The sequence below is a fragment of the Nitrosovibrio tenuis genome (assembly GCF_900109785.1).
Lineage (GTDB): Bacteria > Pseudomonadota > Gammaproteobacteria > Burkholderiales > Nitrosomonadaceae > Nitrosospira > Nitrosospira tenuis_A.
Window position 1 is genome coordinate 1 of sequence record NZ_FOBH01000018.1, and the last position, 43,232, is coordinate 43,232.

At 53.6% G+C, this 43,232-nt stretch carries 34 protein-coding genes, 1 tRNA gene and 1 pseudogene; 22 read left to right on the forward strand and 14 right to left on the reverse strand.

Annotation, left to right across the window (positions count from 1 at the left end):
• Nucleotides 1-52: 52 nt before the first annotated feature.
• Nucleotides 53-514, reverse strand: coding sequence for a tyrosine-type recombinase/integrase (locus tag BMX00_RS13615; RefSeq protein WP_245728095.1), 462 nt, complete (start codon nucleotides 512-514; stop codon nucleotides 53-55).
• Here BMX00_RS13615 and BMX00_RS14620 point away from each other — a divergent pair.
• A complete protein-coding gene (locus BMX00_RS14620) occupies nucleotides 513-719 on the forward strand; it encodes a hypothetical protein (protein ID WP_177171872.1) in 207 nt (68 codons plus the stop codon). The two genes, BMX00_RS13615 and BMX00_RS14620, sit on opposite strands and share 2 nt — an antisense overlap.
• A gap of 91 nt (nucleotides 720-810) precedes the next feature.
• Here the strand turns inward: BMX00_RS14620 and BMX00_RS13620 are convergent, their stop codons facing one another.
• Entirely contained in the window at nucleotides 811-1,092 is a 282-nt protein-coding gene (locus BMX00_RS13620; protein ID WP_090829569.1) for a DUF768 domain-containing protein, read from the reverse strand.
• Between the two features lie 781 nt (nucleotides 1,093-1,873).
• On the opposite strand from BMX00_RS13620, the gene BMX00_RS13625 reads away from it, so the two are divergent.
• Together BMX00_RS13625 and smbP are read left to right on the forward strand one after the other, a co-directional pair.
• Entirely contained in the window at nucleotides 1,874-2,308 is a 435-nt protein-coding gene (locus BMX00_RS13625) for a GFA family protein (RefSeq protein ID WP_090829570.1), read from the forward strand.
• Between the two features lie 592 nt (nucleotides 2,309-2,900).
• Nucleotides 2,901-3,248, forward strand: coding sequence for a small metal-binding protein SmbP (gene smbP, locus BMX00_RS13630; protein ID WP_090829571.1), 348 nt, complete (start codon nucleotides 2,901-2,903; stop codon nucleotides 3,246-3,248).
• Nucleotides 3,249-3,684: 436 nt separating this feature from the next.
• Here the strand turns inward: smbP and BMX00_RS13635 are convergent, their stop codons facing one another.
• Entirely contained in the window at nucleotides 3,685-4,302 is a 618-nt protein-coding gene (locus tag BMX00_RS13635; RefSeq protein WP_090829572.1) for a GNAT family N-acetyltransferase, read from the reverse strand.
• Nucleotides 4,303-5,183: 881 nt separating this feature from the next.
• Here BMX00_RS13635 and BMX00_RS13640 point away from each other — a divergent pair.
• Nucleotides 5,184-6,956, forward strand: a complete 1,773-nt coding sequence (locus BMX00_RS13640) for a GGDEF domain-containing protein (RefSeq protein WP_090829573.1) — start codon at nucleotides 5,184-5,186, stop codon at nucleotides 6,954-6,956.
• Nucleotides 6,957-7,206: 250 nt separating this feature from the next.
• On the opposite strand, the gene BMX00_RS13645 is transcribed toward BMX00_RS13640, so the two are convergent.
• Both BMX00_RS13645 and BMX00_RS13650 read right to left on the reverse strand, forming a co-directional pair.
• Entirely contained in the window at nucleotides 7,207-8,166 is a 960-nt protein-coding gene (locus BMX00_RS13645) for a bile acid:sodium symporter family protein (protein ID WP_090829574.1), read from the reverse strand.
• Between the two features lie 18 nt (nucleotides 8,167-8,184).
• Nucleotides 8,185-8,901: a class I SAM-dependent methyltransferase gene (locus tag BMX00_RS13650; protein WP_090829575.1), complete on the reverse strand. Its 717-nt coding sequence runs from the start codon at nucleotides 8,899-8,901 to the stop codon at nucleotides 8,185-8,187.
• 316 nt (nucleotides 8,902-9,217) lie between these two features.
• Here BMX00_RS13650 and BMX00_RS13655 point away from each other — a divergent pair, with 316 nt between their 5' ends.
• From BMX00_RS13655 to BMX00_RS13665, 3 genes are all read left to right on the forward strand, one after another.
• Nucleotides 9,218-9,700 (forward strand): VOC family protein, encoded by a 483-nt coding sequence (locus BMX00_RS13655; protein ID WP_090829576.1) that lies wholly within the window; start codon nucleotides 9,218-9,220, stop codon nucleotides 9,698-9,700.
• Nucleotides 9,701-10,189: 489 nt separating this feature from the next.
• On the forward strand, nucleotides 10,190-10,960 hold the full coding sequence (locus BMX00_RS13660; RefSeq protein WP_090829577.1) for a Mut7-C RNAse domain-containing protein: 771 nt from the start codon (nucleotides 10,190-10,192) through the stop codon (nucleotides 10,958-10,960).
• A 251-nt stretch (nucleotides 10,961-11,211) separates the two neighbouring features.
• A tRNA-Lys gene (locus BMX00_RS13665) sits at nucleotides 11,212-11,287 on the forward strand.
• A 111-nt stretch (nucleotides 11,288-11,398) separates the two neighbouring features.
• On the opposite strand, the gene BMX00_RS13670 is transcribed toward BMX00_RS13665, so the two are convergent.
• Both BMX00_RS13670 and BMX00_RS13675 read right to left on the reverse strand, forming a co-directional pair.
• On the reverse strand, nucleotides 11,399-11,680 hold the full coding sequence (locus tag BMX00_RS13670) for a hypothetical protein (protein ID WP_090829578.1): 282 nt from the start codon (nucleotides 11,678-11,680) through the stop codon (nucleotides 11,399-11,401).
• Nucleotides 11,681-12,847: 1,167 nt separating this feature from the next.
• Nucleotides 12,848-13,393, reverse strand: a complete 546-nt coding sequence (locus BMX00_RS13675) for an FxDxF family PEP-CTERM protein (protein WP_090829579.1) — start codon at nucleotides 13,391-13,393, stop codon at nucleotides 12,848-12,850.
• Nucleotides 13,394-14,341: 948 nt separating this feature from the next.
• Here BMX00_RS13675 and BMX00_RS13685 point away from each other — a divergent pair.
• The 6 genes from BMX00_RS13685 to BMX00_RS13715 all read left to right on the forward strand — a co-directional run bounded on the left by BMX00_RS13685 (nucleotide 14,342) and on the right by BMX00_RS13715 (nucleotide 23,838).
• Complete coding sequence (locus tag BMX00_RS13685; RefSeq protein ID WP_090829581.1) at nucleotides 14,342-15,124, forward strand: SDR family oxidoreductase; 783 nt, start codon at nucleotides 14,342-14,344, stop codon at nucleotides 15,122-15,124.
• Nucleotides 15,125-15,230: 106 nt separating this feature from the next.
• Entirely contained in the window at nucleotides 15,231-17,123 is a 1,893-nt protein-coding gene (locus tag BMX00_RS13690; RefSeq protein ID WP_218141560.1) for a putative bifunctional diguanylate cyclase/phosphodiesterase, read from the forward strand.
• A 571-nt stretch (nucleotides 17,124-17,694) separates the two neighbouring features.
• Nucleotides 17,695-18,186, forward strand: a complete 492-nt coding sequence (locus BMX00_RS13695; protein ID WP_143053116.1) for a hypothetical protein — start codon at nucleotides 17,695-17,697, stop codon at nucleotides 18,184-18,186.
• Nucleotides 18,187-18,846: 660 nt separating this feature from the next.
• Entirely contained in the window at nucleotides 18,847-20,142 is a 1,296-nt protein-coding gene (locus tag BMX00_RS13700; RefSeq protein ID WP_090829584.1) for a hypothetical protein, read from the forward strand.
• 781 nt (nucleotides 20,143-20,923) lie between these two features.
• Complete coding sequence (locus BMX00_RS13710; RefSeq protein ID WP_090829586.1) at nucleotides 20,924-22,150, forward strand: family 1 glycosylhydrolase; 1,227 nt, start codon at nucleotides 20,924-20,926, stop codon at nucleotides 22,148-22,150.
• Between the two features lie 203 nt (nucleotides 22,151-22,353).
• Nucleotides 22,354-23,838: an exonuclease domain-containing protein gene (locus tag BMX00_RS13715; protein ID WP_090829587.1), complete on the forward strand. Its 1,485-nt coding sequence runs from the start codon at nucleotides 22,354-22,356 to the stop codon at nucleotides 23,836-23,838.
• 24 nt (nucleotides 23,839-23,862) lie between these two features.
• Here the strand turns inward: BMX00_RS13715 and BMX00_RS13720 are convergent, their stop codons facing one another.
• The 4 genes from BMX00_RS13720 to BMX00_RS13735 all read right to left on the reverse strand — a co-directional run bounded on the left by BMX00_RS13720 (nucleotide 23,863) and on the right by BMX00_RS13735 (nucleotide 28,413).
• A complete protein-coding gene (locus BMX00_RS13720) occupies nucleotides 23,863-26,310 on the reverse strand; it encodes a spermine/spermidine synthase domain-containing protein (RefSeq protein WP_218141561.1) in 2,448 nt (815 codons plus the stop codon).
• Between the two features lie 45 nt (nucleotides 26,311-26,355).
• Nucleotides 26,356-27,066, reverse strand: a complete 711-nt coding sequence (locus tag BMX00_RS13725; RefSeq protein WP_090829588.1) for a protein-L-isoaspartate(D-aspartate) O-methyltransferase — start codon at nucleotides 27,064-27,066, stop codon at nucleotides 26,356-26,358.
• Between the two features lie 300 nt (nucleotides 27,067-27,366).
• A complete protein-coding gene (locus BMX00_RS13730; protein WP_090829589.1) occupies nucleotides 27,367-27,936 on the reverse strand; it encodes a hypothetical protein in 570 nt (189 codons plus the stop codon).
• Nucleotides 27,937-27,948: 12 nt separating this feature from the next.
• On the reverse strand, nucleotides 27,949-28,413 hold the full coding sequence (locus tag BMX00_RS13735) for a hypothetical protein (RefSeq protein ID WP_090829590.1): 465 nt from the start codon (nucleotides 28,411-28,413) through the stop codon (nucleotides 27,949-27,951).
• A 567-nt stretch (nucleotides 28,414-28,980) separates the two neighbouring features.
• Here BMX00_RS13735 and BMX00_RS13740 point away from each other — a divergent pair.
• The 4 genes from BMX00_RS13740 to BMX00_RS13755 all read left to right on the forward strand — a co-directional run bounded on the left by BMX00_RS13740 (nucleotide 28,981) and on the right by BMX00_RS13755 (nucleotide 32,888).
• A complete protein-coding gene (locus tag BMX00_RS13740) occupies nucleotides 28,981-29,487 on the forward strand; it encodes a hypothetical protein (RefSeq protein ID WP_090829591.1) in 507 nt (168 codons plus the stop codon).
• A 236-nt stretch (nucleotides 29,488-29,723) separates the two neighbouring features.
• Complete coding sequence (locus tag BMX00_RS13745) at nucleotides 29,724-30,065, forward strand: hypothetical protein (protein ID WP_143053117.1); 342 nt, start codon at nucleotides 29,724-29,726, stop codon at nucleotides 30,063-30,065.
• Between the two features lie 72 nt (nucleotides 30,066-30,137).
• Nucleotides 30,138-30,743 carry a hypothetical protein gene (locus BMX00_RS14625; RefSeq protein ID WP_090829593.1) on the forward strand — a complete coding sequence of 202 codons (606 nt, stop codon included), beginning with the start codon at nucleotides 30,138-30,140 and terminating at the stop codon, nucleotides 30,741-30,743.
• Nucleotides 30,744-31,214: 471 nt separating this feature from the next.
• On the forward strand, nucleotides 31,215-32,888 hold the full coding sequence (locus tag BMX00_RS13755; protein WP_090829594.1) for an alkaline phosphatase PhoX: 1,674 nt from the start codon (nucleotides 31,215-31,217) through the stop codon (nucleotides 32,886-32,888).
• 86 nt (nucleotides 32,889-32,974) lie between these two features.
• Here the strand turns inward: BMX00_RS13755 and BMX00_RS13760 are convergent, their stop codons facing one another.
• The gene (locus tag BMX00_RS13760) at nucleotides 32,975-34,129 is read right to left on the reverse strand and encodes an NAD(P)/FAD-dependent oxidoreductase (RefSeq protein WP_090829595.1); all 1,155 of its coding nucleotides are present in this window, start codon (nucleotides 34,127-34,129) and stop codon (nucleotides 32,975-32,977) included.
• Between the two features lie 376 nt (nucleotides 34,130-34,505).
• On the opposite strand from BMX00_RS13760, the gene BMX00_RS13765 reads away from it, so the two are divergent.
• The 4 genes from BMX00_RS13765 to glcF are packed head-to-tail and all read left to right on the forward strand — an operon-like array spanning nucleotide 34,506 to nucleotide 39,551.
• A complete protein-coding gene (locus BMX00_RS13765; RefSeq protein WP_090829596.1) occupies nucleotides 34,506-35,429 on the forward strand; it encodes a 2-hydroxy-3-oxopropionate reductase in 924 nt (307 codons plus the stop codon).
• A gap of 4 nt (nucleotides 35,430-35,433) precedes the next feature.
• Nucleotides 35,434-36,888 (forward strand): FAD-linked oxidase C-terminal domain-containing protein, encoded by a 1,455-nt coding sequence (locus BMX00_RS13770; RefSeq protein ID WP_090829597.1) that lies wholly within the window; start codon nucleotides 35,434-35,436, stop codon nucleotides 36,886-36,888.
• Nucleotides 36,889-36,941: 53 nt separating this feature from the next.
• Nucleotides 36,942-38,153 carry a glycolate oxidase subunit GlcE gene (glcE, locus tag BMX00_RS13775; RefSeq protein WP_090829598.1) on the forward strand — a complete coding sequence of 404 codons (1,212 nt, stop codon included), beginning with the start codon at nucleotides 36,942-36,944 and terminating at the stop codon, nucleotides 38,151-38,153.
• 27 nt (nucleotides 38,154-38,180) lie between these two features.
• Nucleotides 38,181-39,551 carry a glycolate oxidase subunit GlcF gene (gene glcF / locus BMX00_RS13780; RefSeq protein ID WP_090829599.1) on the forward strand — a complete coding sequence of 457 codons (1,371 nt, stop codon included), beginning with the start codon at nucleotides 38,181-38,183 and terminating at the stop codon, nucleotides 39,549-39,551.
• A gap of 125 nt (nucleotides 39,552-39,676) precedes the next feature.
• Here glcF and BMX00_RS13785 read toward each other — a convergent pair whose 3' ends face one another.
• Nucleotides 39,677-40,345 carry a thiopurine S-methyltransferase gene (locus BMX00_RS13785; protein ID WP_090829600.1) on the reverse strand — a complete coding sequence of 223 codons (669 nt, stop codon included), beginning with the start codon at nucleotides 40,343-40,345 and terminating at the stop codon, nucleotides 39,677-39,679.
• Between the two features lie 231 nt (nucleotides 40,346-40,576).
• Here BMX00_RS13785 and BMX00_RS13790 point away from each other — a divergent pair, with 231 nt between their 5' ends.
• Entirely contained in the window at nucleotides 40,577-42,886 is a 2,310-nt protein-coding gene (locus BMX00_RS13790; RefSeq protein ID WP_090829601.1) for a DNA translocase FtsK, read from the forward strand.
• A gap of 244 nt (nucleotides 42,887-43,130) precedes the next feature.
• On the opposite strand, the pseudogene BMX00_RS15050 reads toward BMX00_RS13790, so the two are convergent.
• A pseudogene (locus tag BMX00_RS15050) lies at nucleotides 43,131-43,232 on the reverse strand (methane monooxygenase/ammonia monooxygenase subunit C); the annotation flags it as partial.

The following is a 43,232-nucleotide window of genomic DNA, read 5'->3' on the forward strand; positions in this document are numbered from 1 at the left end:
CGGGATCTCTTCATCGCTTCAAACTCCTTCAATAGGGGAGCCAGATGCGACTTTACTCTAATTTAGAATTGCCCAGGTTTTTGGGGATGACGTCAAATTCTTCAAGTCTTGGAGTTATCGGAATGGTTCTGTCAGTGTGGTTTTTCGTATCCTTGAACGTTAGCGTTTTGGCTCTTGGATGAACGTCCTTCCATTTTAAAGAAGCGGCTTCGCTTCGTCTTGCTCCAGTTAGCAACATGAACTCCAGGTAAGCTCCCATTACTTTATTGGGCAGTAGGCGCAATGTTTCAATAAACGGCTTAATCTCATGCATATGCAGATGATTTGTGCGAGGCGCTTCTCTTATCCATGTGCGTTTAGCTGTAAGCGTGGCCACTGGATTAGCTGGCAAAATTTCCGTGCCGTAATGGGCTTGAGCGTAATTTAGTATTGAGCGCAAAAACCGCATAACGGAAGATGCTTGCGATGAACCGCTACTGCTCTCGGCTATTTCCGCATAGCGCTTCGAAATCATGTCAGCAGTAATACGGGTGACAGACGGGGGAGGAGATTTGAAGACGCTCAATAAGGTTCACGCCATGATCGAGCGTCAAGCCCGGCTTATTCAGACCTTTGCCACAAAGCTGAGACTTACTCAGCAATCACGTTATACGGCCGCGGCTGCCGCGGTAGCGAGCAGCAAGGCATCCGGGCCCAGGCCGTGGGATGAACAGAAATGACAAATGACAGCCCTCTTTTGATTATGGATATGTCACGAGCAGCTGACAAGCAACCAACGCGATGCCGCCCTGAAGACCAACCATGCGGGGCTCAGTCGCCATCTTCATTCTCCTGCGCAAGTTGCGACTTGAGATGATAGGCATCGATGTCAAAGTCTCTGCTGTCCGAGACCGCGGCCAGTACCAAGGGCGTAACGCGCTCCCGCTCCTCCTCGGTCTCGAAGTTTGTGAAGTTGGCCGCAGCTGCCTCGGCGAACAGTTTCTCCGACAGCCGCTTTGCCTTTACTTCATAACTCTCTATGTCGGGATTGGCGCCGGGAGAGATGTTTTCCTCGATCCATGTTTTGGCCCACATCCGGAAGCGATTGCTCATGACTGCCCACCCATCTTCTGTGTTGAGTTCGGCGCCGGTCGCCCCTCATGGAAGCATTTTACCAATGAGAAAATAGGTTATCAAGGGTAAAAGCTAGCTGCTCTGTTTTCGGCCATGCCGCACGGGACGGGAGCACAATCTATATCCGACACATCCTGATTTCGAGGGGCGTTATAATGGCCGTTCACGCAGTTGCCGGAGGCCTTATTGGCGTGGCAGTACCTATGCGAATTGCGTACTGGATCGACGAAAGAATAGTCACGGTGGGTCGACCCCGGCTCAACGGTTCGAGCGGGACAAGGGTATTAAGCGGTAGAGGGCGCAGCCGTTCCACCCTTAGTTTTCCTAAATACTATTCAGCTGGGGGTATATCTGGGGGTATATATCAAACTGTGCTTGTTGAAACTCGCTTCTATGTTAGCTTTTGAGCCTTTGTTCGATCCTCCTCGTCCCAAATAATTTGATAAAAAAGGCTTACATAGAGTAAGCCTTTTTTATTTATTCGATATACATGTAACTGTCATATACTGAAAATAGGGATACTATTGAGTGTAGTTTTTTTACAGAATTGCCCAAAGCAGCCGTTCATTATACTGTGGAGGTATGTTCATTTCCCGCCCCGTATGGCTGGTTTGCCAAGTTAGGAGCAGCCGAGCGGTTCGGGATCGCAAAACCGTCTCTCGGTAACAAAATCGGGGGATTAAAGGTCTAGGAATTTTCGCGCTGGCGAATAGTTATGCTCCAGCCTCTTTCGTCGTGCAATTACCATGGAGGGGCATCGATGAACAATGGAAAAGCTTACAAAGGCAGCTGTTTTTGCGGCGCGGTTCAGTTCACGGTCAGCGGTGAGCCACAAGGAATGGGTTATTGCCATTGTGAGTCATGTCGAAGCTGGTCGGCAGGGCCTGTCAACGCCTTCACTTTGTGGAAGCCGGAAGCGGTGCAGATCACGCAGGGAGCAGAAAATATTGGCACGTACAACAAGACGCCGCGCAGTTATCGCAAATGGTGCAAAATATGCGGAGGTCATCTCTTCACCGAGCATCCAGGCATGGGACTCACGGATGTGTATGCGGCAGTCATTCCGGACTTTCCGTACCATGCCGGCGTTCATGTGAACTATCAGGAGACGGTGTTGCCCATCAAGGATGGGTTGCCGAAGATGAAGGATCTCCCGAAGGAAATGGGCGGCTCGGGTGTCAGCATGGCGGAATAACGCGGCAGGCTCTTCAAATTCATCGCCCAACGAGGCGCTCCAGCCGATCAGTCACTCGCTGCGCTCATGACCAGCGTCTGAGCTTTGGCATTAAGAATATAATTTGCGGGAAGACCGGCCGCCCGCTAGTGTCGACACTTATCTCGCCGTGGGCAAACTTCTGACTGTAGCGTGCCTGACCCTGATTCTAGTTTTCCTTGATTCTACTTCCACTGAATTTCCTTTCCTTACGTCTTCAATATAAGTCGTGCCGTTGAAACGGCCCGTCAGCTCGGCTGGTGACATATTTCACCAAACCGCTCCTCCACGATACTCGAGTCGATATAGCGAACGTCGGTAGAGGCCCCAGCATGTTCAGCGTACCGAATTTATCACGTGAAGAGTCAGAAGCCATCGAAGAATCTACCTGTCAAAAGCATGAGTCACCAATAGACCACGTCATTTTTCCTTTTGGTTTTGTGCTATAAAAAATCATCTATCTCTTTTTTAGAAATTAGCCAAGGGAAGTGAAGTTGTTTCTGTGTAAAGACGGGGATGTGTACTGTCCCCATCCTGTTTTAAAAATTGCGTTGTCATAGGGAGGGATTGTGTCATGAGACATATACGGGCAACTTTTGCGACGAGCAGCCTGGCATTTTTTCTGAATGCTCCAGTTATCGCTGGCGAGGATCCCACGGCTTATGCGCTCGAGCATGCTGCAAAGGCGCAGGCACACGGAGACGACGGCCGCACGAAAGAGATGCTTGAGCACGCCGAGGAAAGTCTAAGGCATGCCAGAGCATCCGAAAAGCGGCATGCGGAACAGCGCGAGCACATGGCGGAAGCGGTCAAGCACCTTGAGAAGTCAATTGACCATGGTAAAGCAGGACAGGGCCGCGTCGCCAATAAACATGTCTATGACGCGCTGGTGGAAATCCGCAAGTCCACGTCATCAGATTAGACTGTGCAGTGGAGATAAGGCACGGATTGCTCGTGGCTCTGCCTCAGAGCTTACATTAGCTGAGTACTGAATACTCGGCACTGAGAAAGCTTGCTGACTCGCGCCGGCTAGCTTCTGACCGCTGTCAACTCCTGGAACAGCTTAACCCACAGTGCCATCATGGAAGAATTGCGGTCAGAGCCCTGTTTCCCCCTCCGCATAGCTCGCTTGGCAACATCATACCAGTCGAATTGCGGCCCAACATCAATTTGTAAACCAGGATTCCACCCCTATGTGGCTAATTCTTGAGAGCAGGTCAAAATCAGCCAAATCCACTTTTTTTGATCCGGGTTGAAATAATACTCTCTCCACGAAATTAAGAGCTTCATCCTCACGTATGCGAGCATTACCGATGACTTGAAGCATGAGGTGGGCCGTATCAAGGCTGGTTATGCTTTTAATTGTGTACTACTCCAACCAGTCTGTTGGCGGTGGACGGCACATGGGTACTCCAGTTGGTCTGTTGAAGCCCATAGATACAGACGTCTAAATATTGTCCATCCAAGAAATAGTCATTAGCTTTGGTACCTTCTTTACTGAATCCAAGCTTCTCGAAGAGAGCGATGGCACTATAGTTCGCAGCAAGAACCTCAAGCCCTATTTTCCTTATATCCAATCCTTTGAACGCGTAATCAATGATCAAGGCAGATGATATGAAACCGACGCCGCTGTTTCGTTTCTTGGATTCGGCAATATATATGCCTAACAGCGCCTTTCGCTGATAGTGGTCTATGTTGTTGAGTTGAACAGTTCCGATAAGGCCTTCTTCTTGCCTTATGGCAAAGACAACTCGTGATTTCCCGTTTTTTTCTCGCTGGTGCTTTATCCAATCCTTAACGGTTTCTTTTTGAATGGGAAATCGAAAACCCATGGTCAAATCTCTGAGGTCTGGAGCGTTTTGCCAGATGTAGAGTAGATCAATATCAGACTCTTCTAATGGTGTAAGCTTAATGCTCGTCCAATCAATAGCTTGTTTATACGGTTGGGTAGGGTCAGAGGCAAGATCGGTAGTCATTATTAACTTTAGTACTTGGGTGGATTGAAGGGATTCACATATATAATCTCGATACTTGCGCGAGGTCAAGTATTAAAAATGTCGTCCCTCTTTGGCGCGTTATTTTATCTCTACTCATGCTTAACCTTACCTATCTAAACGGCTCCATGTGCTTACCTTCAAGCTTTATTCCCAACAAGGCGCTTCAGTCGGCCAGCCACTCGCTGCGCTCATGAACCAGCGGCTGAGCTTCGGCGCGAGAATTTGGTTTGGAGGACCGGCCGGGCGCTTAGGTTGACACTTCACTCGCCGCTGGCAATCTTCTGACTGTAACGTGCCGGACCCTGCTTATAGTTTCCCTCGATTCTACTTCCCTGATTCTACTTTCCCTTAGTTCTTCAAAATAAGGCCTGCCGTTGAAACGGCTCGTCAGCTCGGCTGGTGAATATATTTCACCCAACAGTTGCCTAGGCGAACGTTGGTGCGACAACACGTTTTTGAAGTGCTTCGCCTTATTACAACCGCAAGAAATATACATGACATGGAACATTCTGCCGGGGATTTGCCGTTAAGTCGGGAATCATCGACAGAGTCGAACTCTTCCCACGTGGAGGGACGTTGTAGGCAGAAAAAACATGGAAATCAGTCGGGCTTGAGCCGGGATGGTATGCATAGGCAGCTCAGCAAATAGCTTGGGGTCAGACCCAATTTCCCGTAAAGCACCGTTGTTATTTCGCTGTAACGCTGCGGTGACAAATAGTTGTTATTTGGCCCTTACATAATTTTGTAACACGCAAACGGTATCGTGGAGCCTAAAAATGCAAAAAGAGCGGGACAGGACAACGAACACAATTAGTTCGATCGCTCAGTATCTTGAATGTAAAGGTTCAGAAGAGCAACGCATGTCGATGGCCCTCAGTAAAATTCTTCAGGAAGAATCGCTGACGCCGCTCTATCAACCGATAGTGAATCTTCAATCAGGAAAATTTGTTGGTTACGAGGGATTGATTCGCGGCCCGTCTAATTCGCCGCTGCATTCCCCCACCGCGCTTTTCCGGTTGGCTAAGACGCACGGTCTTACGATTCAGCTTGAGGGGGCGAGCCGCAAAGTCCTTTTGAAACAGTTCGCCGCGCAGGAACTGAAAGGAAAACTATTCCTTAATGTAAGTCCCGATGTTTTAATGATGTCCCATATCGACGTCACTGCGACATCACAGGCAATTAAAAGTAGCGATGTGGGTCCTGAGAACCTCGTCATCGAATTGACTGAAGCCGACGCTGTTTATGACTATACGCGACTTCGTGATGCCGCAGCAGAGTACCGGGATCTTGGACTGAAACTTGCGATCGATGACTTGGGAGAGGGGTTTTCGAGCCTTCGGCTGTGGTCGGAGTTGCGCCCGGAATACGTAAAGATCGATATGCACTTCATTCAAGGGATCGATCTTGATCCGGTGAAACTGCAATTTGTTCGCTCCGTTCTCGAAATTGCGCTGGAATCCAATTCGATTGTTATTGCTGAGGGCATTGAAACAGAAGCGGAATTGATGACGGTAAGAGACTTGGGAATCCATTATGGCCAAGGCTATTTCCTTGGGCGTCCGATAGCCTCTCCGTTACCAGCACTTCCACCTCAAATTCTTGCCTTGTTTCGAAATGCGCCTAATACACAATATTTACGGGGTAACTGTTGTCAAAAGCAAGCACCGACTGTGCGCAAAATAATGCGCGAGGTAGCCCCTGTGACAAGCGCAACATCGGCAAACGATGTGTATGACTTATTCTTGAGGCAGTCTGATTTACAGGTTATCCCGGTTCTTGAAGGTGGCGCTCCCATTGGGCTTGTCAATCGGTTCAGGATGATTGACCGTTTTGCACGGCTCTATCAAAGAGAATTATATGGAAAAAAGTGTTGCGTACACTTTATCGACTCCCAGCCTTTGATAGTGGACCATCAAACCAGCCTGCAGGATCTGAGACACTTGATTGTGGAATCCGATCCACAGCATTTGTCTAACGGGTTCATCATCACCGATGCGGGTCAGTATGTCGGCATCGGAACAGGTCATGATTTATTCTGCGAACTAACGCAGATGCAAATGCGGGCCGCCCGCTATGCCAATCCGCTGACTCAACTGCCGGGTAACGTCCCCATCAATGAGCATATCGACTTCCTGCTTTCAACCGGAGAAGATTTTGTTATTTGTTACTGCGATCTGGATCACTTCAAGTCATTTAATGACTTGTACGGATATCGCAAAGGAGATGAAATTATCCAGGTAACGGTCGATGTATTGAAAAGCCATACCGACCAGGATATCGACTTTATCGGCCATGTTGGGGGTGATGATTTCATTGTTGTGTTCAAAAGCAGCGACTGGGAAACCCGCTGTCAGCAAATGCTGCGCTCATTTACATCTGCCACCCGGCGTTTTTATAGCGACGAGCATCTGGCGCTGGGCGGGTATATGTCCGAGAATCGACAGGGTTCCCAGTCTTTTACCGAATTGGTCAGTATGTCCTTGGGAGTGGTGCAGATCGATGCCGCGGCCGCTCTTACAAGTCATCAGGTTGCGGAAGCCGCGGCGTGTGCAAAATCGGAAGCAAAAAAAATGCGGGGGAGTTCGCTCTTTATCGAACGCAGGCAATTAATTGCGGATACGGTCGAGGTCTGAACCGCGAAAACGCAATCGACCCGATATATAGACAGTCATACCGTCCGGGCACGTGGCAATCTGCGCACGTGGCGGAAAATCTGAAGAACCAGTCAATTCGGTTACGCCTAATTCCTAGTCTTTACGCTTGCGTGCCAAACCGCGCAGCCCCAGTTCGCAGCATATGGACTGCGGATGGATATAACAGGCGGGCAAGATGCCCAACTTTAGCGGCTGGCCCAGATGCGCATCATGCGCATCACCGTTGTGCTTAATACGATACAGTAGTGTTTGAGTCACCTGCTTTTATCCGTGACGACTTCGATCGCCACAGCACCGCCAGCACGCTCCCCAGCAGGGAGTGCATAACCGCCGAGACTGCGCCCACGATGGGCGCCAGCGGCAGCAATGGAAAGGCCTGCTTGGCCAGCACGATGGCAAGCCCTGAATTCTGCATGCCTACCTCGATGGAGATCGTGCGCGCGCTCTGATATCGATAACCGAAGAGCCAGGCGAAGTAGTAGCCCAGCAGGAAACCGCCCCCGTGCAGCAGCGCAACTGCAAGAATTAATTCCAGACCATGAGTCACAATGGCTTCGGCATGGGCCGCAAACATTACGGCACAGATGAAGCATACCCCGATTACAGACAGCAGCGGCGCCACTGGCATCACACTCATGACCAGCCGTGGCGCCCAGCGGTTGAGCAGTACCCCTAGAGCGACCGGAAGGATGACGACTTGCAGGGTTTGCGTGAACAGCATCCACGTATCCACTGGAACCATGGCCCCGGCATAGAGCTGAATCAGCAACGGGGTTAAAATTACAGCCGCCAGTGTGGAGCAGACCGTCATCACCACCGAAAGCGCCACATCCGCACCCGCGATATAGGTCACCAGGTTGGAAGCCGTGCCACCGGGGCAGCAACCAACCAGGATTAGGCCCACGGCAAAGTGCGGCGGCAGATCCAGCGCCTGCGCCACTCCCCAGCCCAGCAGCGGCATGATCGAATACTGGGCGACAAAGCCAATCGTTACCGCTCTGGGCATGCGAGCGATCCTGCGAAAATCCTCAAGCGTCAGCGTCAATCCCATGCACAGCATGATGAAGGCCAACAACAGCACCACCAGTGATCCCTGATTCATGGGCATCAGCCATTCTGGCCAGCTTAAGGCGATGGCGCCGGAGAGAATCATCCAGAGTGGAAACAGAAGGGATAATCTATGAAGCATCGGGTGAGCAGATCGATATCAGCCTTCTGCCAAAGCAGAACGCGAGAACAGAAGCGTATGATGCTGTGCCTGTCGGCTGATCATGTGGGCGGAGCGCAGGCCCGCCTCTTCCGCCATTTTCCGCAGGGTGGAGAAGCATTCGGGATAGTCATAGTCCCGGACATGCGCGCAGGCTTGCTCCAACTGATCCCGCGGCACCTGCGTCCATTTCTCGCGCATGCATTTCAGATAGTCGTTCAGAAAACTTTCCCGATCCTGGTTTTCCTCCCGCACCACATCAACCATGATCAGCCAGCCTTTTTCAGAAAGGCACCGCCCTGCCGCCCGAAAAAAACGCGCCTTTTCATCGGTCGCCAGGTGATGAATTGCAAATCCCGAAAAGAGAACATCCCAAGTCTTATCGGTCGACTCGACAGCCTTCAGAAGATCCCCATGGGTCAGAATGACCTGGCAGGGTAATTCAACCAGATACCCACGCGCTTCTGCCAGCGCCACTTCGGATAAATCCACGCCTTCATATGCTTCAGGAGGCCGCCGCTTCAAGCAGGGCGCCAGGTAGCGGGCATTGCCGCAGCCCAGATCGAGCAGGCGGTAATTTTCGTGATGACCGCGTCGCTTCAGGAGGTCCTCAACACCGCTATAGATTTCCCGATGAAACATATAGTTGTGTTCGGTAATCAGGTCGTAGAGCGACCACGAGCGGGTGAAGATCGCGGTAGGTTCTGCGTGAGTCATGACGAAAGCCCGGCAATATCATTGTCGCTTCAAAACATATGGGGCGCAAAGATATCCTCTTTACGATCCAATGGCAAAGAGAAAGAGCGCAACGTGCAAAATTTAGATGCGGGAAGCGGTTAGCTTGGCAATCAGCACCGCATATTTATATTAATCCTTTAAACATGCCGCTACGATCAGGAAGCCATGCTTGACGCTCGGACCAGAATGGCCTACAAATCTATCGTATGAAACGAAAGGCAAATTCGTTGGATTCCAGCCGTCACGACGCTGATTCAGAAAGAACAATAATTATTTTCATAAAAATGAGGAAAGCATGCTGGATCACATCTATTATCACATCGGAATAGTTGTCTCAAATTACGACGAAGCCGTTGAGCATTACTCCAACTTGCTAGACATAAAGTTTACCGAACCTGCCGAAGCCATCGTGTGCTTCGAGAACCCTGAAACGCAACAGACCGAGACTACCAGGCTTATCGCCGTATATTCAAGAACCAGGGCGCCCTACGTGGAGTTGCTTCAGGCCACCGGCAATGGGATATTTTCCGAGAAAAATACTGGGCAGATTCTCTATTTTGGCATTTGGGAACCCGATATCGAAGGCAGGATCAGCAAGTTAAAGAAGCAAGGGATTGGGATCGATGCTTTGTTGCGCTCGGCATGCGACAAGCCAGCTTACGCCATTATCACCGCGCCTGACAAAATGGGTGTTCGCATCGAATACGTAAGTGAGCTATTGCGGCCTGTTACCGAGGCATGGGTCCTCACCGGCAAGTATCCGCTTCGGTCGCGTTGAACTGAAGCAAGGAATACGCTGGTAAATGCAGTCAGGACTAGCGCACCGTTCTCACCGGGCATAATAAATTACCAGTGGACAGGATCTTTCCTTGCCTGGTGAACTGCGAGGGAAGATAAGGGCGAGGCGTGCATGAGTTGGAGTTGCCGCTTTCCCCTGGGCTATTGATGAGTGTGAATCGCACAACTTACGCTCGAAGCCGGTTTCATGGATCTTTGCTTCGCGTGGGATGTCCGCTTCTGGCGCGCTTGCGATTCCCGAGCCATCTATAATAATCTTAGGTATCGCCGCATTCATTGCTTCCTTCCAGACCAGAGCTATCTGACACTACATGGACTTTTACAGCTGGATTGCTTCCGAAAACTCACATGGGAGCTATAACCATAAATCAGCTATATCAAACCCGTTCTTCTTGTTGCGTTCAGAATTATGGCTGCTTTATCGGTAGTTTCTGCTACGTACTTTTGCCCCGAAAGATGGTAGTGCTTCATGGTCACCGCAACGTTTCGCTTCTACGAAGAACTGAACGATTTTCTTGCACCTGAGCGTCGTAAGCGCGAATTTGCGAGCACCTGCGCGCGCGCGGCGACAACCAAGCATATGATCGAGGCTCTGGGTGTGCCTCATACCGAGGTCGAATTGATTCTGGTCAATGGGGAATCGGTAGGGTTTGACCGGCTGTTGCAAGGGGGCGACCGCGTGGCCGTCTTTCCAAAATTCGAGATGCTCGACGTCACGCCTGTGCTGCGTGTGCGCGAGCATCCTTTGCGCTTAATTCGCTTTGTTGCGGATGCCCACATGGGCGGTTTGGCGCACTTGCTGCGTATGGCTGGCTTCGACACGCTTTACGATAATAACTTTCATGACAAGGAAATCGAGGCTATCGTTGTGCGTGACGGGCGCATCGTGCTCACCCGCGACCGCGAACTACTCAAGCGCCGCGCCATCACACATGGCTGCTACGTGCATGCCTTGAAGCCGCCACAACAATTTTGTGAAATATTCGAGCGACTCGACCTGGGGCGTGGTGCGCACCCGTTCACGTTGTGCCTGGAGTGCAATGTGCCGTTACATCCCATCGGCAAGGCAGAAGTGCTGACGCGCCTCCCACCCTCGGTGCGTGAACGTTTTGAAACATTCAGCACGTGCGATAACTGCCACCGCGTATTCTGGGAGGGCTCGCACTGGCGGCGCATGCGCGATTTGCTGAATGAGTGCATGGGGATCGAACCCATCCCTAAAATAGCCAGCGGTATCTGATCGGCTAGCTTTTTGGGCAAAGCAATATAGTCGAACCTTTTACTTCGATATTGCCGTACCGATTTTGAGCATGGGTATCGGCATAGCGGTTCCTGCGTTTAATCGTTCCGTTCGAATTTTTACCTGGATATGGTAGGATATGACTTGGGACTTGGAGCTTGGCCTCTCGCAGTGAGATAACATTGCCGTATTCACTTGGCGCCAGGTGGCCATCTCCTTGCTTCAATCAGTTACTCCGGTTTATTCAAATCGGGTCGTTAGCTCAGTTGGTAGAGCAGCGGACTCTTAATCCGTAGGTCGAGCGTTCGAGCCGCTCACGACCCACCAATCAATCAAGGACTTAGAGCCATTTGACCAAATGGCCTCTGTTCTGTGGGACATAGGTGGGACAGTTCATCTCAACTGTCTGCTTCGTTATCTTCAAAGCGGCCACACACTTCAGTGAGCAGACCTCTTGTCCAGTCCTTGCAAGAGATGTACTAAAATTCCCCTCAGAATTTCCATCCCGTTGATCACGACCATTTGTTGCTGATCATTAAGCGTATCTGTGCCGGTCATGGCCAACCGGTCCGCAAGCCGCATCTCTCCGTATAGAAGTTCATAATGAGCAATGTTTAAAGCGAGTAACCTGGCGCAGTCCGCCAATTCATTCTTATCGGCAAGTTCGACAAGCCGATCAACGAGAGCGATATACTCCTCGAGTTTTGACAGGTCGGCCATAGCGCATCAACCGCGCAGAATGACGTCTTGTTTTTTGCCTGTCCGCGGGCGGGTAAGGGGAGCGATAGCATATTTCATGGCTGATCTCCTTTTTGTTATTTCGTTGCCTATTTGACCGTATTTCATGTGAACTGTTCAGTTCAAAAGCTCCGGTCCGGGCATGAGGTTGGTCGAGGCGTGTATTTACCCTGCATTAACTAAGGCGTATTGATGCCTCACCCAGGGACGCACAGCCCGACAATGCCTCTTTCTCGCCGCATTTTTATCGACCCAAATGTGCCAAGAACAGACTCTCAGGCGCAAAAAGGGAAAAACCACGAAGGGACGATGACCCTAAAGGAAGTGTTGTCCCTACAGCAAGTCTTTTTTAGTTTGAGCGTTCGACCGCTCATGACGCGCCAATAAAACCAGTACTTGCAAAAGGCGAGTCGTGGTCGTTTAGATTTAGTAGCCGTATAGTAGGAATTTTTGAGCCTTACTTAACCACTCCCCTTTCATGTTATCAATTCCAACTTACTGGAATCCAATTTATATTCAGGAGGTTCCGAGTTCGACTCTTCGTGCCGACATTTCTGGGAAAGATATTTGATTTTTGAATAATTGCAAGCGGCCAAGCACACCACTAGATCTTGGAAGAGCCTTTCTGAAAGCATCTGGTGGTCAATGTACCAATCCGGTTTCAAAGTATTGATGATACTTTTGATGACATCAAGAAGGCTAGATGTACAGGTTGGCCCATCAAGGTCGCTGATTATCAAAGATAAAAAGTTGTTTTGGTATTCCGAGAACGAATCTAGGTCTGTCATTTTATTTAACTTAGGTTTGAGTTAAGGACAACACTTAGTAGTCTTGCTTCTAACAATGATTGACTCTGTATTACAGACGGCCAGGCTCATCTTGTTGCTTCCTTAAACGTCAAAGACGACCACCTCGCATCCATATTACTGAGTTACGATATGTAGTAACCATAGCTGACCTGCTCCCAAGATTTAGCCTCATCAACCCGGTAATTGCAAAACGTTGCAGTTCAGATGTGATGACAGACAGTATCCGACGAATTCTGGTCTAACATCTCCTTGGAGATTCAAATGTGCCAGGAAGAGACCGTCAGGCGATAAAAACGGAAGGACCACCAAAGGACATCCTCCCTCTGTGGCTTATCAGGTTCTATGCCCAAGCGGCATTCTTGCAACGACGCCATATGGTGCCGATCAGGCATAAGCCAGCCAGCACCATGGTATGGGTTTCAGGTTCGGGTACCGGCAAAGCCTGCAGAACACCCCCGTAGCTACCACCAAGATTACCCGTTACATCGCCTGCCACAACAAATTTGTAACCCAAAGCGGCGGGCAGTGTGGCGGAGACGGCGAGCGTGTAATCCGCAGCGTTACTCTGATTATCAGTATCATAAATCGTAGCACCCGTTGCGTCGGTAAATTTAATTGACATATTTAACAGTTCAAACTGGGGTCTGGGAAAGAACGGCATATCGAGATTGATGGTGACAGTCGTACCGACCGTAACAGATTGAGGTGCTATATCGAAAATGTAAGTGTCAACAAATGGCGAGTCGTGGGCTAATGCTGAGAAAGTATGACCGATGCTGTAAGTATTGCCGCTCAAATTACCCAAGTAACCCGGTCCCACCGCAGATGCAGAGCTCATATACCCGACCAGCATAGGTACCAGAAGTAATAATTTCGTACGGTGCATTTTATTCTCCAAAATAACGTAAACGAATTTTTCTATGTGGTTGTAAATGACGTCCCGGGATTACGGCTATCTGCACGCAGGCAGGCTCTTCTTCTCGTAGGCTTGCAGTTCAGGATTTTCCAGTCCCGGTTCAAGGTTTGACTTTAACGAAAAAATATGACAGCGAATATCTTGCGAGGAGCTATATACATGAGCCCTTAAGCTCATCCGTACGCCGCATGCTCCAACAAGGCGCTTAGCCGATCAGCCACATACTGCACCACAACCAGCGGCTGAGCTTAGGCGTTGTGCATCTGCTTTGAGGAAGATCGGCCGTCCGGTCAGTACCGGTTGCGACTTTCGCTACGACCGGCAGAAATATGTCGCTTGCAACTTTCGTCACAGGCAGAAGCCTGCCAAAATCGAACCACCAAATGCGCAGCCTTTCCCTCTCTACAACTTCGTGGGCTTTCCACAATGATGTCCTTTGCCGCCAGTTGCCGGCGACAGCCTGATTGCCTTAGGAAAATCAGGCATACAATCCTTTCCATAACAGATAGTCGGTCCCGCTTGAAATATGCGGCTAATTCATCGCCGGACTATAGGTCAATCTCAAGTGGACTAGCTGCGTCCAGCTTATGGCAATACGTTCCCAAACTCTAACAAGTATTTCTTCATAAAGCGTGTTCATAGTGCGGAGAGCCAATGATCCACGTGCCCCTGAAGAATGTTTTGCCGATAATGCAGTTGTAAAGGATGAAGGCAAGATATTAAAAGTCGTGCCGCCATTCTGTGGTGAGCAGCCAAGAACAAGTACCAGCACACGACTGAGCCGCTGGGCATCTCACAACGGGACGGAAAGACCGAGTGATTGCTCCAGTCTCCGGCAGTTTTTTTACCAGCCCCTACTACACTTAAATATGCGTTCAGACTCGCGAGCAACAAAATCATATCTCTTGAGATTCACTGATGACATTTAACCTGGAACTCCAAGGGCGCCGTGCGCTGATTACCGGGGGAACGAAAGGCATCGGCGAAGCAGTCGTCGCACGGCTGAGGGAGGAAGGAGCCGAGATACTCACTACGGCGCGCTCGCGCCCCGGCAACCTTGCGCCGGATGTGCTGTTCGTTGCTGCGGACATCACTACGGCGGAAGGCTGCGCTACAGTCGTCGAGGCAGTGCGTGATCAGTTGGGCGGAGTGGACATCATTGTCCATGTCGTTGGCGGCTCCTCCGCGCCTGCCGGGGGTTTCGCTGTGCTGGATGACAATGAATGGCAGCGTGCGCTCGATCTGAACCTTTTTCCCGCTGTCCGACTCGACCGGGCCCTGGTGCCTGGAATGCTTGCGCAGGGAACGGGCGTGATCGTCCATATCACTTCAATACAACGTCAATTGCCGCTTCCTGAGGCAACGATGGCTTATGCCGCGGCAAAAGCGGCGCTGAGCAATTACAGCAAGGGCCTGTCCAAGGAAATCAGTCCCAAAGGAGTGCGCGTGGTTCGGGTTTCCCCTGGTTGGGTTGAGACGGAAGCGGCCGCAGGACTGGTCAACGAGATAGCAGTCAAAACAGGCACGGACTATGAAGGCGCCCGCAAGACATTGATGAAGTCGCTTGGCGGCATCCCGCTGGGGCGCCCGGCAAAGCCGGTGGAAGTCGCAGATCTGGTTGCTTTCCTGGTGTCGCCGCGCGCTGCTTCCATCACTGGAACGGAATACGTTATTGATGGCGGAACGGTACCTACCATATGAGTAATTCTTCGGCGAGCGACCGCATCTGCGATGTAGCCTCCGCAAGCGGGGAGATTTAACTTTTAGCGTTGGAGCCCGGCGGGGAAATAATTGGGAGTTTATGCCAGTGGACAAAAAGCCAGACAACTTGGAGCGTATCAGCTGCGCATTGCGAACCTTGAGCGCCGGCAATCGTACCTTGCTGCGGGCCTCGGACGAGCAGGAGCTTTTGCGCGAGATGTGCCGCGTAATCGTTGAGCAGGGCGGCTACCCCGTCGCGTGTGTCGGGTACACCCGAAATGATGAAAACAAGGATATCCAGTGGAGGGAGTGCGTTGGGATGGACAAAGAACATCTCCAGACGCTTTATCCCTCCTGGGGTGGTACAGATATTGCCAGGAAGCCGTTCGCTGCCGCCGTTAGCACGGGCAAACGCAGCGTGGCGAAGCACATCTTGACTGACCCCGCCTATGCTACCCCCGCTGACGCCAAGTTAATGGAATTTGCAACAGCCAGAGGCTATGCCTCGGCTGCGGCATTTCCACTTCAGGTTGAGGGAGAAATACTGGGGGCGCTCTTAATGGCAGCGGCCGACCCCGAGGGATTCGACGACGAAGAACTCGCGCTGCTTAACGAGCTGGCGGATGATCTTGCCTTTGGGATTACAAACTTGCGGATGCGAATCGAACACCACAAAGCTCAAGATGCGATTGCTCACCTCGCTTACCATGACCGTCTGACCGATCTGCCGAACCGAGTCCACTTGCATGAGCGCCTGGAAGAAGCGATAGAGCTTGCGAAGCGCCGACATCAACCCTTGGCATTGCTCTACCTTGAGGTCGGACAATTCCATGAAATCAACGAAATCCTCGGCCACCGCGCGGGAGACCAATTGGTGCAAGAACTGGCGCGACGTCTTGCGGGAGCTGCGAAGCCCGACGCCCTTTTGGCACATATAGGCGAAGCAGCATTTGCTCTGCTAGTCCAGAATGCCGGAGCCGATGATGCAGCGGAGGAAGCCCAGCGGCTTATAGACGTTGTGAATGATCCGGTGGAGATATCGGAGCTGACAATAGACCCGCCGATATCCGCTGGAATTGCGCTGTTTCCGGGGCACGGTATCGAGGCTGAAACCCTGCTGAGGAGGGCGAACGCGGCGGTGCGCAAGGCGAAGCCCACAAGAAGCGGCTATGCCTTCAGCGGCTATGCCTTCTACAGCGGGCAGGAACAGGAAAACACGCGACGGCTTAGCCTGATGGGTGAGTTGCGGCGAGCAATCGAAAGGAACGAATTGCGCCTCTATTGCCAGCCTAAGGCAACCATCCCCTCGCGCCAACCGTGCGGCGCGGAGGCGCTGGTGCGCTGGGAGCACCCTACGCACGGCTCGATCGACACCGGCGAATTCATCAAGCTCGCGGAACAAGCCGCGCTCATCAGCCCGCTTACAAACTGGATGTTGAAAGCCGCATTCAGCCAGGTCTATGCCTGGCATGAAGCCGGGCTGGCAAGGCCGTTATCAGTAAACCTGTCGATGCACGATCTGCGTGATCCAACGCTGATCGAACGTATCCGAGGCCTATTTTCTACCTGGGGCCTTCCGCCAGAGCTCGTTCAGTTTGAAATTACCGAGAGCGCATTGATGGAGGACCCGATACGTGCACTCGATACACTGGCTCGCCTTAAGGGACTTGGTGTCGAGCTCTACATTGACGACTTCGGCACAGGGTATTCCAGCCTCAGCTACTTGCAAAAACTGCCGGTCGACTGGATCAAGATCGACCAATCTTTCGTAATGCCGATGGTGGCGAGCAGCGATTCTGCACTGATTGTGCGATCAACTATCGAGCTGGGTCATAATCTCGGTCTGCGAGTGGTCGCGGAAGGTGTAGAGAGCCAGGCACTTTGGGATCAGCTTGGTACCTGGGGATGCGATGTAGCACAAGGCTTTTTTGTCGGCATGCCGATGCCCACGGACAGATTTAATGATTGGGAAACCCATTGGTCCCGGGTTCCGACCTAAGCTCGTTGGATTTCCATCTTCTCTTCGCGCTATCGAAGAAGAAGCGAAGCGCTACATTATGATTTCCCCATCGAAAGAGTTCCCTTTTGAAAGCCGGATTTCTTTGAGCCGTTTTTAATTCCGCTTATGGCCCCCTCTGCCACTGGGAGCACCTTCTTCCTATCCTCCGGGGAGAGGTTCGCGGGTGAGGGTATTTTCTGTCGGTAGGCCTCTTCTATTGCGCTTTTAAGCGCACGCTTTTAACCGTATTTAGACAGTTTGTTTGTGCCACCTTCCCAATGTTTCGTTATTGACCTACTTGGCGTTGCGGCTGTGGACCAGGAATCTCATGGTCATTGCCTTCCTCACACTGTACCTCAGTCCAATGGGTGAGCGGCGCTATAACTCGTAACATACGCCTTGGTGTTTGGAGAGTGATGAGCGCATGTTTGCGGTCGCCTCGCTGTGTGTTTAATGCAGCGACGACTTACCTGCCCAGACCAAAACCATTCAGTTTACCTATGGGCACGCACGATCAGGCGGGGTCGTGTTAATGCGCCCGATAGTCTTAAATGCTGAGCTAGGGGTTCAAATGACCGAATTAGAAAAGATAGAGTTTAATCGGCGCATCGATATCGCTTACTCAGTAATTGAGGCGGCGGCGCGATGTTTTGGCTTAATGTCTGATTTGGACGAGCGGATCAAGAGTGCGGCAAAAGCAGCAAGCAGTTATTGGTACTGGTTCTTCATTATTGTAGGAATAGTTATGCACTACTCACCGTCGTATGCCGGCTCCGGGCTAAACACCGGAATATGGGTGATTTTTGCAACTCTGGGCGTGTGGTGCGCCAAGCAATTTGAACTTAGGCAACTCAAGACCCAGCGAGACGGATATGAAGAGAGGCTATACGAGCTGGAAATGATTTGGCGTAGTGTGGTCGGGACTGGGGCATTCTTCTGGGACATCGATAAGTTCACTAATGACGGCCTTGACCACGAGGATGACGCATTTTCGGCCTGGTGGGCGGAACAGAGAAGGTGGATTCTTGAACGTGTGTGTGGGTATAAGAATCGGTCCTTTTAAGATGAGCTAGACAAATGCTTGGCAGCGGTCCCTTAATCCGACGATCCCTTAATCTGACCTCAACCAAAGAATGCGCTCTTTGAAGCGGGGTTTTTACTCAATTGCCAGGGCGGCTTGTTGTCTAAATTCTGCCGCTGACGCATTTCGAGCTTTCGGCGTTTTTTAATGTCTCCGCAAGAGCGGTAAAACCCTTCTAAGACTGCACATTGTTATAGCGGATGAGGGATGCAAAGGGTGGGCGCAAACCTCCATCCCGCCTCAAGATGTCTCGCCTATTCCTCGCTTCGAACTACGCACCATCTCCTTCTTGCGGAAGAGACTGAAAAACCGGTTTCTTTTCGCTGCATTGAAATCGCCGCGTTTTGTCTATATTCGGCGCATGCACTTCGGGAAACTCATTCCCAGCCTCTGCAGGTCACCGGCGCAACACGAAGTTGGAAGCCACATTTTTCACCGTCAACGCGTTGCAAGGGCCACAACATCTTCAGCTACGGCGGGCATGAGGTTGACAACCTGCCGGTAACATAGGTTGCACCGTAACTTACTTCCCCAAAAGACGAATAAGCCCAAAAGGAGCGCTCATCGCCTGATCGTGGCGCAGCGACTCTGGTAGGCGCGGATGAATAAAAATTTTGTTTGAGATCAATCAGGAGATAACCAATGAAGAATAAATATATCCCTATCGCCGCGACGGCTTTTCTGCTCTTTAGTCTGAATGGAAATCTCGCCGCACAGACGACCTGTAATGCGCCGCTTGGTTGGTGGGAGTCCAAGAACCTCCAACCGCTTTTTATCAGTCCCACGGGTCCCGAACCGACCACTGACTGTGATTTTCATGTTTGGTCATGGACTGCCTTCGTCCATTGGATGCAGAACGATCGAACTGGACAGCCGCTCTTCCTCAGTCTTCCCACTGTCGACGACCTAAAGTCTGGCAGCGCTTTGCGAGCCAAAGTAGGGCCGCGCCCGTTGGCGCTCAAGCCGCGCGTTCAGAAACCGGCAGAAATGAGTAGCATCGAGCAGGCTGGATCGAACGGCGTGCTCGTCGACCAGAATGGGCGCGCCGTCTATTATTCCACTCATATGGATCCGATCTATTTTGCATTTACGCAGAAATACCATGGGCCGGACAACTATAAAAATGCCGCGCCCGCGCTGCCCTATCCCATCGCTGCCACGGTCTTCAAGGCATCGTGGCGCATCGTACAACCTGGCGAAAATACCAATGACACTTTCACCACCACTGCCACCATCGACCTGCTTGAGAGTGATGGCCACGGCGGAATCAAGCCGAACGGCCAGACCCAGCCCGGCGTCACCGTTGCCCTCGTCGGCGTGCATGTGGTCGGCATAATCAAGGATCAACCTGAGTTTGCCTGGGCCACCTTCGAGCAGATCGGCAACGCCCCTGACCTGCCCCCCGGCATGAAGCCGAATTCATCCAGCCCCATCAACACGCAAAACTATACGTTCTACAAGGGCGGCACGCCGGCCAATGCCTCCAATCAAATGCCGGACAGTCTTGCGATCAACCCGGCCACGCAGGTGATCACCCCGATCACTAATGTCTTCCGTCAATTTGCCTATGGCGGCGCCACCCCCGCTACGCGCGTGGCGGATATCAAGTCCGCCAATCAGAATTTCCAGACGGCAATCAAGGAAAAGACAAGTAATACGGTTAACCCTGTCTTTGCCAATTATCGTCTGGTCGGCACTGTCTGGATACTTGCCAACACGCTCCAGCCCGGTAACGGAAATCTCGAGTCCGAAGCCATCGGCTCTATCAATCTCGCCAACTCCACCATGGAGACCTTCGTGCAGGGTAGCGGCACCAATTGCTTCAGCTGCCACAACACCAGCGGCGGCGCCACCTATCCCGGCAAGGACATCAATCTTAGCCACATCATTCTGGATGCCCTGCCTAAAAAGCCGGCAAGGCTCAAGGCCAACCCCTGACATTCCGATATTACAAAGTCAAATGTTCGGAAGAACTTCGTGCGCGGTAGTTGAGCCGCCTTACCGCAATGGAATGGAGACTTCACCGGGGCGATCGTTGGGAAACGATGCGGTGAGTCTCTTTTTTATACGCGACAAGCTCAACAAGATTTTCGAAACTTGGGTATGGAAGGCGTCGCATCCCTGGAACTGATTTTTTTCGATTAAAGTTGTTGGTTATCGATGCTTACGGATAAGCAGTGTATTAGTCGTCATCGTGATGACGACCGCGATATCTGCGCCAGCCACGATCATCACCATCATGATGCCGGCGATAATGCCGCCCATTATATTGGCCGCCTGGTACTAAATATCCCTGGTATACCGGCAACGGCTGGTAATAAACCCGAGGCGGAGCGTAATACACAGGAGGAGGGGGAGTGTAGTACACAGGAGGTGGAGGGTAGTAGCCTCCGCCACCTAGATTAAAGCTGAAGCTCATCGAATTATGAGCATAAGCGCTAGTTATTCCAGCTGTTACAAGGAACAGCGGGAACAGCGCAAATATTACAAAACGAATTTTTCTCATGGCTAGCACCCTTATCTGCTTGACTACAGTGCAAATAACGCATCAGTTTGCAATTGGTTTACTTTTGTAACGAGCTCTCATCTGGCTGTTCAAGACCTGAAACGGGTTAAAATCATCAGTAATCCGCTGCCGCAGCAGAGAATCGAAGCAAAGGCTAAACTTGGATCATGAGACAACGTTGTCCAGAGTCTTGCCATTTGCAATACCCATCACATGAATCGCTTCCTGTTCAGTACAGGTATCGAAAATAGTTACCCCACAATTCGTCTTTCTGACGGCGCGACAGCTCGCGTCGACGAGATGGAAAAGTGCGGTCACTATCAGAGGTGGGGCGAGGACTTTCAACTCGTGCGTGAAATGGGTATCGAGTACTTGCGTTATGGGCCGCCCTACTATCGTACTCACCTTGGACCCGGACGTTATGATTGGTCGTTTTCGGACGAGACCTTCAATGAGTTGCAGAAGCTGAACATCAATCCAATAGTAGACCTCTGCCACTTTGGCGTACCGGACTGGGTCGGTAATTTTCAAAATCCGGAATGGCCTCCGCTTTTTGCCGAGTATGCACGTGCATTTGCGGCCCGTTTCCCATGGGTACGCTTCTACACCCCGGTGAACGAAATCTACGTTTGCGCGATTTTTTCCGCTCAGTGGGGATTGTGGAACGAGCGCCTGTCCTCGGATCGAGCGTTTGTGACCGCGCTGCAGAACCTGTGCAACGCAACCCTGCTAGCAGAAAGAGCCATCTTGCAGGTCCGGCCTGATGCACGTTTCATCCAGAGCGAATCGAGCGAATACTTTCATCCGGAGGACCCCGCAGTCAGGGAAAAGGCTGATCTATTCAACGAAAAAAGGTTTCTTTCGCTCGATCTCTGCTATGGCAAGGATGTGAGTGCCCGGATGTATCAGTATCTGACCGATAACGGCATGTCCCGCGAGGATTATGCCTGGTTTCAGCACGAGGGACGCGCATTAAAACCCCACTGCATCATGGGCAATGACTACTACATCACAAATGAACGGCTTGTCTCTAAGGATGGCCATCTGAGCCGTGCGGGCGAGGTTTTCGGGTTTTATGTCATTGCAAAGCAATATTTTGACCGCTACCATATGCCTGTGATGCACACGGAAACGAACCTCCCGGATTCATTAAAATCACCGGCATGGCTATGGAAAGAGTGGGCTAATATCATCCGGTTGAAACAGGATGGGGTGCCAATCATCGGCTTCACATGGTACAGCCTTACCGATCAGGTAGACTGGGACACCGCCCTTTGCGAAAATAACGGCCATGTGAACGCGCTGGGACTATACGACCTGGACCGTAAAATACGACCCGTTGGGGAGCAGTACCGGCGTCTGATTGCACAGTGGGGAGAAGCTCTGCCAGCCGAGAGCATTTGCCTCCACGCAGACCGTCCCACACCCGATATGTTCTAGCCGGGCAGTGTCCTATCACGGCATTTCAGTTGCAGTCGTTAAAAAAACACTTGTGTCCGTCAGGAACAAGTTGGCGCCGCAGCCCGGCTGGGCTGCAGGATGCAATACTATTCTCGCGAGCGCCCTAAAGATCTTTTCTTCGATCCTTTTTTCGCAGAATTCGACCGGTGGCCGCATCGGATCGTTCTAGCCCGGTAACAGCAATGTTTTCCTGCCTGCACAACTGCGTCATCCTGGATCTCGAGACTACCGGGGGAACTCCCCTGTACGACCGTATCACCGAGATTGCCCTCATCCGTTTCGAGGACGGAATAGAAACCGAGCGCTGGGAAACACTGGTTAACCCGGGCATCAGTATTCCTCCTTTCATTTCACGCTTGACCGGTATCACCAATGACATGGTCAGGGATGCGCCGTTTTTTGAGGACATCGCTGACAAGCTGTACGGCTATATTGAAGGCGCGGTGCTGGCGGCGCATAACGTCCGGTTCGACCATGGTTTCCTCAAGGCTGAATTCAAGCGTTTGGGCGCGGTCCTTCGTCAGAGGGTCATGTGCACGGTCAAGCTGTCCCGCACGCTCTATCCCCAGCACAGGGGGCATGGTCTGGACGCAATCATGCATCGCCACGGACTTATTAGCCGTGCCCGGCATAGGGCAATGGGCGATGTCGAGCTTGTGGTGGCTTATTTTGAGCTGGTCAAACGCGAACTGGGGGAAGATGGGGTTCTGAAAGCGGTTGCTTCATTACTGAAAGGGCCAAGCTTGCCAGCCGGTCTGGATGCCGCTTTTCTGGATGAGATTCCTGACGGCCCCGGGGTATATCTTTTTTATGGCGAGAACGATTTGCCGCTCTATATCGGCAAAAGCATAGCACTACGATCCCGTGTGATGTCGCATTTCAACAGCGATCATGCATCCAGCAAGGATATGCGGATCGGGCAGCAGCTCACTCGCGTCGATTGGATAGAAACCGCCGGAGAACTGGGCGCGCTCCTGCTCGAATCGATGCTGATCAAAGAGCGCCAGCCCATCCATAACCGCCGGCTGCGTTCTTCCAGAGATTTGTTTTCATTGAGCCTTGCAGATGGGCTCAACCAGGTTCCACTGGTCAATATAGTTACCGGGGATTACATTGATCCGGCGCTGTTCGAATATCTGTATGGCCTCTTCCGTTCAAAAAAAGCGGCTACCGAAGCGCTTCGCAGGATGGCTATAGATAACAGGCTGTGCCCCCGCATGATAGGAATCGAAAGTGGGAAGGGCGCATGCTTTGCCCAGCAGCTTAAGCGCTGTGATGGCGTATGTGCGGGCAGGGAATCTCCAGAGCTTCATTATCTGCGCCTCAAGCAGGCACTGGTTCCTTACCTGCTGAAGGGCTGGCCTTATTCCGGCAAGATCGGCATTCGCGAACTCAACGAGGATACCGATCGCAGCGAGCTTCACATTTTCGAAAACTGGTGTCACATCGGAACCGTGGAAGATGAAGCGGAACTCGATGAAATCTTGCGGACCCGCACATTCGACAGATCTTTTAGCTTCGATCTGGATATCTACAATTTGCTGCAAAGAAGCTTGAACAAATACTCAGAAATAATCTCGCTGGAGTCTCATCCTGCGCGCCGCCGGGTTAAATTTTGTGAGCTGCCCGGTCTGGATGAACAGGCCCACCTAAGTGAGTCTTCCTGAGTGAATCCTCCTGAGCGAGTCCTCCTAACCCTGTCCTCTTAAGGCAGCGGCAGCGGCCGTATAGATCAGGACAGCCAGCAGAATCACCGCGGCAAATCCCAGATGAATAGCCAGCAATGTAGCGAGGACCGCGCCTATTACCGACGCGAAACCATTGATGGCCCATGCCCAGGGTATTGCATCATCGGCCGTGCTTGCCAGCCGCGCCATGCCGGTGGGGAAGGGTATCCCCATGCACAAAGCCAACGGCGCGATCAGTGCAATGGAAATCGGTATTTTTGCCGCATCCGGTAAATGGATGAGGAACCGGAACAGGTAGGGCAGAAGCGCCAGATAGAGCAGCGAAAAGGCCGCGATCCCGGCTACCGCAAGGATTAAATACCTGCCAGCGTCCGCATTTCCGTGCCATCGGCCGGCGAGCCGGCTTCCCGCAGCGGCAAACACCAGAAACGCGCACAGCACAACGGCAATGGCATATAAGGGATGCGCCAGAAACAGCACGAATTTCTGAATGAAGGCGATTTCCATGAACATGAAAGCCAAGCCGATGGCAAGAAAATAGAAAGCCATTCTGCCAGGAGGAAGGCTGCGCCGGGCACGCGATACCGCAAGCGGGGCCAGGATCAGAAGAATGCTGGCGATAAACGCCTGCACCAGCGTCGCCGCCAGCAGCGGATAACTCCAATCGAGAAGCGGCATGCCTCCCTGCTTACGCAACGCAAATAATTCCGCGGCCGCGCTCCATTTAAAGAAGCGAAAAAAATAGGGCCGGTTGTCCGTTGCAGGCTCGATATAGAATTTATACCGGTCGATAAAGGACTGGCGCTGGGTGCTGAGCAATGCCGTTGCTCCTTCAAAGAAGTACGGTTTATCCAGCAGGTTGTAATGGTTGGCCTCATCCGCGCGCATGCCTGGATAATATGCCACGTCGAACGAGCGCTCGCGGCTGAACTGCTTGATCGCATCGATTTCCGGCCCCGTGAAGTCGCCATTCTTCACGAGAAGTGTCACGGTCTTCCAGCCCCGTATCATTACCAGCCGCGCAGCCGGATTGGCTATGCCTTCGCGCTCCAAAGCAACCGCTGCGGTAGCGAACAGCTTCAGCGTATCGCGGGGCGGCAGGGAGAGCCAGCGCGTAATGGCCAGCACGCCGCCTGGCGTAAGGCGGCTCAGGTAGGTCTGGAGCGCCTCCACGGTATACAGATAGCTCTCGCTCAGCCCATATAGTCCTGCCGAGGCGATCCCGAACGAATCCAACAGTGCAACCTGAATCAGATCAAAGCGCTTATGAGTTGCATTGACGAAGCCGCGCGCTTCCGCCTCGTGCACATGCACATCCGGCCGAATATAAAGATCGCCGGCAAATTCATGGAAGCGTTTCTTGACCAGATCGATGATGTTGCGGTCAAGCTCTACCGCATCGACCTCTCCCGCCCCCCGATAAAGCGCCTGCAATACATCGCTGCCGGCGCCCGCGCCCAGTACCAGGACGTGCGGCCCCGCATGCCGCCGTACATGCGGCTCTGCGTGCGGCGTTTCCAGCACATGATAAGGCAACGCCGAGGTTAGCTGATCGAGGTAATCCAGCGGCGCAAGCTCTCCATCGAATCGCGTCAGTACCGATGGGCCATCACCGTCGACAAAAATCGCCAACTGGGGTGCTGGTTCGTCGGTGGAATTGAGGCTCATCCCTGGCGCATGGCGAAAGGGAATACGGGTGTTCTCGACGACTGTGATCTGACCCAGCGGGCTGGAACGCTCCGCGACTACGTGCGCCCCGGCAACATGCAGGGTTTGGCTCAGATCCTTGTAGGGAGAGGGCCTTACTTCCAGCCAGTTACCGGATGGCACCACAGCCACGAGCAAAGCCAGGCCGATAAATGCCTTCATCAGCGATCTTTGCTTCATCTGCAGCTCGATTACGGCAATTGCGGCGGCCAGCAAGGCTAATGCCGTCAGCATGATCAGAAACCTCTCGGGCGGAAGGAGAAACAGCACACCGATAACGCCCAGGCTGCCCGCCCCTGCGCCAAGCATGTCATAGGCATAGATGCGGCCCGCTTCGCGGCCGAAGCGCCACCAGACCAGCCCGATGCTCAGCCCGCCGCAAAAGAAAGGCAACATCATCAGCAAATAAATCGCAAGCAATTTGGCTGGCTGGGTTGTGTCCCACAGCAATTCGAGCGGATTGTAGGGAACCTGCTGCGCCAGCAGAAACGCCGCAGGCATCAAAAACGCCATCGCTGCGGCAGCAGTGAGGTACACTGCGCCAAAATGCGGAGCGATTTTTTCTTTCAGCAATGCAAGCGCCGTGCCGCTTGCTCCATATCCGAGCATTGCGGCGCTGATAATCATGTAAGCAAAGTGATGCCACAGCACCATGCTGAACAGGCGCGTCAGCACCACCTCATACGCCAGCATGCAGGCGGACAGCAAGGAGATCGCGATAAGCGGCGGGCGCGACATCGGCATCTTTGAATTCATCCTTGGGGCGCGGGCCGCACCTGTTGAGATTCGTTAATGCCCACCCGTAAGCGGAACGAAGGCGACCGGTACGATCTGTCGAGTCGTCACCGATCCGTCCGCCCGTTTCTCCACCAGCATCAAATACTGTGTCACGAATTGCATACCCAGCGGGATCACCATGCGTCCGCCCGGTTTTAGCTGTTTGAGCAGAGGGGGTGGTATTTGGCTTGCCGCAGCGGTAACGACAATGGCGTCGAACGGAGCTGCTTCCGGCCAGCCATAATAACCATCGCCCATTTTCACGGTGACGTTGCCATAGCCAAGGGACTTTAATCGCTCGGCAGCCTGTTTTTCCAGGGGCTCGATGACTTCGATGCTGTAGACCGATTTGGCTATTTCCGCCAGGACGGCCGCTTGATAACCTGAACCTGTGCCGATCTCAAGCACCTTGTCACCATTCTTGACGTTCAGCAATTCGGTCATCACTGCGACGACCACAGGCTGCGAAATGGTTTGCCCGTGGCCAATGGGGAGGGGGTGGTTGAGATAGGCAAAGGGAACCAGCCAGGCGGGCACAAAGCGATGGCGCTCGACCTTTTCCATCGCGGCAATAACGCGGGGACTCAGGGGGAAGCCGTCGTCGCGTGCCGAGGCGGCAACCTCCTCCACCAATTTGTGGCGCAATTCACCGAACTCCGCGCCTTGTGATGAAACGGCGGAGCAGAAATAGATCAGCACACCTAAAGCGGAAGGGCATTTCATAACCTCATTAAAGCAAATCCCCGGCAGGTTGCTGGCCTGGATACTGCTTGCCCTTCCGTTTACTGCCCGTTCGCCTGGTGTCCGTGCGTGCGCTTATGCTTTGTTTACCGCTTCACGTATCAGGTGGGCTTGGGCCTATAAGCAACCTCGTACTACCGTGGCGAGACCAACGCGGCCCGGTTACGGCATTAGAGCCGCGGGGCCGTCAACACAAGCACAGCCCCATCAATACGTGGCCATCGCCCAGTCGTGGACATACCTGTTACGGCCGGCGCACAAAACCCGAGCTGACCAGGAGTCTTAACGGGGCGGGGGTGGCGGTGGAGTCCCTGGAGGAGGTGGTGGCGGAGCCCCCGGAGGAGGTGGCGGAACGCCTTGAGGCATTGATCTTGAGGGACTTCCCTGCGTAGACGGGTAAGGAGTGGCCGGACTGTACTGGACCTGTCCGGATACCGGCACACGATGACCTTTGGCATACATGCATTGAGTGTAGGCCATGTCATAGCGTTGCTGGCTGATAGATCCTGAGGCTCTGGCGGTATTTGCTCCTGCCAGGCCGCCCGCCAGCATGCCGGTGCCAGCGCCGATCGCGGCGCCGCGTCCGCCTCCTAAAGCCGCGCCTGCCGCTGCCCCAAGCCCGGCACCGACGGCGGCGCTCCCTACTCCACTGGCAATAGAGGCTCGGCGAGGTGTTCCGCCAGCCTGTTCGTAAGCAAACTGCCGACAGACATAATCATCATAACGAAACTCGTCAAAACTTCTGCCATTGCCTGGCAAGGCCATCATACTGGGGCCGGTCGGAATGCTTACACATCCGGCCAGGAAACATACTGCCAATAGCGGAAATAATTTAAGTAGTCTTTCTTGCATAATCTTTTTGGCTTATTGACTTGGCTGGGGCGCGACTTGCAGCCAGCCGCCGGGGCAACTTTTGACGTAAGGATAATATCCCTCAGGCTTACGGCAATAGTGCCAGTAGTTGACTGCTGGAGCCGGGGCTGAGGCCGCTGGCGGGGCCTGCATGACCTGCGGTTGCTGCTGGATGATAACCGGCGCAGAAGGAACTGCCACGACCGGCGGATAAGCGGGCGCGTACCCATATCCGTAAGGCGCATATCCATAGCCATAAGCAGGCGGGCCGTAACCATAGGCAGGCGGATACCCATAGTAGGGAGGGTAGTAGGGGAACCTACCATAATACCCGAGGCCATAACCTCCCAATAATCCCAACCCCAGCCCTAGCGCCAGACCTCCACCATGATGATGACCGCCCCCCGCCCATGCCGAATTCAGGGGAACCGATCCCAGCAGCGTAAGTATGACGCATATCAATCCGGCTTTTCTCATGCCAATCTCCACTTCGCAGTTTTGGGTGATCTGAGGTTGATCTCGATTGCCATTTGAAGTTGATTTCAATTGCCATTTGACATTCGATTATGAAGCACTTATCCAAATCGTCAGAAAATATTTTGCGCCGTATCAATATAACGCGTGACCGACACATCGGTTGTCATTGGCTGAGTGCATTCGCTGAGCGGTTGGCGATAATTTTACGCACGGAATCTGTCAAGCTTAACTGTCACATTTAACTGTCACCGTTTAATTGAGTCTTCGACTTGATCTTGCGCAGCGTATTGGCCGCCGACATGTCTACGCACCCATCCTCGGCATTCGTAAACGGCATTCAAGCGGCACTCACGATTGCAGACCACACGCCTGGCCAAGCAACCGGTTAAGAGAATGTAAAACCGGTAAAGATCAAGCTCAAAAATATTATTGCGTTCGCAGTAACTGTACGACAACCGATTCCGGCGCTGATGCGTTATGTCAGCAAAGGCTGCAATAAAGGATTCCTGGTTTTGATCAGCTCTTCCTGCAACTAAACATTGCCATAACCACGAGTTGGAGATTGAAATGAGAAAAGCAAAATTGATGTGCGTGACGCTTATGCTGCTGGGATCGGTTCCCCTGAATTCTGCATGGGCAAGGGGCGGCCATCATCACCATGGACATCATCACCACGGACATCATCACCATGGAGGAGGTTATGGCGGATATGGACTGGGGTTGGGATTAGGCATGGGATTGCTGGGATATGGCCTGGGCAGTTATTTCGGCGGGAGGACAGCCTACTATGGATACTCATCCGCAGGCTACGCACCCGGCTATGGGTATGGGGTTGGCTACGGGTATGCGCCTGGCTATGGGTATGCGCCTGGCTATGCGCCCGGATATGCGCCTGTGGTGGCGGCCCCCGCTGCGCCGCCTGTGTATATTCAACGGCAAGAGGTCGTGCAAGTCCAGCCTCAGGCCCAGGCGTCGAACTACTGGCACTATTGCCGCAACCCGGAAGGATATTATCCTTACGTCAAAAGTTGCCCCGGCGGCTGGCTGCAAGTAGCGCCCCAGCCCAGCCAGTAGCAATAGGTGATGCGATAATGGAGAGATGCGCAAGCGTAGCGGGGCGGGGAATGTCCCAGCGTTTCAAGCCCAAGTTCCTTGAGCGTGGATGTATGTTGGTCCAATGGTGCTGGACCTCAAAATCTGCAAGATGGTCCGTGCCCAATTGACCCCAGCGATAGAGAAATCTGCAGGCTGGGGTATAGCAACTTAATATGGCAGTTTTTAATAACATAATAATTGGAAAGGAGATGCACATGTATAGGAGGAGCGTTATCATCTTATTGGCAGGCATTGCGTTCGGGTGCTATGGCAGCGTGACCGTGGCGCGCGGGGGCGGCGGACAGCCTGATGGCACGAGTCCCGGCGGGGCGGGTCAGCTAGGAAATCCTAGCGGGATGGTATCCGGGCACATGAGTGAGCAAGGAAGCGATAATACGAATGCCCAGTGGGCTAGCGGCGCAACAAAGGCCCAGAATCGTTCCGATGTCAGGAGTGACCACAACCAGGGACGCCAGGACCAGGGAAAAGATATGGGTCACGGTCATGGTCACGAAAAACATAAGGCCAAAGGCGGATCGAGTGGCGGTTCATACTGACTCGCTCGTTAGTCGTTAATAAATGGGATCGGTTGAAAATAGAGTCATGTTTTAGAAGTAGAGGGAGAGGCAATGTCAAACGAATCGGTTAACTATTGGAAGTTCGCAACAATTGGAATACTGCTGGTCGGAGCGACTGTTGCCGCCACGTTGCTCGTAGTAGGACGGGACTCCAAGATTGGTTCACCAGATGGGCAAACAGCCCAGGTCGGCCAGCAAGCGCCCGCAGCAGAGGAGAAGGGCGCTGCGGCGCCGCCAGCTGAGAAAGCCGCACCGGCTCAATCTCAACGGAATAGCCGCGGAGCCCAGTCTAACAGGAGCACTTCGGGCGCCGTGCCTCCTCCGCCGCCCTATCCGCCGCAAGGCGCACATCCTCCTCACCCAGCGTATCCTCCACAGTCCGTCATGGACGCATGCAACAGATACGCCAATGAGCGAGTAAACAGCAAAACCGAGGAAGTGCTCAAGAATGCCGCGCTGGGCGCCGCTATTGGTGCAGCGGTGGGCGCAGCAGGTGGCGCCATCGCAGGGGGTGGGAGCGGCGCGGGCAAGGGCGCCGCCATAGGTGGCGTGACCGGCGCGGCGGGCGGAAGTCTTTACGGACTTAACGAAACCAAATCGCATGATGCGCAATACCAAGGAGCTTATGCTTCCTGCATGCGCTCGAAGGGCTTCTAGGCTTTATGGGGTTACCAAGCTGCCTATACCTGGCCGATACCTTGCCTATACCTTATCTATATTTATAATTCGAGGGTCTGAGCACGCCCCGCTCCATTTCATAGATGAACACTACCGCCTAGGTTAACACTACCGTTTTCCCGTGAACCTCATAAAACGCTGATGGACTCCCGCCATCAGTGGCCGTCCGGCCGGGTTCACGGCGGCGGTTTCTTCCAAATTACCGAACCTGGGCAAACCGGTTTTTCACTCCCTCCCATTCTGCACAGAATCCGCTATCCTGGAGCCGAAGCTAATTCGGGCTCCGAGAATTGCGAAGATTTTCACGATGTCGCAGAGCGCTCATTCAGGTTTGTAACAAATCAGTCAACAACATGAAATTGTATCGTCACAGGTTGTGCATAAAGTAACTGCGAAAGTAACTGCGCTTTGCTCATATTCAACAATGTTCACAACTGGGGAGATTACTTCATGTCACCTGTCACGGAAAAAATTCTCGCTGCCTCTGCGATTATGTTGGTTTTAGGAGCGACCCATACTCAGGCACAGCCGACGGCTCAACTGACGCATATTGCCGCAGCTAATCCAAAGGTCGCCGGCTTTGTGGCCCCGAATATTCTTTCCAAGGAATTAGAGCAGATCGTTTGGGCGAGCGGTGCGATGAAACTCGAAAATCCGACGGTTCTGATCGGTTTCTACGGCTATAACAACGACGGGCCGCTCGTGCCTGTGCCGGGCGCGGTCCAGGTCCCGGGAAGTATTATAGAAGCCAGCAAGACCGAGCCGGATAAAAATACCTATCTGATTTTACATGGACAAACCGGACCGGACAGCAATTACGATTACGGTTCACATTTCCTGTTTCAAGGGCATGAAGGCGGCAAGCAGGGCTATATCACCCGCATTAACCTGGAAGCGGATGGGGCGCACCGCGTGACACTCATGGCGGATAAAGATATCAACGACAAACCGTTGCCGACTTTTGATGGCTCAACCTGGTACCCTTGGGCACAAATCCTCCTGTTCACCGCCGAAGCGGGTAAAAATGGGGGTGTATGGCAAGCCACTGCGAATTATCCCTCAGTAGTGGAAGATATTTCCGGCATCCTCGGACGCGGAGGTTACGAGGGTATTCAAGCCGATTCGGACGGAAATCTCTGGATCGTCGAAGATGTGGGCGGCAAAGCCGGTACTGTAAATAAAAACGCTAAACAGCCCAACAGTTTTATTTACCGTTTTATCCCCAAGAACAAGCACGACTTGAGAGCGGGCGGTAAACTGCAAGCGCTCCAGGTAGCTTCCAAACGTCATGCCGGCCCCATCGTTTTCAACCCGGCTGATCCGGATGGCGATATTCTCTCGCTGGACGTAAAGGATCTGCATTCCTATGGCGTGACATTCGATACCCGGTGGGTCATTATTCATGACACGGATGTGGATGGCTTCGTTCCTTTTGATGCCAATGCCGCAGCCAAGGTAAAAAAAGCCACGCCGTTCAAGCGTCCCGAGAATGGCGTCTTTCGCCCTGGCACAGCGTTCGGTGAGTTTTACTTCACTGAAACCGGTGACACGAACAAAAATACAGAAGCGGGTGCGGATTTTGGAGGATTTGGCGGTATATTCAAAATTTCTCAGAAGGAGCCATCCGCCGACTCCGGGCGCCTCGCGATTTTCTATAAATCTGATGTTGCGCATACTGGCTTCGACAACATAGCCTTCTGGAGCAAAAACAAACTGGTTGTGGTCGAGGACGCTGGTGACAGCTTGCATACGCAACGAAACGCGTTGGACTCGGGTTATCTTTTTGATATCAACACCGACTATGCGAAACAGGTTAATCAGCCGATTCGCATACTGGCGCAAGGGCGCGATCCCTCGGCCACCATCGACTCACCCTTGACTGACGGTCGTCCCGCCAATGGGTTCCAGAATGATGGGGACAACGAAATCACTGGAGTTCATATCTCCGACGGCGACCCAACGGTTCATGGCATCCTGGGCGCAAAAAATCCACGCCCGTTCCGGGACGGTTGGCGGGTGTTTTATACGCAACAGCATGGCGATAACGTAACGTATGAGATTATCCCGGCCAAGCAGTTGCATGCATCCAATCGCCACGAATGGAACGACCAGGATGCCGACTAAAGAAGGGGATTTGTAACGCTCTCTTGGGGATAACGGTATTGCGTTATCGGCTATGGCGGTGGAAGGAGAGATGGATTCATTCCGTATCACTCCATCACCGCCGGCAACTGCGCCGCAAGCGTGTTTCTTTCTTTGGTCGACGCGCCGAGAAGGGCATAACCCAGCAGTTTGCCGTCCATACTTTTAAACAGGGCCTTGACTCCATTTTCGTCTTCCTCGACCAGCCATTCGCCTTGCGCAGTGGTGTCGGGCGGCGACACGACGGTGGGGCAGGCAGGTGTCTTGACCAGCACAGGCATGGCAGGGTACCTTATCGGGGTTGGAGTCTGGGCCAGCGTGGCCGCCAGGCCGCGCGCAGCATGCATGATAGGCATGACGAATGGCAATACCCTGCCCTCCACCTCAGCGCAATCACCGAGTGCGTAAATGTCGGGATGGTGGGTTTGCAGTGAGCGGTTTACCACTATGCCACGATTTACCGCAATACCGGCTGCCTGCGCCATTGCAGTGCGGGGCCGTAGCCCGACGGCTGAGAGTACGACATCTGTCTGTATAATTTCGCCGTTGGCAAGAGTCAGGCGAACGCTTTCATGAATCCGCTCGACGCGTTGGGTAGCGGCGCCCAGGTGGAAGGTCACGCCGGCCGCTTCCAGTCTGCGCTGCAGAAAGGCGCCGCCGGGCTGGGGCAGAAGCCTCCCAAGAGGCTGCGGGCTGATATCGATGATGCTTACCCGGTAGCCCGCCACAGCGAGATCATTCGCAAATTCGCATCCGATCAGGCCGGCGCCCAGGATGGTAACATGCTTTTTTCCTTCCAACGTGTCACGCAAGCGCTGGTAATCATCGAGATCATTCACTGACAGGATATCTTCCACGTCTTCGCCTTCCAATGGCAGCCGGATCGGGTCGGCACCTATTGCCAGGACGAGCTGGCTGTATGACAGGTTTTCCCCGTTTTCCAACTTCACCGTCTTACTGGACGGGTCTATGGCAGTTACCCGGCTACGAGAGCGGACCACCATCTTGAGCTGCTCGGCCATTTTCTCAGCGCTGGAAGTCACGATGGACGCCGGGGTTTTCCCCGTGGCCAGCGCATTTGACAGCGTGGGCTTGGAATAGAAACCGCCGTGATCCGCGGAGATGATCAGGATGGGTGTCTCGGCATCCAGCTTGCGAAATTCCCGGGCCACGGTATAGCCTGCGAGGCCGCTGCCGATAATGACGATAGGCTGCTGGCTCATGCCCGGGCTCCCGCTATTTCCGATTCGACGTTTGAGCCGCCTATATCCCCTTTGTCCCCGGTGCCTACTCCTTGGGTTTTATCGTAAACAAGTTTATTCACGTGAAATGTTTTCCCATTGAAATCCGATCATTCCGGTTTCCTTCAGATCCAGTCAAGCTGTAAATTATCGCGTGTGAATCAAATACTCCTGAAAGCGGCAGAGCTTGCGAAACCTAGCTGTATTAGTCAGCGCGGCGGCGGCAAAGTTTACAGTAAAGCTTCCATGCATGCGAAAATCAGGAAATCTCGGCGGAAACCGGTGAATCGGTGGCAGCTTCGATTCCCGGAATTGCCAGAAGCTGCGCGACGGCGCGATCCAAATTTATGGGCATACTATGGCGAAAATTGGTTTCATTGGACTGGGCATTATGGGGAACCCAATGGCCGGGCATCTTATCAAAGGCGGGCATACATTATTTCTTTATTCCCGCCGCGGCGTGCCCGATGGATTGCTCAGTCAGGGAGCAACGGCCTGTTCTTCACCCAGCCAGGTGGCCCGCAGCGCGGACCTTATCGTTACCATGCTTCCTGATACCAAGGATGTGGAACAGGTACTGTTCGGGGAGAACGGGGTCGCACAGGGCCTTGAGGACGCGGGCGTGGGAGCCGGTCTGTCGGACCGTAAAATCGTAATGGACATGAGTTCGATTTCGCCCATCGAAACCAGAATGTTTGCCGCCAGAATCGCGCATTTCGGGTGTGACTATGTAGATGCGCCCGTGTCCGGCGGCGATATCGGTGCAAGGAACGCGACCCTTACCATCATGGTGGGCGCATCAGAAACGGTATTTGAGAAAGTAAAGCCTTTTCTCGAACTAATGGGGAAAACCATCACGCTGGTAGGCGCCAATGGCGCTGGACAGATTTGCAAGATCGCCAACCAGATTATCGTCGCGCTGACCATTGAAGCGGTGGGGGAGGGATTGCTGTTCGCATCCAAGGCTGGAGCAGATCCTCTCAAGGTACGCGAAGCCTTGCTGGGCGGTTTCGCTGCCTCGCGCGTGCTGGAGGTTCATGGCGAGCGCATGATCAGGCATGCATTCGAGCCTGGGTTTCGCGTTGAATTGCATCAGAAGGATCTGAACCTTGCTCTTTCCAATGCACGCGCATTGGGCATAAGTTTGCCCACTACCGCAGTGGTTCAGGAATTGTTCAACGCATGTGTCGCCCATGGCGGTGCCAAATCGGATAGTTCGGCAGTGGTACAGGTATTGGAAAAGTTGGCGAACCATCAAATTCAGCATAGCGATCAGGCGTGAGGCCATGAATTCTTTCGAGCTCGCCGCCAGGCTGCGCACTGTCCTGCCATCCAACTCGGTACTTCATGATACCGAGGACTTGAAACCGTATGAGTGCGATGGTTTGTCGGCATACCGACAACTGCCAATGATCGTAGCGCTGCCCCAAACCGAAGAGGAAGTTGTCGAGGTATTGCGGATTTGCCATGCGTCGAAAACCCCGGTGGTTGCGCGCGGCGCGGGCACCGGCCTGTCTGGCGGTGCGCTGCCTCACCCGAAAGGGGTCCTGCTATCGCTCGCCAAGCTGAAACGCATACTGAAAATTGACCCATTCGCACGCACCGCCCAGGTCCAGCCAGGGGTGCGCAATCTGGCCATTAGCGAGGCGGCGGCGCCTTATGGTCTGTATTATGCCCCCGATCCTTCCTCGCAAATTGCCTGTTCCATTGGCGGAAATGTGGCGGAAAATTCCGGGGGCGTGCACTGCCTGAAGTATGGGCTCACCGTGCACAATATCCTCAAGCTGCGCGTCATAACAATAGACGGCGAAATTCTTGAAGTTGGGGGTGAGGGACTGGATGCGCCAGGCTATGACCTGCTCGCACTCATGACGGGTAGCGAAGGCATGCTGGGTGTTGTGACCGAGGTGACTGTAAAGCTCACGCCCAGGCCGGAAAAGGCTCAGGTTGTCATGGCGGCCTTTAACGATATCCGCAAGGCGGGCAACGCGGTGGCGAATGTCATCGCTGCCGGCATCATCCCGGCCGGGATGGAAATGATGGACAAGATCACCACCCAAGCCGTCGAAGAGTACGTTCATGCGGGCTACAACCTTGACGCAGCCGCCATCCTGTTATGTGAGTCCGACGGCACGACGGAAGAAGTGGCGGAAGAGATCGAGCGCATCGGTGCGATCATGAACCGGAGCGGTGCGACCGAGATTAAAGCGTCGCGCGACGAAGCGGAGCGGTTGCGATTCTGGGCAGGGCGCAAGGCGGCATTTCCCGCGGCGGGCCGCGTGTCACCGGATTATTACTGCATGGACGGTACCATCCCCCGCAAGAGGCTTGCGGACGTGTTGTCCGGTATCGAAGCGCTTTCCAGTAAATATGGTCTACGATGCATGAATGTTTTTCATGCCGGTGACGGGAATTTGCACCCCCTGATTCTGTATGATGCCAACCGGCCTGGAGAACTCGCACTGGCCGAGGAATTTGGCGCCCAGATACTACAGATGTGCATAAAGGCCGGAGGCACGATCACCGGCGAGCATGGGGTAGGCATCGAGAAAATCGATCAGATGTGTTCGCAATTCGAAGCGTCAGAACTTGAAATATTTCACGCGATAAAAGCTGCCTTCGACCCCGAAGAATTGCTGAATCCGGGAAAAGCAGTACCCGCGTTGCGCCGTTGCGCCGAGCATGGCGCCATGCATGTGCATCGGGGTGAGGAAAAATTCCCCGAACTGCCGAGATTTTGAAACCCCTTTTTTAGAGCCCGGTAATAATACTATCCTTCCTGGCAACCAAGCTCATGCAATACCTTATTGACCAATTTGCCGACGCGATCCGCATGGCTGCCGGACGTAATGCGGCGTTACACATACGCGGCGGAGGTACTAAGGATTTTTACGGCAATCGCATGATCAAATGTGGCAAACCTGCCAGCGTCACACATGGTAGTCATGATGAATCAGAGGTAAATATTCTCGATGTGGCATCATACGCGGGTGTGGTGGATTACGAGCCGACAGAACTTGTGATCACCGCTTGCAGTGGCACGCGCCTTGCCGATCTTGAAGCCGAGTTGTTCAAGCATGGCCAGATGCTTGCTTTCGAACCGCCGCGCTTCGGTTCGGGCGCTACGCTCGGCGGCTGTATCGCCACGGGTTTATCCGGCCCACGCCGCGCATCGGCCGGTGCTGCGCGGGATTTCGTGCTGGGTGTTCGCATGCTCGATGGGAAGGGGGATGACTTGAGTTTTGGCGGGCAGGTCATGAAAAACGTAGCAGGCTATGATGTATCGCGGCTGATGACCGGTTCAATGGGGACACTCGGCGTATTGCTGGAGGTTTCGCTCAAAGTGCTGCCCACACCGGCGACGGAGCTTACCCTACGCTTCCGAATGCGCGAGGCTGAAGCGATCGAGGCCATGAATAAGTGGGCAGGCAAGCCGCTGCCCATTTCGGCCACCTGCTTCTGCGATGGGGAACTGACCGTAAGGCTGTCCGGTGCACAACCCGCCGTACGTGCGGCTCACGCCAGATTGGGCGGTGACGAAATTACCGGGGGCGGCGCTTTCTGGGAGTCCATACGGGAACAGACACATCTTTTTTTTCAAGGAGAAAAGGGGGGCAGGGAAGACAAGGGACACAACGGGGATAAAGGCGACAAGGGCGACAAGGAGACGAAGGGAAACACGCCGAACAAGGACCTGTGGCGCTTGTCGATAAAATCGACCACCTCTCCGCTGGTATTGCCGGGAAAACAATTGATCGAGTGGGGCGGAGCATTGCGCTGGCTGATAATCGACGCCGCAGATACCGATGCGGAAGCGGTGCGTAGCGCTGTACGTCAGGCGGCGAGCGATGCGGGCGGCCACGCCATGCTATTCAGAAGCGATGGACCGCGCACTGATGTATTTCACCCGCTCGCTCCCGCCATGATGAAAATTAGCCGGCATCTGAAGGAAAAATTCGACCCGAAGGGTATATTCAATCCCGGCCGGATGTATCCGCAAATATAAAAAATGCAAACCAACCTCGCATAAAAAATGCAAACCAACCTCGCCGATTTCATAAAGGACACCCCCGAAGGGCAGGAGGCGGAGGAAATACTCCGCACCTGCGTTCATTGCGGTTTTTGCCTTGCCGCTTGCCCGACCTATCAGTTGCTGGGCGATGAACTGGATAGCCCGCGCGGGCGTATCTACCTCATGAAGCAGGTTATGGAAGGGGCGCCGGTCACGGAAAAGACACAACTGCATCTCGATCGTTGCCTGACTTGCCGTGCCTGTGAGACGGTTTGTCCATCCGGCGTGCGTTATGGGCGGCTGGTGGATATCGGCCGGAGCATCGTCGAAAAGAAGGTCGGACGCAATCTGGGCGCCGGTACCATGCGCTACGCACTCCGCCGGGTCTTGCCCAATTCAGGCATGTTCAGCTCGTTGCTGAAGTTGGGGCAGGCTGTGCGCCCCTTATTGCCGGGTCATCTTCTCGATTCCATACCCCCTGCACAGACTGCGCAATCGGGTGCGTCTTCCTGGCCTGCGGCGCGTCACGCCCGCAAAATGCTGATACTCGAAGGCTGCGTGCAACCGGGTCTGGCGCCCAATATCAATGCCGCCACAGCGCGCGTGCTCGACAGGCTCGGCATTTCCCTCATCAAAGCCGCCAACGCAGGGTGCTGTGGCGCGGTGTCCTATCACCTCAATGCTCAGCAGGAGGGGCTGGATTACATGCGCCGCAACGTCGATGCCTGGTGGCCGTATATCGCCAGCGGGCCAGGCATTCGCGCTGCACGAGGAACGAAAGGTGCGGAAGCAGCAGAAAACTTCGACAGCGCAGAAGCCATTGTCATAACTGCCAGCGGCTGCGGTGTCACTGTGAAAGACTACGGCCATTTATTGAGGCATGATCCGGTCTATGCGGGCAAGGCGGCGCGCGTCTCCGCAATGGCGAAAGACATCAGCGAGATTGTTGATGCTGAAACCCGAACGCTAATGTCGCTTCTCGACAGGGCTCCCGATAATAGTGGCAAGCGTAGCAACAAGCCGAAGCTGGCTTTTCATTCGCCGTGTACCCTGCAGCACGGGATGAATATTCGCGGCGTTGCCGAGAAGATTCTCATAGCGGCTGGATTCGAACTGACCTATGTTCCCGATGCTCATCTTTGCTGCGGATCGGCTGGGACGTACTCCATTCTCCAGCCGGAGCTGTCGCAACGGTTGCTGGTAAATAAAGTCGCTGCGCTGGAATCGGGCGCTCCGGCGCGTATTGCCACCGCCAATATAGGGTGCCTCATGCACGTGCGCGGCGGGACATCGCTCCCCGTCGATCATTGGATCGAAATACTCGATGAAAAAATTCGGCAGGACGATGAGCAGACCCATGCAGAGCCGGTTCCGGCCAAGGCTCCACTATAAAGCGGCGATCTGGCAAAGCCGTGGGGAAAAGCAGCGATTGCATGTGCCGAAGCTTGCATGTGGGGTGGGCAATTCGCAGACAGGAAAGCTGTCCTTTGTTACGGCCTCGATTGCTAGCTGTGCGGTTAGCGGGAAGATAGCAGAAAGATGCTTTCATGGAGACGGCTCAGGCCGCGTTCCCTGAAGCGCGGGTTTTGCTCCAGCACGTCCAGTTGCGCCAGCAGCCGTATCTCGGCACGTCCACGGTAGAGTGCCTCCACCTCTTCTGTAGAAACCGCAAACGGCGGCCCCGGCATTTCCCGCTGCGGATAGTCGAACGTGATGAGCAGGATTTGCGTGCCCGGCGGCAGGATGCTCAACAGGTGAAATGTATATAGTGCCCGTATGTCCGGGGGAAGCGCGACCAGGGATGCTCGGTCATACACTGCACTCGTTTTTGCCAGGTCATCTTTGCTCAAGTCAAAAAAATCGCCACAAAGGATGCGGATGCCGTCAGCTTTCCAGCGATTGAATGGGTCGAGCTGATCGGATTTTTCGCGTATAAGACGTCGGGTGTAACCGTTTTCCTCAAAAAAAGCACATACCGCGATAGGGCTCAGCTCCACGCCCAGCACGGAATACCCCTGGTTGCGAAGCCATAGCATGTCACGGCTTTTGCCGCACAGGGGAACGAACACTTCGCTGCCGCGAGCGAGATGCAGTTCTTGCCAATATCGGCGCAGATAGGGGTTAATTTCGTTCTGATGAAAACCGATATCCTCCCGCTTCCATCGCTCATTCCAGTAATCTTTCATTTATAATCAATCAGCATTATTCACAAATTCAGGTTAATCGATAACGAATCGATTATATTGGGCTCCTATCAAAGCGGAATCGGCTATCCTGCTTCGATCCCATGATGACGTTAACTTTGATGGATAACATACACGAGCCGAAGCGCGCGCCGACTTAAGGAATAGTTTAAGGTCGTCCTGGTCTATAATCTGCCTTGTTCCCTTTTCATTTATAGTTGCCCACATATATCCATGAGCTTTGCCAGCAAGCCAATGGCGAAGAAGTCGAGTTCCAGCCCTTTGCCGCCCAGGCTCGTCAGATTGCTGCGTGAATCTGCCGGGCTTGCGTTGCTGGGCGTGGTGCTTTATCTGGCGCTGATATTATATGGCTATGACCGCCTTGACCCCGGATGGTCGCATAGCGGGGACGGGCCATTGCAAAACCCCGGCGGAGTCGCGGGCGCCTGGCTGGCGGACCTGCTGCTGTATTTATTCGGCATTTCCGCGTGGTGGTGGGTCCTGCTTTTTCTCTATGTAATGTTCGGGACGTTCCGTCGTATGGAATCCACAGGCGTATTCGATCGCCGGCCACTGTTCGTTTCGGCCGTTGGCTTCCTGTCCTTGCTAATGGCCAGCAGCGGCCTTGAAGCACTGCGGTTTTACACGCTCAAGATGGTATTGCCGCAGGCGCCGGGCGGAGTGCTGGGCCTGGTCATCAGCAAGAATCTATCTGAAGCGCTGGGATTTACCGGCGCAACCCTGGCGCTGTTGATTCTGGCTGCGATCGGTTTCAGCTTATTTACCGGCCTGTCATGGCTGCGCTTTGTCGAAAAACTGGGAGCCATGATCGAAGCGGCGTGCTTATTGATCAGGCGGCGCTGGGAGAATTGGCAGGACCGGCGCGCGGGCGCGATCTCTGCAGTCAGACGCGATGCGTTGGTCGAGGTGGAAAAAAAACGTTTGCACGAGCACCCGCCGTTGCATATCGAACAACCGGCCGCCACTATTCCGAAGTCACCGCGGGTAATCAAGGAGAAACAGGCTCCGCTCTTCATCGATCTTCCCGATTCGCCCCTGCCCCCCCTGCATTTGCTGGATGAACCGGCAAAAAAGGATGTAGAGATCCTATCACCTGACACCCTGGAATTCACCTCCCGGTTGATCGAACGGAAACTGATCGATTTTGGTGTCGAGGTTAAAGTAGTGGCGGCGTACCCCGGCCCGGTCATTACCCGGTATGAGATCGAGCCCGCGGTAGGCGTGAAGGGCAACCAGATTCTCAATCTGGTAAAAGATCTGGCGAGATCGCTATCGGTGGTGAGTATACGCGTGGTCGAAACCATTCCCGGGAAGACCAGTATGGGCCTGGAAATTCCCAATCCCAAGCGGCAGGTGGTGCGGTTGTCGGAAATTCTCAGTTCGCAGGCTTATGCCGATATGGCATCGCCTCTGACGATCGCGCTGGGCAAGGATATCGGCGGCCACCCGGTGGTCGCGGACCTTGCCCGAATGCCTCATGTACTGGTAGCGGGTACCACGGGATCGGGCAAATCGGTCGCAATCAACGCGATGATCCTGAGCCTCATATACAAAGCGACGCCTGAGCAGGTGAGGCTGATTCTGGTGGACCCGAAAATGCTCGAGTTGTCGGTGTACGAGGGCATTCCGCATCTGCTGGCGCCCGTGGTGACCGACATGCGCCAGGCGGCGAGCGCGCTGCGCTGGGGCGTCGCGGAAATGGAACGGCGCTACAAATTGATGTCGGCTTTAGGCGTGCGCAATCTCGGCGGGTACAACCAGAAAATTCGCGAGGCGATCAAAAGTGAAGAGCCGCTCACCAACCCATTCAGCCTGACCCCGGATACACCGGAGCCGCTGGAAGAAATGCCGCTGATCGTGGTAGTCATAGACGAACTGGCGGATTTAATGATGGTGGTAGGCAAGAAAGTTGAAGAATTGATCGCTCGGCTTGCGCAGAAAGCCCGTGCCGCCGGTGTTCACCTGCTGCTGGCGACCCAACGGCCGTCTGTGGATGTGATTACCGGCCTCATCAAGGCGAACATACCCACCCGGGTCGCGTTTCAGGTATCCAGCAAAGTGGACTCGCGCACCATTCTCGATCAGATGGGCGCCGAGGCATTGCTGGGGCAGGGAGACATGCTTTATTTGCCGCCCGGCACGGGTTTCCCGCTGCGTGTGCACGGCGCCTTCGTTGCCGATCAGGAGGTCCATCGCGTGGTCGAGTACCTCAAGGAGCACGGCGAACCGCGTTACGTGGACGGTGTCCTGAATGTCCTGGAAGACGAAAACGGTGCGGGTGAAAACGGCAGCATTCCCGGTATTGCAATGCAGGAAGGCGGGGAAGCCGATCCGCTTTACGACGAAGCAGTCGCCATGGTGCTCAAATCCCGCCGTGCTTCCATCTCACTGGTACAGCGCCATTTGCGTATTGGTTATAACCGCGCTGCACGCCTGATCGAAGAAATGGAACGTGCAGGTCTTGTTTCGGCGATGCAAACGAATGGCAACCGGGAGGTCCTGGTTCCTGCGCGGAACGAATAATCGAGAATACTTCCTGGAAATTGCAGGCGAACTGCCCGTTAATCAATTGCCGGTTTATCTTGTGAGCTGAGAATTCGACTATGAGCGGAAACGATGCGTGGGAACAGGTGGGGATGATGATCGGGCACACGCCATAATCTGGTGCGTCCGGGGACTGAACAACAAACCGCCCGCTTCCCCCAGGGAGCGGGCGGTCGGGGTTTGATGCAGAATTGCCGAAAGCCGCCTCAGCCGCTTAATTCAATCAGGGCACGATGCGGTTGTTGAGGATGACTTTGCTCTGTCCGTTCCAGACTACGTCCGTGAGGTTGGAGTAGCGGGTGATGATCTGGGCAGCAATGCCGCC

Coding starts and splice junctions, on each gene's coding strand:
- BMX00_RS13720 (WP_218141561.1), bottom strand. CDS start 26,310: ATGCCGATGTCGCGCCCGCCGCTTATCGCGATCTCCTTGCTGTCCGCC.
- BMX00_RS13675 (WP_090829579.1), bottom strand. CDS start 13,393: ATGCACCGTACGAAATTATTACTTCTGGTACCTATGCTGGTCGGGTAT.
- BMX00_RS14625 (WP_090829593.1), top strand. CDS start 30,138: ATGTCAAACGAATCGGTTAACTATTGGAAGTTCGCAACAATTGGAATA.
- BMX00_RS13670 (WP_090829578.1), bottom strand. CDS start 11,680: ATGGCCGACCTGTCAAAACTCGAGGAGTATATCGCTCTCGTTGATCGG.
- BMX00_RS13730 (WP_090829589.1), bottom strand. CDS start 27,936: ATGCAAGAAAGACTACTTAAATTATTTCCGCTATTGGCAGTATGTTTC.
- BMX00_RS13710 (WP_090829586.1), top strand. CDS start 20,924: ATGAATCGCTTCCTGTTCAGTACAGGTATCGAAAATAGTTACCCCACA.
- BMX00_RS13640 (WP_090829573.1), top strand. CDS start 5,184: ATGTCGATGGCCCTCAGTAAAATTCTTCAGGAAGAATCGCTGACGCCG.
- BMX00_RS13790 (WP_090829601.1), top strand. CDS start 40,577: ATGAGCTTTGCCAGCAAGCCAATGGCGAAGAAGTCGAGTTCCAGCCCT.
- BMX00_RS13785 (WP_090829600.1), bottom strand. CDS start 40,345: ATGAAAGATTACTGGAATGAGCGATGGAAGCGGGAGGATATCGGTTTT.
- BMX00_RS13725 (WP_090829588.1), bottom strand. CDS start 27,066: ATGAAATGCCCTTCCGCTTTAGGTGTGCTGATCTATTTCTGCTCCGCC.
- glcE (WP_090829598.1), top strand. CDS start 36,942: ATGCAATACCTTATTGACCAATTTGCCGACGCGATCCGCATGGCTGCC.
- BMX00_RS13685 (WP_090829581.1), top strand. CDS start 14,342: ATGACATTTAACCTGGAACTCCAAGGGCGCCGTGCGCTGATTACCGGG.
- BMX00_RS13770 (WP_090829597.1), top strand. CDS start 35,434: ATGAATTCTTTCGAGCTCGCCGCCAGGCTGCGCACTGTCCTGCCATCC.
- BMX00_RS13655 (WP_090829576.1), top strand. CDS start 9,218: ATGCTGGATCACATCTATTATCACATCGGAATAGTTGTCTCAAATTAC.
- BMX00_RS13635 (WP_090829572.1), bottom strand. CDS start 4,302: ATGACTACCGATCTTGCCTCTGACCCTACCCAACCGTATAAACAAGCT.
- BMX00_RS13660 (WP_090829577.1), top strand. CDS start 10,190: ATGGTCACCGCAACGTTTCGCTTCTACGAAGAACTGAACGATTTTCTT.
- BMX00_RS13755 (WP_090829594.1), top strand. CDS start 31,215: ATGTCACCTGTCACGGAAAAAATTCTCGCTGCCTCTGCGATTATGTTG.
- BMX00_RS13620 (WP_090829569.1), bottom strand. CDS start 1,092: ATGAGCAATCGCTTCCGGATGTGGGCCAAAACATGGATCGAGGAAAAC.
- BMX00_RS13615 (WP_245728095.1), bottom strand. CDS start 514: ATGATTTCGAAGCGCTATGCGGAAATAGCCGAGAGCAGTAGCGGTTCA.
- BMX00_RS13765 (WP_090829596.1), top strand. CDS start 34,506: ATGGCGAAAATTGGTTTCATTGGACTGGGCATTATGGGGAACCCAATG.
- BMX00_RS13760 (WP_090829595.1), bottom strand. CDS start 34,129: ATGAGCCAGCAGCCTATCGTCATTATCGGCAGCGGCCTCGCAGGCTAT.
- BMX00_RS13700 (WP_090829584.1), top strand. CDS start 18,847: ATGAAGAATAAATATATCCCTATCGCCGCGACGGCTTTTCTGCTCTTT.
- BMX00_RS13745 (WP_143053117.1), top strand. CDS start 29,724: ATGTATAGGAGGAGCGTTATCATCTTATTGGCAGGCATTGCGTTCGGG.
- BMX00_RS13695 (WP_143053116.1), top strand. CDS start 17,695: ATGACCGAATTAGAAAAGATAGAGTTTAATCGGCGCATCGATATCGCT.
- smbP (WP_090829571.1), top strand. CDS start 2,901: ATGAGACATATACGGGCAACTTTTGCGACGAGCAGCCTGGCATTTTTT.
- BMX00_RS13625 (WP_090829570.1), top strand. CDS start 1,874: ATGAACAATGGAAAAGCTTACAAAGGCAGCTGTTTTTGCGGCGCGGTT.
- BMX00_RS13740 (WP_090829591.1), top strand. CDS start 28,981: ATGAGAAAAGCAAAATTGATGTGCGTGACGCTTATGCTGCTGGGATCG.
- BMX00_RS14620 (WP_177171872.1), top strand. CDS start 513: ATGTCAGCAGTAATACGGGTGACAGACGGGGGAGGAGATTTGAAGACG.
- BMX00_RS13645 (WP_090829574.1), bottom strand. CDS start 8,166: ATGCTTCATAGATTATCCCTTCTGTTTCCACTCTGGATGATTCTCTCC.
- BMX00_RS13735 (WP_090829590.1), bottom strand. CDS start 28,413: ATGAGAAAAGCCGGATTGATATGCGTCATACTTACGCTGCTGGGATCG.
- BMX00_RS13650 (WP_090829575.1), bottom strand. CDS start 8,901: ATGACTCACGCAGAACCTACCGCGATCTTCACCCGCTCGTGGTCGCTC.
- glcF (WP_090829599.1), top strand. CDS start 38,181: ATGCAAACCAACCTCGCCGATTTCATAAAGGACACCCCCGAAGGGCAG.
- BMX00_RS13715 (WP_090829587.1), top strand. CDS start 22,354: ATGTTTTCCTGCCTGCACAACTGCGTCATCCTGGATCTCGAGACTACC.